This window comes from bacterium (genome assembly GCA_035295165.1).
Lineage (GTDB): Bacteria > Sysuimicrobiota > Sysuimicrobiia > Sysuimicrobiales > Segetimicrobiaceae > JAJPIA01.
In genome coordinates this window covers 1-41,286 of sequence record DATGJN010000034.1, presented here as the reverse complement: position 1 = coordinate 41,286, position 41,286 = coordinate 1, and the positions used below count along the sequence as shown (strand labels likewise).

The window sequence follows — 41,286 nt, the reverse complement described above, 5'->3', positions numbered from 1 at the left end:
CTGGCAGGCGCGCGTGACATTGCCCAACTGCGCCGCTCGTTGCATGAGCATGAGCCGATGATGGCGAACGCTGTCCTCGAGGGTCACGTCCGTCTCCCTCCTTCCGAAACCCGCCAGGTCTCGGTTGGAGTATTCGGAGGCCGGACTGTGACCCTCTTGCTGTCACGGGAGGTAGCCCTCCAAGTGTTAACACTACGTCCAAACAGTACATTCTAGCGAGGCATTCCAAGTGTCGGCGATACGCTTGCAAGAAATAGGATCTACCCTCCCCAGTCGGTGCGGCGACGGCCGTGACGGTGCGCCTGCAACTTAGGAGCGCTGCAATCACAAGTTAGCTGGGCCGGAGGAACCTGCCCACGGGGCGGTCTGCCAGCTGGGAATACTGCCGTGCGCTCTTGTCGCGGACGCATGCCCACGCGACGGTTAGCGTGGGGCGAATACGCCGACCGCCTCGACCCGATGGTAGAAGTCCGTGCCCACAACCATGGAGACCGAGAACTGAATGCCGAGATGGTCGTAGATCATTCGAACGCTATGTCCAACCGGGAACGACTCGGCCGGCACGCCAAGCCGATCCTGCACGTCGTCCATGTTGGAACCGCACCCAAGGCCATCGGCCGTAGCGACCCCAGGCATCGCGGCCCCGATGTAGAAGATACTCCCGGACGCATCCGTCTCCACCACGAGGTGGCGGTCGGGCCAAGTGTAGCTGTGAGTGCCCCTGCGCGCGGGCACAGCAGGCTCCTGCAACAGGTCCGCGCGGTTCGGTGTGCCGAGGATCGCGGAGGCCATTGTGATGCTCATGCCGAGCTTGATTGTCCCAATGCCAACGCCCGGCGAAACAACGTAGGGCCCCTGATCCTGTGCAGCCGCTGGCACGATGACCAGCAGCATCGCACAAATCGCGCCCGCGACTCGCATCATCGCATTCACCTCCGTCGAGACACGACGATCGAGATTCAACGACCCTACTACCATCGTCGATACCCTCACGCGGAAACCGCTAAACCTTCCCTCGCGCCCAGGAGCTGCCCGCCGCGGCAATCCCCCGGCCAGTCGCCATGGTCACACTAGCGGGTCCGGTGCCCCGGGGCTGCGAGGCGTGTGTCCGGCAGATGGCAGGCAGTTCATTCACAGCCTGGCTGCTAGACGAGGCTGTCCGCGTTTGAGTTGAGCCACCCAGGGAACAACATTAATAACGGAACCTCAATGGGACCGCGTTACGCACCACACTCGCTGCAGATACCACCTCGCATCACACAAAGGTGACCACCGATGAGTGAGTGCATCGGTATTCTGCGCGAAGCCGATAACGAATATACGCTTATCCTTGAGTGTCGAGGTTCCAGTACCTGCGATTGGCACCTATTTCGCACTCACTGGGCTGCAGAAAATGGCTTCCTACGAGGCAGTGTTGCGAGACTCGCAGAAGGGAGCGCAACCGATCGGGAAGCCGCCATCTCAGACGCCCATGATATTCTGCAACACACCATCATCCTAGCGCGGCCTCTGACCCAAACACGGCGGAGTTAGACGGTCTCCTACGTCTACCTCGAATCCGGGCTTAAGCAGAATCTGCGTCTCGTTGCCACGTGTTCCGTGAGCGATGGACCACTAGCATCACGGATCGGGAGGAGCGGCATGCGTGAGAAGTGTGAATCAACGGTACCCGATTCCAAAATCACTGGTATGGGTAGTCATATATCGTAGCCGGACTATCGGTAGATCCAGTTGGAGCTACCGTTGGCGCTCAGCTTGCGTGAAGGGGGTGTCAACAATGCCACGGTTCTATTGTCCTGAATGCAACGCCGTAGCGAAGGTGAACCCCCAGTACGGAACCGAGGTCGTATCAGTCTATTGCTTGAAGCATATGCGCGGGACGAACGATGGTTCTGGACTGGTCCGCATGGACCTTCTGCCTACGAGCTTCGAGACTCAGCCGGACGCCCAGTTTTCGCTGGTGGCTATCTCACGCCTGACGAAAACACCCCGACACCCCATTATGCACAAGCAGAACGACCCGTGTTTGCAGCCTGAACCAAACGCCAAATCGGCTTAGTCCACTCGCGGCGCGAGACATGCGAGGACCTGAGGAGAAGAGCGAGGGGTGAACCGCGAGGGACGAAGGCGCCACAAAGAACGGTGGACGATCGTGGGAGGTGGGCACCCATGAAACGCGGACGGCGGCACCGACGCTTGTTAACGTGGGCCGTGTACTTGGCATTGTCGTTGATGATTGTTGCAGGTCAGGCGGTAGCACCGGCGTTCGCCCAGACTGCGAGACCGCCAGTGATCGTTAGCCTCACCGCGATCTCGCCGGTGGTCGCGCTAATCGCCGGCATCTTGATTCTCGTACTACCACGCCTGCTGAATTACATCGTGGCCCTCTATCTGATCGTGATTGGCCTAGTTGGGTTGTTCGGACGCTGAATTGTGCCACATCGGGTTGCGAAGCCGTTCGATCGGACCGTGCTTTTTCTACGCAAAACCAGTAATCGCCGCCGTTGCCCGCACGCACGAAGGGCAAGCCGGGCATATGTGTACGCCCCGTCCTGGGCAACGCCAAATCTATGCACGGTTATTAGAATATGCAAGGTTAGTGCGAACAGGCCAGAGGGAAGAATGCTAGAGCGGGAGGGCAAGGCGGAACGAAGGAGGTGACAGCCGTGTTCTTCCCATGGGTGGCGGTTGGAGTATTTCTTGGACTATCGGCCATCGCTGTCGCGGTTGCGAATAGCAACCGATGAGAGCGATGAGAACAAGGGACTGTCGCTCGTCCGATAGGTCGCAGGTGATGTTTGACTAGCCAGGGGGGCGGATCCGGAAAGGGTCCGCCCCTTGCACTTCCTACGAACCAACTGAAGGAGAGGGGTGTCATGAAGCTGACCTGCCCACAACAGGAGCGTAGTCCGATCGAAACTCAACGGCTGCACTCCTCTCTGCTCCGATAGAGCCGCTCGACAACCGTTGCGCCATGGGGCGGCCCCACGAATAGTGACACATCTCAAGCGGTGAGCCGCACGGTTATCTCGCGCGAGGACGTGGGTACAATTAGGATGACCCGAAGTGAAAGGAGGGATCGACATGCGTCGAGCGTTGGCGGCACTCGCGATTGGCGTGACAGTAGCGCTGACGCCAATGGCAGCGATGGCGCACGGAGGGATGTCTGATGACTCCACGAGCGTCGGGTATAACGGTACCGACTTGGCGCCAGCGGACTTGCTGACACCGAGCTACTTGGACAAGAACGCGCAAGGTGACGGCAACGGTCAGTGATTAGGACAGTGCGGGCGCGCATTCGCGGATTGGCGTGAGGGAGACGCATCAACACCACGTTAGTTCGCGGATCGTATGCCCGCGCTTCTTGATGGAGGCGTGTTGCGAGATGCGATGCCCCGGCCGTTGACAACTCATCCGCAGCGCTCTGCAATGACCGCAGCATCGGCCCTAGAGCGAGGTAGACCTGGAACGTCTCGTACTGCCGCGACGTTCCGCAGGGCTGCCGAGTGCAGGCGGTCCGTCCGCGTCGCGAAAACCGACTCTGCACTTCGTTGTTAGAGTGCGTTCGCGATTCGGGCGATGCACGCTGCCGTAGAGCCATTGGGTACCTCGAGGAAATCGCCTACAAAGCCAGCCGCGGCATCAGTAACGATCGCGACCACCACCGCAAGTGACGGACAGATCCATAACAACGCGCGGCTCGGGCCGCCCGCGGGCTGGAACGATCCAAACCCGGCATGACCATACGAATCCGCCGGGACCCCAGGCCACAGGGCTTGGCCAGCGTTCACAAACCAACCATACCCGTAGCGGGACCCCGGGATGTCGGGATTCACAAGGCGCGTGGCCCGCGCGACGTACGTCTCCGGGATCAACTGCTCCCCGCGCCGGCGGCCCGCGTTACACCAAAGTTCCCCCCAGGTCGCGAGATCGGCAAGCGTGGAGTCGATGGCAAGTTTGGGTCCCGGATTCTCGACATCTCCGGGCGTAAACTCGCCGGGGAAGTGGTAGATTCGCCAGGAACCCGCGCCCAGGGGCACCTTGAAACGATGTGCGACTTCGGCGGCGACTTCATCGTGCGGCAATCCCAAGTAGCGAGCAACCACCCGCTCTGCGGCTGTGAAGGCCGCGCTGTTGTACAGAAAACGTGAACCCGGGGGATCCGGCGTCAGCCACCCGGAAACCCCGCTGGCCAAATGATGCAACGTGATCCTTGCATCGTCCGGATCACCGCTGATGGTCATCAGTTCCGGCCAAAGATCGGTCGCCTTGAGGTGAATGACGAAGTCGCTCGTCCCGGCGGCGCAGCCAATCAGCGCGCTGTTGAACGACTTTCGGATGCTGCCGATCTCGAACAACGTGTCGGCAGCGATCCCTCGATACATCTCCAGGCCAACGCTGCTCCCGTGATGGCGAATGACGCAACCCAGTGGGGCGTCGCCGAGTGATTGGGCGATCCATTCCACCGCGTCGCGAAGCCGGCGGGAAAGCAGGGGCTGGACGCGCCCCCCTTTCACGATTCGCCCCATGCTTGAACCTGGGCCCGGATCGCCGCGTCACGTGGCCCGCGCAATCGTCGATACACGATGCTCGGGTCGGCCTGCCCCGATGCTGTCTCGGAACACCACGCCGCCCTTCATCACGAACCTGACCTGCTTCAACGCGTTGATACTGGATACAGGATCCCCCTCCACAGCAATCAGGTCCGCATATGCGCCGGGGGTGAGCGCCCCCAACCGCCCCTCCATCCGCAACAGCTCTGCAGCACGTGTCGTGGCAGAGCGGATCGCCTCTAACGGTTCCATTCCGTACGATACCATCAGGTCAAATTCGTCCACCTGCTCGCCGTGAGGAAACGACCCAACATCGGTTCCAAAACAAATCTTCGCGCCCATCCGCAACCCCAATTGGAAGGCCCGCTTGTGACGTTGCACCAACTCGCGGTCGAAGTCGGTGAATTGCCGCTTGTGATAAGTTGCCATGGTCGGACACCAGAACAGACCATGTTCAACGAGGAGCGTCATCACCGATTGATCGAACAGCGTGCCGTGCTCTATGGACCGAGCGCCGCCGAGGATGGAGGCCCGCGCGCTCTCGCCACCGTAGGTGTGCGCGATGACATCTCGACGCCAGCGCTTCGCTTCCTGAACGATGGTCTGGACGTCTTCGAGATTCATCTGATGCAACGGCTCCATGGTGGTCCGATCGACGTCTCGTCGAGTACTGGAGGCGTAGATCTTGATCCAATCGGCTCCGAGGTTCACTTGGCGCCTGACCTCGAAGACCATGCGCTCCCGCGTATCGGCGACCGCAGCCATTGCGGGCAGGTTCAGCTCCGGATTAACACCTTGCAGCGTCATGTCTCCGGCAGTGATGGAGATCCCATCCGAGGCCACCTGCATTCGCGGCCCCGCCACAATCCCTCGGTTGATGGCCTCGCGCAACGCCACATCGGCGTGCCAGACGCCCTCGTTGTCGGTGTCCCGAATCGTCGTGAACCCGAGATCGAGAGCCGTGCGCGCGGCCGCCACCCCTTCGATCGCGCGGCAAACCTGCGTCTTGAAGAGGATCGCCGGGGGCCAGACCTGATCCTCGGGGCGAAGCAACATATGGGTATGGCAGTCGATCAAGCCCGGCAACAGCGTATGGCTGCCCAGGTCCAACACAGACGCGTCGGCTGGACATGCGTCGGTCACCGATTCGATCCGGTCTCCGTGAACAACCACGAATGCATCGTGCAATACTTTGCCGGAACTGGGCTCGAGCACGCGTGTCGCTTTCACCGCGATTCGACTGCTGGCTTCCAGTGGGTTGGTCACAGGCGCGTCCTCCCTGCACCCTGAGATCAAGGAGACCTCGTTACAGTATGGCCACCGTCGTCCAAACTGGAAAGATCCAGATCTGCGAAATCTGGTGGGCCAGTTGACCTCCTGCTTGCGTGTCGTCCCCGGCGCCCAATAGTCGAACCACGCGACAAAGGCGCCCTCCGTGCCCTCGAACACGTACTACCACGAGGTGTCCTCCCCGTCTGGCCCACCTCGTACCTTGATCATGCAACCAGATTCGCAGGAGATTCGCCTCGCGCGACTCGATGGATGTTCTGAGCGATCAGCTCGGCGCGCGCCTCGAGCGTGCCCTGGGTCCAGCCCGACACATGCGGGGTCATGAGCACATTGGTCAACTCATGAAATGGGCACCGTGCGGGAAGAGTTGGGCCGGGTCCCGTAGGGTACTGATACCAGACATCGAGGGCTGCGCCGGCGATGGCCCGCTCCGCGAGCACCCTGTAGAGAGCGTGCTCGTCAATGATTTCGGCGCGAGCGACGTTGATGAGGAAGGCGGTTCCCTTCAGCAACCGAAGCTCCCGTTCTCTGAGAAGGCGCCGGGTAGCTGGCGTAAGCGAGAGCGTACCCGCCAGATAGTCGGCCCGTTGCAGAATGTCGTCCAGGCTATCGGGTCCCCCAAGCAACGCGAGCGCGTGAGCGACAGGCTGCCTCACCTCGCGTCGCATCGCCCAGACCGCCATGTCGAACGCCTGGGCCCGCTGCGCGACGGCTTGTCCGATTCGGCCGTAGCCGAGAATGCCGAGTGTCTTGCCTGCGAGCTCCGGGCAAGGCGCCGGCGGTGGCGTCGACACGGCCCACTGGCTCTGCCACTCTCCTCGGCGAAGGGCTGCGTCGAGTGCACAAAAGCCGCGAGTCAGCGTCAGCATCGCGCCCATGGCCTACTCTGCAATGCCGACTTCGTGGCCGTAGATCTTCGCGAGCCGGGCGCCCGCGGGGAACGCCGCTCTGTCGATACGGTCGAGTCCGGCTCCGGCACCTGCACAAGCTTGAGTCGCCTGGCGGCGGCGCCCATCTCGCGGGTGAACTCCAGCGCCACCAACACGTCCACATCGGCGAGCCGCGAGACGATCCCCAGCTCGTCACCAACAATGACGTCGCACGGAATCTCGAGGTGAGCTCGCACCCGTGGCTCGAGGCGGGCGGCGAAGGTCCCGGCGAAAACGACCCGAAGCATCAACGGTCCACAACATGTGAGCGCCAACGATGTGCCAGCAGGAGCAGCCTCCCATCGGGCGGAGCGAATCCGCCTTCTCAGACGTCGATGTCTACGATGATCGGGACGTGGTCACTCAAGCCGGACCCGCACCAGTCCTCAAACGTGCCAAGGCGAAGACCTTTGACTCTGTCGATCCAGCGATTCGGGAGAAACACATAGTCGATGTGATATGTCGGGCCGTCCTTCGTGCGGTCCCTCCAGTACAGCGTCGGAATGGTCTCCCGACCATGAGGTTCGCCGCGGACGGCGTGATAGGCGCTGACAAGCCCGAGGCCTTCCAGCGTCTGCACCGCGGCCATGTGATTGATACGCCATCCCGGTTTGTCCCAAATGGCATTGCTGTTGAGGTCGCCTGCAACGACGGCCGGCTGGTCGGCGAGAAACGCCTTGTATCGGGTGAGCGCCATGTGGAGCGGGCCCGCCTGATTCTTCCTGATGACGCCCCCGCTTGCGTTCTGGGCCCACACCGCTAACACATTGCACTCGACCGGTCCGGAGACGTGGACGGGGGCGATGTAGTGAAGCGTCTGATAGTACGGTTTCGACAAGCGCGCCGTGTATCCGTTGAAGGTGAAGACACCCAACCCCTTGTTGGGGTTCTGCCCGATCCAGACCGGATCATGTTCCAACCGATCTGATTTTGCGCGCGCACGAAAGCGCTCCGGCTCGGCGCATTCACAGACGATCGCGACGTCCGGTCCGATATCGAGCAGGGCCGCAAATTTGCGATCCAAGGCCATGTTACAGTTCCAGACAACGACCCTCATGGGCTCATGGCAACCTCGAGGTCGCTACCGTCGGGTCGGTCGCGACGGTGTACACGAGCAACCGAATCTCTCGCGATCATCCTCGCTGGACGACCTCCCTGAATCTCGGCTTTTCGCCATCGAGTCTTCGTCGCTTTGATGGCGATCTCTCTTGCGCTGGTCGGAGCGGTCAGGCGGACCACCTCGATCCCGACCGCGTCGGCGCGCCCACACGCTCGCGTGTGGGGCCATCCCCTCGCGAGCTCCACGAGCGCTCTCAAGCGATGGAGGGGCCGGCGCCGCTCCGCTCATTCAAGGGTCATGGGCGGCTCCTATCGACGCGCACGCGATTGTCGTGATAAACCGCACCGCCGCCCATATCCGAGTCGCGCGCGTCAACAGTAGCGTTGATCGTTGCACTCTCTTTCGAGCAGCCCGGCCACCGACCTTTGGTGCTGGCGACTACGCCAGGCCTGATGCGATCGCTCACGTCCGCCACGGCAAAGAACGCACCTCGAGCGTTGGCGACCCGCACCTCGTCCCCTGCGGCAATGTGGCGCGGGCCCGCATCGTCCGGATGAATCAGCAGCGTCGCGACGCCCGCCCGCTGCTGTTGGCTCGGCACGTTCGCGAAAATGGAATTCAGGAAGAAGTGGTTCGCGGGTGTAACAAGCGCGAGCGGGTATTCGCGGGCCAAGGCAGTATCGCGCTGGGACGTCTCGTGCGAAGGCGTGTAGCCCGCGATGGGATCCAACCCAGACCCTGCCATGCGATCGGAGACGAATTCCAGCTTGCCGGACGCGGTCGGAAAGGCATTGCCGAACGGGACGAACGGATCGGGATAGTTCAGCCGCATCCAACCGCGAGCCTTCAGTTCCTCGAACGTGATACCCGCCAACGACGGATGCCCACTGTCGAGCAGCTGCCGCGCGATCGTCTCGTCACTGTCGTACAACGCCGGTGTGTCGAGGCCCATCGTTCGCGCCAGTCGCCGGAACATCTCCGTCGCAGGCAGGCACTCGCCCGGAGGTGGGACGGCCGGCTCGTTCCAGGCCAGGTACAGATGCCCGTATGCGATCAGCAGATCGCGGTGCTCGATCTGCATCGTCGCCGGCAATACGATGTCCGCGTAGCGTGCAGTGTCGGTGAGAAAGTGCTCGACCGCGACGGTGAACAGATCGTCCCGCGTCAGGCCGCGCAGGACCTTCGTCTGATTTGGGACGCTCGCCGCGGGATTACTGCCGTACACGAATAGCGCCCTGACCGGTGGATTGTCGATCTCGAGCAGGCCTTCACCGAGCCGTTTCGCATCCAGCGCACGCGTCTCCCGAGGCTTGAGATCATCGCGCCATAGGGCGGTCCAGTTCACGCCAAAGAAGCCCCGTGTGTCGTAAAAGACGCCGCCGCCCGGATACCGCCAGTCGCCGGTAACACCCGGAATACACGTGATCGCTCGTACCCCATCCCGCCACCGCCGTGACGTTGAAGGCCGATGCCGATACGAATCCCGGTCGGCCGCGTCTCGGCGAGTCGTTTGCCCAGCCGGACGATCGATTCAGCGGGGAGCCCGGTAATCTCGGCGACGCGAGTCGGCGGATACTCGAGAATCCGCCGGCGAAACGCCTCCCAGCCGACGGTGCGTTCCTGGATGAATTGCTGATCTTCCTTGCCTTCGGCCAGCACGACATACAGCAGGCCGAGGGCGAGCGCCGCATCTGTTCCCGGTATCGGCGCGAGGTGCCAGTCGCTCGCCGCGGCGGTCCGTGTCCGAATCGGATCTATGGAGACGACGGACGCACCGGTCCTTCGAGCCTCCAGGATGGATCGCCACAGATGGTGATGCGTCGACAGCACGTTCGCGCCCCAAAGCACAACGAGCTTCGAGAATCGGAACGTCTGCGGATCCATTCCGACGCGATTGTCCCCGAGCGTGTAACCGGTGCCGAATCCCCCTGCGATCGTGCACAGCGTGAACACCGAACGCGACGCCCCGAGCACGTTCCACAGCCGTCGTCCGGCGCCGTACATGCCTTGGATCAGCCCCATGCTGCCGCTGCCCACGTAGGGCCAAATGGCCTCGGCCCCATGCGTCGCGATCGCGTCGCCGAGCCCCGCCGCGATCCTCTCGAGTGCCTCGTCCCAAGAGATCCGGCGGAACTCGCCGCGCCCCTTCGGTCCCGTACGGCGCATTGGATACAGCACGCGATCGGGGGAGCGCGCGTACGTCAAGTAGTGCGCGACCTTGTTGCACAGCGCGCCGCGAGTATACGGATGGGCGGGATCGCCGCGAAGCGCGAGCGGTTCGCCGTTCTTGACGGTCACGATCCAACTGCACGTGTCCGGGCAATCAAGCGGGCACGCGCCGCGAACCTGTCCGTCACCGGGTCCAGGTGTCATTGGCTCAGCCAGTTGGGCGGCCGTACTCGCGTCTTTGGTCATGCGGACGACGATCCGGTCGCCGCCGCACCGGATGGGCATCTGCCGGCGGTTGACCAGCGGGAGGTCCCCCGCCAACCCGACTTCGATGCCACAGGGCGCCCTTCTTCGAATGAAGACCGGTCCCGGCGCACCTCACCCGATTCGCTCGGCTTCGCCGACGTAGGCGATGGCGTCTATCTCGAGCAGCATGCCGGGGACCAGTCGCAGATCGCTCCCCACTGTGGTGCGAGCGGGATACGGCTTGCGGAACCGACGCGCGTATACGGCGTTGTACCTGGGGAACAAGCTCGTATCAAGTAGATGCGCGCTCACTTTCACGACGTCGTCCAGCGTGGCCCCTTCAGATTTGAGAATCACCTCGATATTGTCAATCGTGGCTTCAGTTTGCTCCTCGATGGTTTCGCCTTTCACGGTGCCGTCTGGACCGATGGGGCCCGTCCCAGTCACAAAGATGAAGTTCCCAGCTCGCCACCCTTGCGAGTAGGCTCCGCGGGGCGGCGCCCCCTTGTCAGTCTGGATGACGTGCTTGGCCAACGCTACCCCCCCTCATTCTCCCAGGCGCCGCATTTGTCCGCCGAGTAACCCGAGTCTCCGCTCCGACCCCTGAACAAGATGGGCTCGCTGCCGGGGGACGACCGAATCAAGCACCATGAATACTCGCACATTGCCGATCGAGGTGAAAGGTCCAGATTCGCGAGCGGTGGTGGACCAGCCGCAACTGCAGAGGCAGTCGATCTAGCCGGAAGTGGCTACCTGCTCGCCCAGCGGGCTCCCTTTCCTGCCGGCCACGTCGCCTACGACCAGGCAGCGGCACCGTTGCTCGGCTGTGCGGGTGCTAGACTCAAGGCACGCGTTGGCGCTCAAGAAGTTCACAACCGCGGGCCTTGGCCAGACAGGGTTCGATAAAAGCACGGCGCGTATTGCTATCTCCGATTCCCCATCCTCGCTGGTTTGCCCCGGGCCGCGGCCCGCGGCGTTCAACCGCCTGGGTCGCTGATCGGCGGGCAAGGCCCAGAGGAGACGCTGGTCCTCTGCGATCATCTGGTCCATCGGATTCCATGATCCTGGTACTTCCGTTATGGACAAATCGGTTGTTACAATTGGACCAGCTATGCCGACATGGGACGTTACATTGGAGACGAATCGGGCGGGGGATTTGCCCATCTTCCTGCAAGTGGCCCGTGCGATCACCGAGGACATTCAGCGTGGTCGCTTGCGACCCGGGATCAAACTCCCGAGCAGCCGCGCGCTTGCTCGGCAACTGCGGGTTCACCGCAATACCGTTCTCGCGGCCTATGGAGAACTGATCGCCGAAGGCTGGCTCATCACATCACCGGCCCGGGGGACGTTCGTCTCCAAGTCTATCCCGGAGCCTCGAGTCCGGACCAAGAGGTTATCGGCCACAAGCGCAGGAGGCGCCCCGCCTGCATTGGCCTATCGACTTCAATCCGCGCCAACGGCTCACAGACCCGAAGTGCTCCCCTCGGGGTGTCTCGATCTGAGCAGCAGCAACCCGGATCTCTGCGCGTTCCCGATCGACGCGCTGAGTCGAGCCTATCGCCGGGCGCTAAGGCAGTACAGCCCCCATCTTCTGAGCTACTGCGATCCCGAAGGCCATGCAGCGCTGAGGGAAGCCATCGCAGCCATGGCCTCGGCCACGCGTGGCCTTACGGCTGCGCCTGCGAATGTGTTTATCACGCGAGGCGCCCAAATGGCGGCAACGCTCATTGGCCGTTCCATCGGCGGACCGGGTGACACGATCGCCGTGGAAGCCCTGGGCTATCAACCGGGGTGGGAGTCCTTTCGGCAGGCTGGCCTCCGACTCGTTCCCATCCCGGTGGACCAGCAGGGGTTGCGCGTGGATCTCCTGAACGACTTCGCAGACGCCAGTCGACTACGGGCCGTCTACCTCACACCGCACCACCAGTATCCGACAACCGTCACGCTCTCACCCGGACGCCGCATGGCATTGCTTGATCTGGCGGTGACGCGTGGCTTCGCGATTATCGAGGATGACTATGATCATGAATTTCATTACGACGGCAGACCCGTCATGCCGCTGGCGAGCCTTGATCGACATGGCGCGGTGATCTACATAGGGACCCTGTCCAAAGTACTGGCTCCAGGATTACGCATTGGCTACGTTATCGCACCGAAGCTGCTCATCGAGGCCCTCGCCGGGCATCGATCCTTCGTGGACGCATGCGGCGATCATGTCGTGGAGGCTGCGGTGGCCCGGATGCTCAACGACGGGGAGGTGCCGCGATACATCAATCGGCTACGGCGTATCTATCTCAAGCGGCGCGAGTCGATGGTTGAGATACTCCAATCCCAGCTGCGCGGCGCCATCACGTTCTCGCCGCCCTCGGGCGGCATGGCGATTTGGGCCAAAGTGACGCCGGAGATTGATGTCGACGCCTGGGCCGCGTCCGCACTTTCGCACGGCGTGGCATTTCACACGGGGCGTCGATACACGTTCGACGGGGCACCGGCGCCGTACGTCCGGCTCTGCTTTGCTTCTCTTGCCGAGCAGCATATCCAAGAGGCCGTGAGCCGAATGGCCGCGGCACTTCCCGTCCTCGCACCGCACCGGATCTCCTCGACATCCTGAATCCTGTACCCGCTCTGGTCGCAGCCAGCTCGGGTACACTTGGGTGAACGGGCGCGCAGGGCTTCTCGAATCTCCCTCCCTCCGCCGCGTCCATCGTGTCGATTTCCAGTCGCGGCTCGCGTTCAGTCCGCGAGGGGATACCCGCCGTAGGCTACCAGCCCGCCGTCGTGACCGCGGCGCTACTGCTCGAAGGACAAGGCACGCACAGAAGCGTATCATAGTGGGGGCGGGGATCCGCTCGTCCGGCCCTGCCCGCAGGGCGAATGCGGAGGTGGGGCATGCGACGGATCTGGGCCGCGGTCATGCTGCTCGCGTTGCTGGCCGCGCTGTGGCCAGGCGGAGCGACGGCGCAACCGAAGAATCAGCTTACGTTCTGGAGTTGGCGCGAAGAGGACCGCGCGTTCTACGAAGGGGAGATCCGCAAGTTCGAGGCGCAGAACCCCGGCGTGTCGATCGCGTTTCAGACGTTCAAGCCGACGGAGTACGCCACCGCGCTCTCGGCCGCGATGCAGGCAGGAAAAGGGCCGGACATCATTCAGCTCCGCGCGTACGGCGCGCTGCAGCCTTTTGCCCGGCCCGAGTTTCTCGTCCCGCTCGAAGACAAGGTGCCCGAGCTGAAGACGTTCTCGCCGCAGTGGCTCGACGGAGCCCGTAGTACGACCGACAAGAAGGTCTACGGCGTGCCGTTTGCCACGCAGACGCTCGTTATCTTCTATAACAAGAAACTGCTCGACCGCGCGGGCGTCAAGCCGCCGAACACATGGGACCAATTCATCGCCGCCCTTCAGACCCTTAAGGATCACGGGATCACGCCCCTCGCGAACGGCGGCAAGGAGGGCTGGACGCTGGAAGTCGCGTTCGGGGTGTTGGGTCCGACCTTCTTCGGAGGCCCAACGTTCTACGACGCCGTGACCCACGGACAGACCACGTTCAGGAACCCGGCGTTCACCGGCGCCCTCGCGAAGTTCGCCCAGATCCGTCCGTTCATGCCCCAGGGCTACATGGGCGTGGCGTACACGGATATGCAGCAGTTGTTCATCAACGAGCAGGCGGCGATGTACATCGGCGGGATCTTCGAGCTCGGGTATTTCCAGGCCCAGAACAAGTCTCTCGAAATGGGCATCTTGCCGGGCCCGGTCGCGCGTGCGGGTGACACGCCGTGGGTTAGCAGTTACGACGACGGCAACTACGGCGTGAACGCCAAGACCCCGTACATGGACGCGGCGATCAAGTTCATCCGGTTCACGGCGACGCGCGATTGGGGACAGGCCTTCACGGACCAACTGAAGCAGATCTCGGCGGTCCCGGGGATCCAGGTGCACGACCCGCTCCTCCAGCAGGCCGTCGGCTTCATGCACCACTCGACGCCATACCTGATGCTCGTGGGGTTCCGCTGGCAGAACCCGACCGGCAGCGATCTGATTCAGAACGACCTCCAGGGGCTGTTCAGCGACAAACTCACCTCCGAACAGGTCGGAGCGGACGTGACCCACGGGCTGTCCACGTGGTTCGCCCCGTTCCGAGGCCGGTGAACCTCTGCCGGGGCGGCGACCTGGATGCAGGTTGATCGGGGCGGGCGACGACCCGCCCCGGTCTTTTCTACGAGGGCTCGCCGCCGATGAACGGGAGACCGCCCGCGCTGCGCCCGAGGCTGCCCTACCATCGCGCGCGCGCGGTATGGGTGGCGGCGTTTCTCGCCCCGGCGTTCATCCTGTTCACCGTGTTCCTCGCCTATCCCATCGTTGGCGCCATGGCCTACAGCCTGTACCGGTGGGACGGGATCGTGCGCGGCGGCTTCGTTGGCCTGGCAAACTTCCGGCGGCTGCTGACCGAGTACCCCTATAGCATACGGATGCTGGGGGCGCTCGAACACAACGTCTGGGCGTTTGTGCTCACGATGGTGATCCAGAACGGGATCGGCCTTCTGTTCGCGGTACTGCTCGCGGGCCGGGCGTGGGGCGCCGGGGTCTACCGGGCGATTTTCTTCATGCCTGTGGTGCTGTCGCTGGTGATCGTCGGGTTTCTCTGGGAGTTGTTCTTGAACCCAGTCTGGGGCGCCGTCAACAAGCTTCTCGTCCTCGTCGGCGCGGGCGCCCTCGCGCGGCCATGGCTCGGCGATACCCACACCGCGCTTCTGAGCATCATCCTCGTCAACGCGTGGCGGTGGGTCGGGTTCCCGACGATCGTGTTTCTCGCCGGCATCCAGGCGATCCCGGACGAGTACCTCGAGGCGGCGCGGCTAGACGGCGCCGGACCGGGGGCGTTGTTCTGGAGGGTCGTGTTCCCGCTGCTCGCTCCCCAGGTGAACATCATCGTAATCTTGACGTTCATCGGGGCGTTCAACTGGTTCGAGTTGCCGTATGTGATGCAGGGCGTCACCGGAGAGCCGTTCCACTCCACCGATGTGCTGGGCCTCCTGTTCTACCGCTCAGCGTTCGGCGCGATCGATACCGGAAACCCGGACGTCGGGATCGGCTCCGCGATCGCGGTGGTCATGTTCGCACTGATCCTGGTGACGAGCGGCCTGGGCGCGGTGTACCTTCGCCGGCGCGAGGTCGAGGGATGATCGCGCCCCCCGTGAGCCGGGGCGCGTCTGGCCGGGGACCGGGCGGTCTGGTCGCGACCGGCGCCGTGCAGGCGCTGCTCGTGTCCAACACACTGCTCGTGATCCTTCCGATGGCGTTCATGGTGCTGTCGTCGTTGAAGACGACACGGGAGATCTTCCAGGAGCCGTTCGACCTGCCGAGCACGCTGCGCTGGGACAACTACGCGCAGGTCTGGAACGCGGCGCACTTCGGCATCTACTTCCGCAACAGCGTCGTCGTGACGGTCGCGTCCATGTGCCTGATCCTGGTAACGGGCACGTTCGCCTCGTACGCGCTCGCCCGCTACCGGTTCCGCGGCAACGATCTGATCTTTGTCTACTTCCTCGCTGGCATCATGGTGCCGATCCGCTTGGCGATCATCCCGCTGTTCGTCCTGATGCGGGACCTGTCTCTACTCGACAACCTCTGGTCGCTCATCCTCGTGTACGCGGCGTCGGGCCTGCCGAGCGCAGTGTTCATCCTGACGGGATTCCTGCGCACCATCCCGCACGAACTCGACGAGGCGGCGCGGATCGACGGCGCCGGCGAGGTGGGGATCCTCCTCCGGGTCCTGCTCCCGCTGGTCCGCCCGGCGCTCGCGATCGTGACCGTCTACAACGTAATCCCGATCTGGAACGACTTCTTCTTCCCGCTCGTGTTCATCCACGAAGACGCGCTGAAGACCGTGCCGCTCGGGCTCACCGTGTTCTTCGGTGAATATCAGACCAACTGGGCCCTCCTGTTCGCCGGGCTGACGCTCGCGGCGGCGCCGGTGCTCGCCCTCTACGTTATGCTGTCGCAGCAGTTCATCCGGGGGTTGACGGCAGGTGCGGTCAAGGGGTGAGCCGAAGCGCGGAGTCGGATGACGCGGGTTCGTCAAACGGGCCGGCGTAGTCTCAGGCGAGAGGCCGCCGGCGTGCGGCCTGCGTAGCGGCCGATGGTCTAACCATTGCAGGGAGTGTTGCAGGACAGATCAACCAAAGTCTTGACAAGAATTTCCCGCAGACCTGCCTATTCAGGACCTCCGGGTAATTGTATAGTTGTATCCCCGATGGATGTCGATTCGGGATGTCGATTCGATGGTACTCTGCGGAGGATACCATGGCGGGCCGGCGTCACTATATTGAGGTGCGCGTCCTGTACGGCAAAGATGCCAGCGTTGAGCTGAACGAATGGGCCGCAAAGGGCTACAAGATCGTGGCTGCCACGGCCGATCGCATCATTATGGAAGCAAAGATCAAGGAGAAGGACAAGAACGACGAAGACGACGACGACTAGCTATCCCGCGGGGCGTCCCATCCCGCGCTGTTTCGGCCCTCCACTCATATCGTTGCAACTCCCCGATGGCGAAGCCGCCTTGAGCGAACCACCGCCTGGCGCCGGGGACGATCGGGTCGGTGCGCGCCGGCAACCGTCACGAGGCGTCGATGGTCGGCAGGGCGCTGCGCGCAGCCTCCGCCAGCGAATCAAAGATCCTCAGCACCGCCTGCATTCCAGCGATATCGACGATCCGCCGCAGCGCCCCGGACGATGGAGCAACGACCAGCAACTTCCTCCGGTTGGTGGTGAGCCGACGCCCAAACCGGAACAAGGTGCCGACAGCATGGCTGTCGAGGTACGTGGCGTCGCCGAGCGACACGATCACGGTCCCGGATTCCGCACGCGCCGCGCGGTCGAGTGTTGCTGCGAATGCGTCGGTGTTCTCCAGATCCAGGTCACCGGCCACCGTCACGACAGGAATCCCGTCGATCTGGGAGATCTTCAAGGCCACCGGGTGCCCCGGCGGCAGCGCGGTCACGCCCCGCGGCGGACCCACCGCGGCGAGCGGCGCGCCCGAGACCGCGAGCGGGGCAGCCGGGATGGAGCCGTCGGCCGTAGACGGAGCCCGCCGGCCCGGGCCGCGGTCGTCGGGCAGCTTCACCGCCAGGCGCACCGTTGTACCCGCGGGCGTCGTGTCGACCTCGACGACGTCGACCAGCGCCTTCATCACGTGGAGCCCGTGTCCCCCTCCGTCGGCGGGTCGCACCGGCCGCCACGTCCCTTCGTCCGCCACGTCGATGCGGAGCACCGACCCATCGAGCCGCGCCCGAACGCGCACCGGCCCGGTCTTCGCGCCGTACGCGTGCTCGATCACGTTGTTGACGGCTTCGCCCACCGCCACGGTCACCGAGGCCAGACGGTCTGGATCCAAACCAGCGTCCAGCGCGAGCCTGCGGAGCGCCTGGCGGATCAACACGGCGTTCCGCGGCTCGGCCGGCAGGGTGATCTCGAACCGGTCAAGCCGTGTCCCTGCGACCGCCAACGTGATCACGGCGATGTCGTCGCGAATCGGTTCGTGCGTCAGCACCCGCCGCACGATGCCCTCAGCGTGATCTGAGGTCGCCTCCGCCAACTCGCGCCGCGCGGCCTCGATCACCGCAGCCTCTCCCACAATCGGATCATACCGGGTCTCGACGAGTCCGTCTGTGTACACAACCAGCAAGCTTCCCGCGGGCAACTCAACCGTCTGAAGCGGTAGCGGCTCGTCCCCCAGGTAGCCGAGGGGCAATCCGCCACACCCGAGCCGGGCAGGCTCCAGGTCATGGCCGACCAGGATCGGGGCCGGATGGCCCGCCGTGGCGTAGGCCAGGACGCACGTGTTCGGATCGAGCACTCCGAACAACGCCGTCGCCATCGTGTCGTCGCCGTCAGTGAGCGCGAGCAGGTCGCTGACATGCTTCAGCACGATCGAAGGATCGGTGTGCTCAAGCGCCGCCGCACGAATCGATTGGCGGAGTTGTCCCATCGTCACCGCGGCCCGCAGCCCCCGCCCCGCGACATCCCCGATGGAAAGCGCGAGGTGCCCGTTCGGCAGCCGGAACACGTCGTACCAGTCTCCTCCGATGTCCGATTCCCGGACCCCTCCGGAGCGGTACGCGGCGTGTACGGCGATCCCTGGAAGCTGCGGCAGCACGCCCGGCAAGAACGCGCGTTGAAGCGTTTCGGCGACCCGATGTTCTCGGGCATACAGGCGCGCCCGTTCGACGGCCTGGCCGCACTGCCACCCCAGCGTGAGCATGGACTCGAGGTCGTCCGCCCCCGGACTGTGGCGGTCGCGAAAGTTCATGCTCAACACGCCGATCGCGCGCCCGTGCAGCATCATGGGAATCGATGCGCGGGCGTCCCGCCGGAACGCTTCCGGAATCCCCTCGTGCTCGGGGGCGTCCGCATCGTCGTCGGGGTCGCGCCACGCGACCCGCCGAGTCCGGATCGCGGCAGCGAGCACCGGGTGCTGCTCAAGCGAAAGCCGGCGCGACCGCTGCGTGATCTCCGGCGGGTATCCCACCGCCCGAACGAGCTCTGCGGTGGACCCGTCCGGCCCGATCAAGAACAGACCGGCCGCGGTACCGCCGAGCGTCTGCAGGGCGTGCGTGACGATCACGTCGGCGACCTGCTCCGGCGTCACGGCCTCCGAAAGGGCCGCCGTGACCGCCTGCATCCGGCCGATCCGATCGACGGCGCGCTGAGCTGCAGCCCGCTGGAGCTGCTCGGAGCGGTGGAGCCGCGCGTTGTCCAGGGCCAGCGCCGCCCTCCGCGCAAGTTCCTCGGCGAACACAAGATCGCTGCCGGTGTACCGCCTGGCGGACTCCGCGGAGAAGAGGGTGATCGCTCCAAACGCCCGTTCCCTGGCCGTCAGCGGCACCACCATCGCCGACCGCGACCCAAGGTTGCGCATGATCGAACGCAGCGCCGCGTTGGGCATGGCCTCCTCGAGCAACGCGTCCGAGACGTCCGGGTACACTTCCGCCCTGCCCGTTCGCACCGCGTTCGCCGATCCGTATCCGGACCGCAGGTCGGGGGGATATTGACGCTGCACCTCGCGCATCAACGCCATACGGGCCGGATCCCGGTGTTTCGTAATCGCCGTGCGCAACGTCCCATCGTCACCGACGAGATCGATGATGCACCAGTCGGCGAGTTCGGCCACGAGCAGCCCGGCGAGGGTTTCAAGGTTGGCATCCACTTCGAGCGACCGCGCGAGGGCTTCGCTGGCTTCGGTCAGCACCTGCTGCTGTCGTTCGATGCGCTTGCGATCCGAAATGTCGCGGGCGATTACGGAAGCGCCCGCGATCATTCCCGAGGCAGTTCGAATCGCCGAGATGGTCAGGGACACGTCGAAGCGGGTCCCGTCCTTCTTCAGGCGCACGCTCTCGTGACGCTCGACGCGCTCCCCCCGCCGCAGGCGCGTCAGGATCCCCGCGATCTCGTCCGCGTGCTCCGGCGGCGCGAGCATCGAAACGGAGCGTCCGATCACCTCCGCAGGCGCGTACCCGTACAGTCGCTCCGCGCCGGCGTTCCACGTCAGGATGGTCCCATCGACCGTCTCGCTGAATATCGCGTCGTCCGAGGACTCGACGATCGACGCGAGCTTCCGGGCCGCGATGTCCGCATCGCGCAGCCGCACGGACGCCTCGACGACGAACGCGGACAAGAGGGCAAACAACCCGAGCACCGGCAGGATGGCCGGGAACAGTGAGAACGAGTACGCGGGCGAGACGATGAAGTACCGCGCTGCGAGCAGGCTGAAGATCCCCGCAACACCGCCTGGGATCCGCCCGCCGAGATACGCGGCGGCTCCGATCACGGGCAGCGCGTAGAGGAAGAGCCATCCGTCGGCGGGAAAGTCGGCGTGAAACGCCCAGACGAGGCCGCCCACACACAACGCGGCCAACAGGACCGCGACCGAAGTCGCATTGTGGGACCGTGCGCCGTGCGAACGGTGGGAACCGCGTCCAGCCGCCATCAGAGACAGCCGAGGCGCGGGCGCCAGTCATGTTCGCGGGTGACTCGTCGGCTTCTTCCACGCGAGGCGTCGATCGGCGCTCGCCTCCTCACCGCTCCAGGGCAACAGTAGTTTTCCCCGGCTCGTGTGGAATTCAAACCTGACGTCCGGTCAACTTCCACGCTCTTCTTCCGAGCGGCCGCGCGACCCGGACGTCAGCTCCGCGATCGCGAGGGCCGTCCGGGAAAAGACCGGGACCAGGCGCGGGAAGTCAATCGCATCCATGACGCGCCGCACGACGGGGGTGGGCTCCGCCACGACCAGTCTCTGACCCAAGCGCTCCGCCATGGCGTGGCACTGCCGCAGCGAATTCAGGCCGGTGCTGTCGAGATACCGTAGACCCCCGAGCGCCACGATCACGTGACGCCCGCGGCCGACGGCGTCGCGGACCGCTATCTCGACGGCCGCGGTGTTGCCGAGGTCCACTTCTCCGAAGGGCTCGACGAGCACGATCCCGGGAGCGCACTCGCGCGTCCGAATCTCCAGGTTCGGCGTGTCCATCGGTGCACCCCGTCGCGGCGTCAGCCTTCGACCGCGCGCACGTAGCGGTCCGCGGACCGCTGCACGGCGGCGGCGGCGCCGCTCGCGATGACGCGCCCCGCGAATGCCCCGTAGATGCGATCGAAACGAAACCCTGCGACCGCCCGGGCGATGCGCCGCACGGTCGCGGCATCGAGGGGAATGAGGTTTGGGTAACTATACATGAAGCTGACCCACCGGCGATCTGGCACCACCTGCAGGGTATCTCCCGTCAGGAGCGCGCCGCGGCCGCCCGCGCCTCCGGGCCAGTGGAGCACAGCGGCCCCGGGGAAATGGCCGCCGCAGCGAAGGAGCGTCAGCCCACCCGGAAGGACGAGGGTGTCTCCGTCCCAGTACACGATCGACGAGTCGGCACGCATCACCCACGCTCGGTCGGCGGTGTGCAGGTAGATGGGAACTCCCCCGAACGTCGCGCTCCAGTCGACCATCGACGAATAGTAGTGCGGATGCGAGATCGCGATCCCCGCGAGGCCGCCGAGGCGTCGCACCGTCTCCGCCGTCTCGTCATCGATCAGGCTCACGCAGTCCCAGAGAATGTTGCCGGCCGGCGTCTGCACGAGGAGGGCGCGCTGGCCGATCGCGAAGCTCGGCTCGGTTCGGATCCCGGTCAGACCCGGTTCCTCTTCGCCGATCACGTTCCGGTGGTCGCGACGCAGATCTTCCATGGTGACCCAAGCCTGCCCGTGCCAGTTGACATACTGGCGCTCCTCGTCGCAGATCGGACAACGAACAGGCCGGCGGTCCGACGGAGCAAGCTGCGTCCCGCACGTGGTGCAGATGCCGTAGAACATCCACCCACCTCCAGGGACACCGGGGAGACTTTCGCAAGGTCCGGCGCCCGACCCTGCGTCCCCCGTGAGGCGGTGGAGCAGACGCACCCCTCCCAACTGTCGGGGCGCGGAGGTGCCGTCGCGCCAAGCCGCATGCGAAAGCACGAACTCTTGTCGGTTGGAAGCGATCGGAGCCTTACGAGGGGTGACTTCTTGATTACAACGTATATTATCCCAAACCGGCACACCCTTGTCAAGATCGCCGCAACCCTTTGCGGCGCCTCACCCGTAAGCCCGTGCAGATCAAGCCATGGCACGCGAAAGGCAAACGCGCCGTGACGCTTATCGAGAAACTAGATTCAATCTATCATGCACCGGCCGGCGTTCTCGTCTCAGGTGACATCAGATCTTCATAGGTCCTTGAGCGGTTCTTCACGGGGACACTCTATCATGAACTCTGGCTGGACGGAGATTCAGCCACGCCCGGTCACCGGGGCGCGCGGGCCGTACTTCCCCCCCCTTGCGGCGGTTCGCGCGCTCCGCCCCGGGCACTTGTTGCGACGCTGCACTCGTTGGATCGCGGCAACCAGCACCGGTCACGCGGGCGAGGAACACGCGCCGGCGCGCTGAAGACCCTTTCCGTTCGCAAATCGGGCGTCTGCAACCGTGGGGCCGACAGGTCCCGGCGCCCCCGCCGGGAGGGGACGATGAGTACCCATCGCTTCACGCCGCACCACTACTTCAACACCCTCGGATCACATCCGCCCGTATTGCGAATCCGCGACGGAGACACGGTCGTCACGACGACGCTCGACGCCCGGGGATTTGACGCCACCGGAACGTCGGCCGCGCCCCGCGGCAACCCGCAGACCGGACCGTTCTACGTCGAGGGCGCAGACTCGGGCGACACGCTGGCCGTGCATCTGGACCGCCTCGCGCCGAACCGTCCGACCGGGTGGTCGGGCACCGTGATCGCACCGAACGTGCTGGAACCGGCGTTCGTGCGCGACCTCCCGCTGACGGCCGTCACGCAGTGGTGGATCGATCTGGAACGCCGCACGATCACGCTCGCCGACTCGGCGGCGGGACGTCCGTCGCTGCCGTTGTCGGAGATCGACCGTCACCGGCGGGCGGCGACGCGGGCGGAGATCCCGTCGCTGGCTCACCTGGCGATCGCCTTTGCCCCGATGGTGGGATGCTTTGGGGTGGCGCCCGCGGGGGGGCAGGCGATCTCGACGGCGACATCGGGACCCCACGGCGGCAACATGGACTACCGGGGATTCACCGAGGGAGCGACCGCCCTCTTCCCCGTGTTCGCCCCGGGCGCGCTGTTCCACCTCGGCGACTGCCACGCGGCGCAAGGGGACGGCGAAATCGTCGGCAACGGGGTCGAAGTGTCGTTCGAGGTGCAGTTCACGGTGCGCGTGCACAAGGGCCGGCGGATCGAGTGGCCGCGCGGCGAGAACGACGCATACATCTTCGCGCTCGGCAACGCCCGGCCGCTGGACCAGGCACTCCAGCACGCGACCACCGAGATGGTACGCTGGCTTGCTGAGGACCACGGGCTCGACGCGCGGGCAGCCAGTACGCTGCTCGGTCAGTGCGTCGAGTACGAGATCGGCAATGTGTACAACCCGGCGTACACGGTGGTCTGCAAGGTACCGAAGCGCATCTTGCGCGATCTGCGGCAAGGCCGATGACGGACCTTCGGGACCGCATCCTCAGGGAGGGCCGCAACCTCGGCAACGGCATCCTGAAGGTCGACGGGTTCATCAACCACCAAATCGACCCCGTCCTGATGGATGCGTGCGGGCGCGAACTGGCGTCGCGGTTCGCCCGGCTGCGGGGCACCCGCGTGCTGACCGCCGAGATCTCGGGCATCGCGCCGGCCCTAAGCACGGCGTTCCATCTCCGCCTCCCCGTCGTGTACGCGCGCCGCGAGCGCCCGGTGACGATGCCCGATCAGGTGCTCCTGACCGTGGCACCGTCGCACACGAAGCGGCGGCCGGCGGAGCTGATCGTCTCCCCGGAGTACCTTCCCCGGGGCGACCGTGTGCTGATCGTCGACGACTTCCTCGCCACCGGTCAGACGATCCTCGGTCTGGCACGCCTGACCGAGGCGGCCGGCGCGACGCTCGTCGGAATCGGGGCGCTGATCGAGAAAGCGTTTGAGGGCGGCCGCCAGACCCTCGCCCGGTTCGGGGTGCCGATCGAGTCACTCGCGACGATCACCGACATGAGCGGCGATCGGATCATCATCGCCTGACGGCGGACGGCCCCACTTCGGGGAGACCTGAGTCAGCCTTTGACCGCGCGGGCCGTGAGTGACGAACCGCAGAGACACGGGGCAGCGCGACCGGGGCCGCCGCGAGGCTCAGGCCAGCGAACAGGAGCGCCCCGCACCCTCCGAGACGGCGGCGGGCTGGCTCGGACCCCAGCGGGGCCAGCCCCAGGGGCGCTGGGGCGTCCGGGTCCGTGACAAGCCGGTCAGGATCGGGTACGCTTACAGCGTGGACCTGCGAGACACCCTCCTCGGGGAGATCCGCGAGACGACGCGCGGGGAGCCGGTCGTCGTGGCGTTCAGCGGCGGCCTCGACAGCACCGTCACGGCCGCCCTCGCCCGCGACGCCCTCGGCCCCGGACACGTCCTGCTCGTCACGGTGAACATGGGACAGTACGCGTACACGCGCGGCAACGAGATCGTCCTCGAGGTCGCCGAACGTCTCGGGTTGCAGCAGCGCTGCCTGCTGGGGCAGTTCAAGCAGCACCGGGTCCAGGCCGCCGGCCCGGCGTGCAACCGCTGCACCCGCGAGATCAAGCTCGGCATGGTCAAAGCCGTGTCCGGAGGCCGCCTCGTCCTCACCGGCGCCAATCGCAGCGACACGTGGGGCCAGATGGGGCTCAAGGTCTGCAACGACTACTATGCTCCGCTCCTCGATCTCGACAAACCTCGGATCCTGGCCCTGGCGGACGCGATGGACGTCCGGCCGCCTCGGATAGGCGAGAATCCCGGCCGCGAGGGCTGCAAGCTGAAGCACCTCCTCAAGCCGCTCGCGGCCCCGGAGTATCACGGGCGCGCGGTCGCGCGCGCCAACGAGGTGGTGCTGAGCGTGCTGCGGGATGCCGGCGTCAGGCCCGAACTCGCGAACGTCAAGATCATCGGCCCCCTCGGGCGGAACATCGGGCTCGTGAACGTTCGTCCCGCCCCCACGGACGCCGTGCGCGACCGGCTTCGCGACGCGCTGCTCGCGATCCCCGAGCTCGATGAGGTGCACGTCGTCGACGGACCGCTGGTGCTCGTGGCCAAAGCCAGTCCCGCTATCCTGAACGATCCCCACGCGCGGTACTGGATCGAACGCGGCCGGATGGCCCCGGACTTCGCGGCGCCGATCACCGTCGAGTGGCGGCCGACCTCGAATAATCGCCTGGGCACGTTCCAGGTCGTAGGGTTCCGACCGACAGCGCCCGCCTGAGGCACCCGGTGACGAACGCAGACCCGTCTGTCGACCTCCACGCGCTCGCGGCCGCGACCAAAGCCCAGGCCCGCGCCGCGGGGTTCGACCTGTGCGGCATCACGACAAGCGAGCCGTTCGAGCGCGAAGGCGAGGCGCTCGCGCGCTGGGTCGCCGCCGACCACCACGGCGGCATGGCCTACATGGAGCGCAACGCCCCGCGATCCCCCCGTCCCCGTGCGGTCGAGCCGGCGGCGCAGGCCCTCGTCGTCGTCGGCCTCTACTATGGGGACGCGACGCCGCTCGGCGACGAGCGCACGCCGCCTCGGCAAGGTAGCGCCGCCGGCGACGGCCAGGGCCGCGGCGCCGCCGGTGCCCCGCGGGAGTATCGTACCGAGGCCGGTGAGCCCCGGGGGCTGATCAGCCGGTACGCGCGTGGGGACGACTACCACGATGTCATGGCTCCGCGACTGCGGCGGCTCGCCGATTTCTTGAGATCGCAAGGCGCGCAGGTCGCCCGGTACTATGTCGACACCGGTCCCATGATCGACCGCGCTGCGGCCCGTCGCGCCGGGCTCGGGTGGTACGGGAAGAACACGCTCATCATCACCCGCGCCGGATTCGGATCGTGGGTATTCCTCGGGGAGATCCTGACCGATCTTGCGCTGCCGCCCGATCCACCCGCACGAGGTGATTGCGGCCGATGCCGGCTCTGTCTCGACGCCTGCCCCACCGGGGCGATCGTCGCGCCGTACACGGTCGATGCGCGGCGCTGCATCTCGTACCTCACGATCGAGCACCGCGGCGCGATCCCCCTCGAGATGCGTCCGCTGATCGGCGACCGCATCTTCGGCTGCGACGTCTGCCAGACTGTGTGCCCGCACAACGCGAAGACGCTGGCACGCACCCATCCGGAGTTTGCCCCGCGGCCCGGGGTGGGCGCTCGACCCGAGCTGGTGACATTGCTCAACATCAGCGAGGAAGAGTTTCGCCGACGCTTTGCGGGCTCAGCGGTCACCCGCGCGAAACGCCGGGGTCTCCGCCGCAACGTCGCCGTGGCGCTCGGCAACCTCGCCGACCCCGCCGCGGTGCCCGCGCTCGTCCGGGCGCTCGACGACGAGGACGAACCGCTGGTGCGGTCACATGCGGCGTGGGCGTTGGGCCGGATCGGCACGGAGGCGTCGCGGGACGCCCTGCAGGCGCGCCTCGACCGAGAGCACGATTCGGAGGTCCGCGGCGAGATCGCGCAGGCCCTCACCGCGGCCGCGTCATGAGCCTTCGGGGGCGCCGGATCCTGATCACCTCGGGACCAACCCGCGCGCCACTCGACGCTGTGCGCTTCCTCACCAACAAGGCCACCGGACGGTTGGGCTCGCTGATCGCCGAGGGCGCGCTCGAGGCCGGCGCCGCCGTCACGTTCGTGTACGGACGAGGAAGCGTGATCCCGACGGTCCGCGGCGGTCGCGTGGACCATCTGCGGCTCCTGCCGATCGACACCGTGGAGGATCTGATCGTCATCTTCCAACATGAACTGCGACAACACCGTTATGACGCTGTGATTCACGCGATGGCGGTCCTCGATTTCGCGCCAGCGCAGGCCCGCCACGAGAAGGTCACGAGCACCACCGACGAGTGGGTGATCCGCCTCGTGCCCACCCCCAAGGCCGCGGCGCTGGTCCGAAACCTCGCACCGCAAACGTTCTTCATCGGGTTCAAGCTGGAGGTCGGCAAGCAGCAGGCGGAGCTCGTCGCGATCGCGCGCGACTGGGCCGGCCGGAACCAGGCCGATCTCGTGGTCGCAAACGATCTCCGCGACATCGAACGAGGAGTACACATCGGCTACCTCGTCAATCCTGAAGGGACTGTTGAGGCCGTCGCGGAGGGGAAAGAGAACATCGCGCGCGCGCTCGTCGATCGTTTGAACGGTCGCTTCGGTGACGACCGGCAACGACCATAGCGGTGTAGGCTCGAGCGGGTCGCCGAGTCTTTGACTGCGGTCTGCGCAGGAGCTATAATACTTGGTACGGTACTCTACCGTAGTAGGGGCGAGCGGGAATAGCTCAGTTGGTAGAGCATCTGCTTCCCAAGCAGAGGGTCGCGGGTTCGAGTCCCGTTTCCCGCTCCAGATCAATGAAATCAAGGGTTTCCGCGATTTAGTCCCGACAGAAATGCCCGAAAACGCAGATGCTCACCCTGCGATGGATAATAGATGAAAGGAGTACCCGTTGGTGCAGTTCCACCGGTACCACACGCTGCCATTCCATTCGGTGCCCTCGGTGATTGCCGGTGCCACAAGTGCCGGCGGTTGGGTACCAATCAGCGACAGCGCACGACGGCTCGTACACACCTCCCGCGCCAGAATCCCACATTGCCGGCATGAATAGGGAGGAACCGTTAACCTTCACGCTCGATGATCCGGAAGAACCCATTCGGGCGGAACTCTTCAGCTTGGAACGGCTAGAGCAGCACGCCGAGAGTCTCGCGGCGGCGCAGACCGTCACGAACGACACGAACCAGGGCCGCCCGCTGATCCCGCGGGTTGCAGAGAACGGCCGCGTGCTCCTGGAGTCGTATCGGGTGATTGCTCGTGCGATTCGGGAGGAGTATGCGTTAGTCCCGGCGGCTGAGTGGCTGGTTGACAACTTCCACATCGTCGATCAACAACTCCGCGAGATTGAAGACGATTTGCCGACCGGCTATTACCGCAAACTCCCGAAGCTCGCCTCGGGTCACCTGCACGGGTATCCGCGCGTGTTTGGCATGGCCTGGGCCTATGTGGCGCACACGGACAGCCGATTCGATCCGGACATGTTACGCCGGTTTGTGGCGGCGTACCAGCGGGTGCAACCGCTGACCATTGGTGAGCTCTGGGCCGTGGCCATCAGCCTCCGCGTGGTGCTTGTTGAAAACCTCCGCAGGCTGGCGGAGCGCATCGTGCGGAACCGTACCGCGCGTCAGAATGTTGACACCCTGGTAGACAGCGTGCTCGGGACAAATGGGCGCGCTCCCATCTCACCGGAAGCGGCCCTCCGCAGCGTCGAAAAAGCACCGCTCGCAACGGCCTTTATCGTCCAGCTTGTCCAGCGCCTGCGTGACCTCGGCCCGAAGATGGATGTCGTCCAGCGTTGGCTCGATCAGCACGTGACTGCGCAGGGGACGACGGCTGACGACATTGTCCGGGCCGAGCACCAGGCCCAGGCGGCGATGAACGTCACGGTACGGAACGTCATCACCAGCATGCGGTTGATGACGGATTTTGACTGGGCCGATTTCTTTGAGAGCGTCAGCTTGGCGGACGAAATGCTCCGAAACGCGACCAACTTCGCGGAGATGGACTTTGCCACGAGGGATTCGTACCGCCATGCGATCGAGGACCTCTCGCGGGGGTCGGACCGTTCGGAAATCGACGTCGTGAGACGTGTAGTGGACCGCATCAAGCAGGCGCGCCTCGAGCCACCTGACGACGGCGCGCCGCGTGGGGACCGGCGCGCGGACGCGGGCTATTACCTGATTGCCGAGGGGCGTCTGGCGTTTGAGCGTGAACTCGGGTACCGCGTCGCGTGGCAAGGCCGGCTCTTGCGCCTATACTTGCGAAGCGCGGTGCCAGGCTACCTTGGGACGATTGCCCTCGCGACCGCCCTGATTATGCTGCTGCCGCTGTTGCACGAACGAGACGCTGGAGTCGCCGCGTGGGGGCTGGTGTTGCTCGGCCTCCTCGCTGTGGTGCCTGCGTCCGACCTGGCGATCGCGTTCATCAACCGTGCGGTGACCCACGTACTCAGGCCGCAAGTGTTGCCGCGGCTGGAGCTGCGCAACGGCGTGACGCGGGAGCTGCGCACGATCGTCGTGGTGCCCACGCTGCTCACGACCCAACAACATGTCGAACAGCTGGTGGAGCGGCTCGAGGTTCACTACCTGGCGAATCCGGATGACGAACTGCGGTTTGCGCTGCTCTCTGACTGGTTGGACGCGCCGACCGAGAGCCTCCCGGGCGATGACGAACTTCTTGCGGCCGCCGTGGACGGCGTCGCGAAGCTCAACAAGCTCTACGGCCCCACGTCTGACGGCGCCGAGCGCTTCCTGCTCTTTCATCGGAAGCGTGTCTGGAACGAGCGCGAGGGCACGTGGATGGGGTGGGAGCGCAAGCGAGGAAAGCTGCGTGAGCTGAACCAGGTGCTCCGGGGCGGCGCGAACACGACGTTTGTGCCGGTCGGCGGGCGCCCGGTACCAACCCCGTTGGGTGTTCGCTACGTCATCACGCTCGACGCAGACACGCGTCTGCCGCGCGGTGCGGCGTGCCGTTTGGTCGGGACCATGGCGCATCCACTCAACCACCCGAGCTTCAGTGCGCGCGCTGGGCGCGTTGTGGAAGGCTACGGGATTGTGCAACCGCGCATCACCCCATCGCTCCCGGTCGACCACGAGGGATCGCTGTTCCAGACCATCTTTTCTGGCCCGAGCGGCGTGGATCCGTATGCCTCCGCGGTTTCGGACGTCTACCAGGATTTGTTCCGCGAAGGTTCGTACACTGGCAAGGGCATCTACGACGTCGACGCGTTTGAGACGGCGTTGGCGGGCAAGATGCCGGATAACGCGCTGCTGAGCCACGATCTCTTCGAAGGCATCTTCGCGCGGGTCGCGCTGGCGTCAGACATCGAGCTGTTCGACGAATTCCCCGCGCACTATGAGGTGGCAGCTGCCCGGCAGCATCGCTGGGTGCGCGGCGATTGGCAACTGTTGCGGTGGGTCTTCGGACGCAGGCGCGCAGCGATGGGAGAGCGACGTGCGGTTGCGATCCCCGCGATTGGCCGGTGGAAGATGATCGACAATCTGCGGCGCTCGTTGTCAGCCCCGGCGGCGTTCTTCACGGTGGCTGCGGGCTGGCTGTTGCCGTCCGCTGCCGCCTGGGTGTGGACGACATTCATCTTGACGACGATGGCGATTCCCGCGCTGCTGTCCTTCTTCGTCGGAATCACACCGCCCCGTCGTGGAATCTCCAGGCGCGCCTATTTTCGCGCGGCCCTCACCGACCTTTCGATCGGCGCGTCGCAACTGGCGATCACGGTGACGCTGTTGGCGTCCCAGACCTGGTTGATGCTCGACGCGATTCTGCGCACCGTCGCTCGCATGTTTATCACCCGTCGGCGTCTCTTGGAGTGGGTGACCGCGACGCAGGCCAAGTCTGGCGGCGATCTGACGCTGTCTGGCATGTATGCGCGCATGGCGGGTGGCGTGGTACTGGCGGTGGCGGTGCTGGCGATGCTCGCCGTTGAACGGCACCCAGGGTGGGCCGCCGCGCTTCCGTTCATCGTTCTTTGGATTGCCGCACCTGCAGTCGCACGGTGGATCAGTCTCCCACCGAGGCGCACCAGGGTCGAGCCGCTTTCCGCGACAAACACCCGAGCCCTCCGGTTGATTGCGCGCCGGACATGGCGTTTCTTCGAGGCCTTCGTCACCGTCGCAGATCACGCGCTGCCTCCCGATAACTTCCAGGAGGACCCGAAGCCGGTCGTGGCCCATCGAACATCGCCGACGAACATGGGGCTGTATCTGCTGTCCACGTTGGCGGCGCGCGACCTGGGCTGGCTGGGTGCGGTGGACGCCGTTGAGCGATTGGAAGCCACCCTCGGGACCATGCGCCAGCTCGAATCGTTTCGCGGGCACTTTTACAACTGGTACGCGACGCGCGACCTTCGTCCGCTCGATCCCAAGTATGTCTCCTCGGTGGACAGCGGTAACCTTGCCGGACATCTGCTCGCCCTCGGGAACGGTTGCCGAGAGCTGATCCAGGACTCCTTTCTCGGGCGGCGTGCGTTCGGCGGCGTGAACGACACGATCGCGCTCTTACGCGAGGCGCTCAACGAGGTCGCCGAGACGCCACGCACGCACATCGTCACCCGGAAGCAGCTCAGTAATGCGATCGACGCGCTGGTCAACTCGCTGCAGCCGATGCCGGTCACCCCCGGCGAGTGGGCGGCGCGGTTGGTCGCGCTGGAGACGCGTGCTCACACCGTCGCTGACATTGCCCACGCCTTCGCCCAGGAACGCGGGGACGCTCCCGACTCCGAGGTGTGCGCGTGGGCCGATGCCGTCACGGCATGCATTGCGAGTCACGCGAGGGATCTGGCGATGTTTGTTCCATGGATCCGGCTGGATTCGAGCAAGAGTACAGCCAAGGCCGACCGCCCCAGGGGCCGGTCACCCGAGTGGGCATTGATCGAGTCGCTGTGTCACCCACTCCCCGCGCTTGCGGACGCTCCGGAACGATTTGAAGGGGCACTGCGCGAGCTTGCGGCAGTGCGCGCAGGCTTGCTCGACCATGCATCCACGACCGCCGACACCTTGGCGGGTGTCGATGCCTTAGCGCAGGCCATCCGACGTTCGGCGGACGATACCTCCGCACTCGTTCGTCGCCTGACCACGATCACGCGGCAGGCTGAGACCATGTTCCACGAGATGGATTTCAGGTTCCTCTTCAATCATACGCGCAGGCTCGTGTCCATCGGATATCGTGTCACGGACGGTACCCTGGATCCCAACTGTTACGACCTGCTCGCGTCGGAGGCGCGCCTCACGAGCTTTATCGCCATCGCCAAAGGCGATATCCTGTCATCCCATTGGTTTCGTCTCGGCCGAGCGCTGACGGCGGTGGGTCGCGGGTCCGCCCTCGTGTCGTGGTCGGGCTCCATGTTCGAGTATCTCATGCCGGCACTCGTGATGATGTCACCGACCGGCAGCTTGTTGAGCCAGACGTACGAGTTGGTGGTACAACGGCAGATTGCCTACGGCGCAGAGCGCCGTGTACCCTGGGGAATCTCGGAGTCGGGATACAACGCACGGGACTTAGACCTCACGTACCAATATACAAGCTTTGGCGTGCCGGGATTAGGACTCAAGCGCGGGCTCAGTGAGGATCTTGTTATCGCACCATACGCCACCGCACTCGCGGCCATGATTGATCCCGGCAGGGCGACGCAGAACTTTACGCACCTCGCCAAGGTCGGCGGGACGGGGACGTACGGATTCTATGAAGCGCTCGATTACACGCGGGCCCGAGTGCCCGAAGGGGAACATGTCGCGATCGTACGCGCGTACCTGGCGCACCACCAGGGCATGTCGGTGGTCGCGCTCGCCAACGTACTCAACGATGGCGCCATGCGCGCGCGATTTCACGCAGACCCGATCGTGCAGGCGACCGAGCTGCTGTTGCAGGAGCGTACGCCGCGTGACGTGCTGGTTGCCCGGCCGAGTGCGGAAGACGTCCCTGCGGGAGCGTACGTCAGGGAGCTCGTTCCGCCAGCGGTGCGCCGATTCACGACACCGCACGATGCAGTGCCGCGGACGCATCTCCTTTCCAACGGGCGCTACGGGGTGATGCTGACGACCGCGGGCTCGGGATCAAGCCGGTGGCGGGATCTCGCGATCACGCGCTGGCGTGAGGACGTCACACGGGATTGCTGGGGCACCTACATTTTTCTCCGCGACGCGCAGACCGGTCAGGTTTGGTCGGCAGGCTACCAGCCCAGCGGCGTCGCCCCCGATGCCTACGAAGCCCGGTTCACCGAAGACCGTGCCGAAATCACGCGGCGGGATGGGGCACTAACCACCACGCTCGAGGTTGTCGTGTCGCACGAGGACGATGCGGAGGTGCGTCGCGTATCGGTCACCAATCTCGGTGTCCGCACCCGTGAAGTGCAAATCACGTCGTACGCAGAGTTGTCGCTCGCACCACAGGCCGCTGACGTGGCGCATCCCGCGTTTTCCAATTTGTTTGTGGAGACGGAGTTCGTCGCGGCTGCGGATGCGCTACTGGCAACGCGCCGTCGGCAAAGCGACAAAGATACGGCGGTCTGGATCGCGCACGTGGCGGTGGTGGAGGGCGAATCAGTTGGGAACCTGCAATGCGAGACGGATCGCGCCAGGTTCCTCGGACGCGGGCATCATGTGCGCGCGCCCGTTTCCATTACCGACGGACGGCCTCTTTCGAACACCGTTGGTGCCGTCCTCGATCCTGTGATGAGCCTGCGGCGTGCTGTGCGTATCCAGCCGGGCAAGACCGCGCGCGTTGTGTTCTCCACCATTGTCGCGCCGGCGCGCGAGCAGGTGCTGGCGTTGGCGGACAAGTACCGGGATGCGGGCACGATCGAACGCACGCTGACGTTGGCCTGGACGCAGGCGCAAGTGCAACTGTACCATCTGGGGATCACGCCCGACGAAGCGCACTTGTTTCAGAGGCTGGCCAATGCTGTCCTGTACTCGGATCCTGCGTTGCGACCGCCTCCCGAGGTCCTGAGCCGAGGAGCGCTCGAACAATCTTCACTCTGGTCGCATGGGATTTCAGGCGATCTCCCCATCGTGCTGGTCCGCATCGACGACGCGGAAGACGTAGGAATCATCAGACAATTGCTGCGGGCGCATGAATACTGGCGTCTGAAGCGGCTATCCGTTGACCTGGTCATTCTCAACGAGAAACCGCCGTCGTATGAGCAGGAACTGCAGAGGGTCCTGGATGAGCTGGTGCGCGCACGCCGGCAGCGCATGGCTCCAGACACAAGCGATGCACACGGAGACATTTTTCTGCTGCGGGGAGATCTGATTTCTGCGCAGGACCGCACACTGTTGCAAACGGCGGCTCGCGCGGTGCTGCTCAGCCGGCACGGCTCGTTGGCTGAGCAAGTGCTTCGGGCTCAGCGCGCCGAACCTGCGGCACCGCCCCTGTCGTGGTCGCTTCGCCCGGGAAACGGTGCGGACGTACCGTTGAATGTGCCCGAACTCGAACTCTTCAACGGCCTCGGCGGTTTTGCCGACGGTGGCCGAGAGTATGTGACCATCCTCGGGGAGGGCCTGCGTACACCCGCCCCGTGGGTCAATGTGATTGCGAACTCCTCGTTCGGGTTTCTCGTTTCAGAGTCCGGCTCGGGCTACACGTGGTCGCGTAATAGCCATGAGAATCAGCTGACGCCCTGGTCCAACGACCCCGTGACGGATCCGCCTGGTGAGGCGCTCTACATTCGCGATGAAGAGACGGGTGACGTCTGGAGTCCGACACCGCTGCCGGTTCGGGATGAGTCGTCGCCGTATGTGGCGTGGCACGGCCAAGGGTACAGCCGATTCCAGCATGGCTCGCGCGGGATTCTGACACACCTGCTGGAGTACGTTCCGATGGAAGACCCGATCAAGATCTCCCGTCTCATTCTGCAGAATCACTCGGCGCGTTCTCGGCGTCTCTCCGTGACTGGATACGCAGAGTGGGTTCTCGGGAATTCGCGCAGTTCGACGGCTCCGTACATTGTCACCGAGCATGACGCGCAAACGGGCGCGCTGTTCGCGCGAAGCGTATGGGGCGGCGAGTTCGGCGGGCGTGTGGCGTTTGCTGATCTTGGTGGACTCCAGAGTTCCTGGTCGGGCGATCGCACCGAGTTTCTGGGCCGGAATGGCGTGCCTGAGCGACCTGCGGCGCTAGAGCGAGGAGGACCGCTTTCGGGACGGGTGGGTGCGGGGCTCGATCCGTGCGCGGCGATGCAACGGCAGCTCGAATTGCGTCCCGGCGGCCAGGTTGAAGTCGTCTTTTTCCTCGGTCAGGCGGAAAGCCGGGAAGCGGCGCGGGAGTTGATCACTCGCTATCGCGCCGCAAACCTCGACGAGATTTTACGAAATGTCACCCGGCGATGGGACGACGTGCTCGGTACCGTCCAAATCACCACCCCCGAGCGGTCGATGGATATTCTGGTGAACCGCTGGTTACTTTACCAGACGCTGTCCTGTCGGGTGTGGGCGCGCGCGGCATTCTATCAGGCGAGTGGCGCCTATGGCTTCCGTGATCAGCTGCAGGATGTGATCGCGCTCGCCGTGGCGGCACGCGACGTCGCTCATCAACATCTCTTGCGTGCGGCGGCGCGCCAGTTCATGCAAGGCGATGTTCAACACTGGTGGCACCCGCCGTCGGGGCGCGGAGTGCGCTCGCGCATTTCGGACGACCTGCTATGGCTTCCCTATGCTGTCCTCCAATTCATCGAGGTGACGGGCGATCGCGGCGTCCTCGATGAAGTCGTACCCTTCCTGGAAGGCGAAGCGCTCGCCGAGGGACAGAACGAATCCTACTTCCAACCGCGGGTCTCCGACACTGCCGGATCCCTCTTTGAACACTGCGCACGCGCGCTCGATCGGAGCCTCGCGGTGGGAAGTCATGGGCTGCCGCTGATCGGGACGGGCGATTGGAACGACAGTTTGAACCGCGTCGGGCCGCAAGGCAAGGGAGAGAGCGTGTGGCTGGGGTGGTTCCTGCATACGATTCTGTGGGAGTTTGCGAAGATTGCTGATGCGCGGGGCGAGCAGCAGCGTGCGGAGACCTGGCGGTTGCATGTGAGCGCACTGAAGGCCGCGCTCGAACGGCACGGGTGGGACGGCGAGTGGTATCGCCGCGCGTATTTTGACGACGGCACACCGCTCGGGTCGGCCACAAACACGGTGTGCCGGATTGATTCCATTGCTCAATCCTGGGGCGTCATCAGCGGGGCCGCCGAACCGGGCCGCGGAGCGCGCGCGATGGCCGCGGTCGACCAGACCCTAGTGCGGCGTCCGGAGGGGCTCGTGTTGTTGCTCACGCCGCCGTTTGATCGGACGGCACACGACCCAGGCTATATCAACGGGTATGTACCCGGCATCCGCGAAAACGGCGGGCAATACACGCACGCGGCCGCGTGGACCGTGTTGGCCTTTGCGGCACTGGGCGACGGAGACAAAGCGGCTGAGTTGTTCGGCATGCTGAACCCGATCAATCACGCTGTCTCACGGGCGACCGTGCAGCGGTACAAAGTGGAGCCCTACGTGGTGGCCGCCGATGTGTATTCCGAACCGCCCCATGTGGGACGCGGCGGCTGGACCTGGTATACTGGATCGGCCGGATGGCTCTATCGTGCGGCGATCGAGTGGATGTTGGGTGTTCGCGTGCGCGGACCGATGTTCTCCATCGACCCCTGCATCCCGCGCACCTGGCCAGGGTACTCCATCCGTTTTCGGCATCATTCTGCAGTCTACAGTGTCCAGGTGGAAAACCCGTCCAGCGTTTGCCGAGGCGTTGTTCTGGCTGAACTGGACGGTAGGCACCTGGACTCTGCAACCATTCCGCTTGCTGACGATGGCGCGGAACATCAAGTCCGCATTGTGTTGGGGTAAGCGATGTGTGGCGGAAGGTTTCGAGGGCGCTGGGATCTCGGGATCCGTTCCGCGATGCGCCTCACCGGCTTCTCTGCCACTCGCCAATTCTTCTGTCTGCGAGGCCCGGCTCTATCTGGAATCGTCGGGCCGATCTTATTCTGGAGCGTCCTCACGGTGCTCGGCCAGACACAGCCGACTTACAATGGAGTGCGGTCAGACATCAGCCTGCTCGCGTTGGGTCCTCACGGTTGGGTACAAACGCTGAACTTCTCCGCCTTTGGCGTCCTGGTCGTGGTGTTTCAAGCAGGTATCCAGCGTGCGGTGTCAGGCAGGGTGTGGGGCGCGATCAACATCCTTGCAATGGCCAGCGGATTGGGCTTGGTGCTGATCGCGGTGTTCCCGACCGACCGCGTGGGCACCTGGACGATCCATGGCGCGATCCACCTGAGCGTCGTCGGCGCACTGGTGGTACTCCTACCGCTGAGCTGCCTCGCAACAGGGGCACAAGTGAAACATGATCGCGCTTGGCGGGGCTATGCTCTCTTCAGCATACTTGTCGGGTCGTTCACCGGCACGCTGACCTTAATTCTCTTACTGGTGTGGAGCGGGCTATGGAGTGCCTCGCACCCTTGGCTCGGGCTGTATGAGCGGATCATGTTTGCGCTTCCGTGTGTCTGGATGGAAATGATGGCGATTCGTCTGCTGAGATTGTCTTAGCCCAACCGCGCAACGGTGAACAGGGACGTCAATCCCTGCACCTCGCACGCGCGAGCATCTGCCTGTTTCGGTGAGAGACCCTGTCGGGTCAGACAGTCACGCCCCGATTGGCAATGCCTGCAAGCCAGTTCCGTCGTTCCCTTTCCAGGCCGCGAGCGCGTAGTCCGTACATCGGCGGCGGTGGGTCCGACAAGGGTGACCTTCATCGGGGAGCCCGAGTAGAGGACATCACAGCGGCGCCACCCAGGTGCCTCTTGCCCCGATCACAACTGCAAGGGTTGGGGCGCTGCGCGGGGGCAAGGAGAAGTCGTGCTGAGCCCGCGATGCCACGGCACCGGCGCGGAGCCCCGACCGATGCCCATGATCGCCCAGGACATATACCCGGAGACCCCTCTCTAGCCGCTTCGTTGGTTCGGATAAGTGCTGGCTCCAACGGAAGAGATGGTCAGAGGTTGAAGTGGCGCGGCGGTTTACTCGGATCTCAGGCCGTGTATCTCCGCCCAGCAGGCACGGCAACCTCCCCACAATGGTTGTCCCGGCACCAACAACGTGGGACTCGACTCGGATTCAAGATCGCAACAAGACCGAAATCGAGTGGCTCCTCCGAATGCGTAGCCGCGACGACCACCGCGTGATCCGCACCGTTGTGGAACTGGACGCCGCAGTCGCGGAATCCGCCGCACCGTGAGCGAAGACCTTCTCGACGAAACACGGCGTCGATGAGAAGCGATGAAGAAGCAACGCAAGCACCAGCTACTGACCGTGACTCAGACGAACAGGCCGCGCCCGATCCTGCGACGCGGCCTTCTTCTCTTGATCCAACCGGACCCGCGATACCGGGACAGCTTACTTGATCTACCTGACCCCGGTCGTCTCCTTGACCTTGTGCCCAATCACTTCTCCGGTCGTCACCCGCGCCGCGGTGGGAAGCACCTTGGGATTCTTCTTCACCCACTCGGCCGCGACCCGATTGGATTCCTCAGCGTTCGCTTTGGTCTCGAAGATGCTGGTGGTCAGCACCGTTCCGTCGCCAGCGTTCGTGAAGTAGTATCCAATGAAGCCCGGAACCGCACTGATCAAGGGGACAAAATCCTCGCGGACGTGCCGCGCCAACTCTTGCGTATTTGATACCTTCTCGTACCACCGTGTGCTCAGATACATGGCCCAACCCTCCATCTCCCAATAGGGAGGTTCTATGGGGCTTTCTCCTTCGAGGAACCGACCGAATGGAGGAAACGGGCCGTGGACGTGAGGAAGAAGAACCAACTCAAGTATATCCCTCGTTCGTACAGAAAAGCGAACGCCGCATGGCGTCTCAACTGCCCACACTTGCGCTCTTACCTCCTGCCGAGTGTACTTTCACCTCTCCAGCCCATGCCACAGACGTACCACGAACCCTAGCGAGGTCGTACGAGGGACAACGCGCGGAATACGCAGACAACATCATCCCCGAGCGCCCTGGCAACCTCCTGGAGGACACACGTACCCCGTGAGGTGGCGGCCGGCAATATCGGACCGTGCTCTACTCGCCCCATATTATGAGGAAGGAGCCGCGTGGCCGTGTATCCACAGGGCGGAAAAGTGCGTGTGCGAGGCCGAGTTGCAGCGGTTGGGGGAGGGAGAGCATGTCGTAATCCCCGTGAGGCAAGTAAGCGCTCGCAAGGCCAACGCACGGCAACGAGGCCGGGATCGAGGTGAAGGTGTTTCGCTGTCCGACGTGCCGCCGCATCGAGTGTTTCCAGCTGGGAGGCGGACCTGAGGCGGCCGTACGGCATGGCGGCTGAGCGATAAAACACCGGATCCGCCCAACGTCAACGGTGCAAGAGGAACCGAAGCACGAGCGCGAAGGGCGAACCGACCAATCACTGTAGCCGTGTCATGTACCGATACACTTCGACCACCAGAGTCTTGTGCCCGCCGAATGCTTGCCCAGCGCCTGTCGAGGACGTCGGACGCCGAGCTGCGCGCGATCTGAACAGCGCCACCGGAAACGCGACCGGCGTTTCGGGATAGCGCTGAATGAACTGCACAGCTCATTTGGTCGGAGGGAGTGCCGGCTGATTACGCGACGAGGTCCGAGGCGGTGGCGCGAGAAGGCAGATCAGAAAGGAGCAAACGCGTGCTCCCTCTACGGATGGTGGCTTGTGGCGCGCGTCACTCATCGTCGCGTGGCGGCTTCGGTCCCGACGATGGCCCCTCGGTACTGTTGCCCATCTCGGTGGTCTCCACCGCCCCACCGCTCGGTTCCAGTTCGGCCTTGGTCGCTTCCCACTCGGCTAGCAGTGCCTCCTCGTCGGTGAAGGCACGAGCGGAGGTGGTGTTTCTGCGATGGTCGCGCCTCACGATGACACCAAACGCCATGCCGAGAGCTGTCCAGTCCTCCCGGTCGTTCTCGTCTCGCACAAGAGCGTCGTTCGCCTCGATCTGTTCCCTGAGACGCCGTGCGATCTCCGCGCCATCTCGCAGCAACCCGGCCCACACATTTCCCCCCGGACCGGTCGCCCAGTCATCCGCACCTTCCTCGGCCATCGCGTACAGAAGATTCGTGAGCGGCGGGGCCAGTTCGTGACTCGTATCCATCCTCAGTCCCCCCGTCAGGGTGGAACGCAGACCTCGGGCAAGCGCAAGATCCGCAGGTGCGATGCGAGGCCGACCCTGGAGCATCCCCTACGATGGCCTCCATGCGGCCACCGCGGCAGCCAAGGGGCATCTCGACGGTGCGGCGCCACGTCCAGATCCCAGATCCCGGTGGAGCGCGTCCGTAGTGGTGCTTGCCGGCAGCAGGTCGGAGCGGCTACGGCGTCCCCCGCGGCGGTCTCCCACGTCCCCCATCCACGAACGGTTGGAGCAGTTTGGTGAACTCCATCGGAAACACGAACTTCGTGGCGGGGCCCGCTCCGAGCGCTTTCAACGCCTCCAGATACTGGAGGCTCATCGTATTCGTGTCCACGGTCTTGGCGACGTTGAAGATCGTGCCCAGGGCGAGCGAGAACCCTTCCGCACGGAGGATCGCGGCCTGACGGTCGCCCTCCGCCTTCAGGATGGCCGACTGTTTTTCTCCCTCCGCGATGGTGACGGCGGCCTGTTTCTTCCCGTCCGCTTCCGTGACGAGCGCGCGCCGGCTGCGTTCGGCGGACATCTGCCGCGTCATCGCATCCTGGACGTCCTTCGGCGGGGTGATCTCGCGGATCTCCACGGTCGTCACCTTAACTCCCCACCGCTCCGTGGTCTCGTCGAGCTTGGCGCGCATGACTTGGTTGATCTGGTCCCGCTTCGTCAGCGCCTCGTCGAGGCTGAGGTCGCCGATCACCGCGCGGAGCCCGGTCGTGGCGATCCCCTGCGCGGCGCCGGCGAAGTTGCCCACCTGGATCACGCTGAGCTGGGGGTCGAACACCTTCCAGTAGATCAGGAAATCAATGGAGATCGGGGCATTGTCCTTGGTGATGCACGTCTGCGCGGGGATCTCGAGGAACGCTTCCCGCAGGTCCACCCAGACCGCCTTGTCGATGATCGGGATCAGGTAGACGAGCCCCGGCCCTCTGGGGCCGAAGCTGCGACCCAGGCGGAACACCACCAGGCGCTGATAGTCCCGGACAATCTTGACCCCGTTCCACGCCAGGATCACGGCGACGACGACCACTGCGATCACGAACCCGTATCCCATGGTGATCCCCCCGGCCCCGGGTCTCTTCGCCTCCACGGGACCGGCCCCCTGCTCCTCGAGGCGCCTTTGGCCTTTCCCGGGGATGCGACCGTCTCCCTTTTGAGACCGGGCCACTCTCGGTGGTGATCGTGCATGCTGGGTATCGACGGCAGTTCCACGGGCTTGCCTCCAACGGTCCCTATCACGCGCCGCACGTTAGGACCTATATCGCTGTCACTGGTTCGACCCGAGGCATTGTCCGAAATGGCGGCCGCTCATGGTCTGAGTACCGTTCTCGCGCAGTCGCGGGGCGGCCGACACCGCGGCGCGCGGCGCACCCGGAGGATCCGCAGTAGAATGCCCTCCTCGGGCAATCTCCGACCTCCTGCAAACTTCGGCGACACCGAGACTGAGAAGCTGCGCATAGGTGATAATCTGGCAAACTCGAGCAGATGGTGGTCGTGTCTACGAGGCTCGCGACGGCAGACGCGCACCTCCTGAAGGGCTTGATTCGCAAGGGCTGCAGGAGGGGCGAGGTTCTTCTAGGGTCGCGGGTTCGAGTCCCGTTTCCCGCTCCGGATCCTACACCGCAAGGCCTAGCGTGTACTGTTTGGACGTAGTGTTAACACTTGGAGGGCTACCTCCCGTGACAGCAAGAGGGTCACAGTCCAGCCTCCGAATACTCCAACCGAGACCTGGCGGGTTTCGGAAGGAGGGAGACGGACGTGACCCTCGAGGACAG

The 41,286-nt window shown here is 64.6% G+C and carries 28 protein-coding genes and 1 tRNA gene; 15 read left to right on the top strand and 14 right to left on the bottom strand.

From position 1 onward, the window contains the following. Window positions 1-423: 423 nt before the first annotated feature. The gene (locus VKZ50_05345) at window positions 424-924 is read right to left on the bottom strand and encodes a hypothetical protein (protein HLJ59138.1); all 501 of its coding nucleotides are present in this window, start codon (window positions 922-924) and stop codon (window positions 424-426) included. 1,368 nt (window positions 925-2,292) lie between these two features. On the opposite strand from VKZ50_05345, the gene VKZ50_05340 reads away from it, so the two are divergent. Together VKZ50_05340 and VKZ50_05335 are read left to right on the top strand one after the other, a co-directional pair. Continuing rightward, window positions 2,293-2,430: a DUF3096 domain-containing protein gene (locus VKZ50_05340; protein HLJ59137.1), complete on the top strand. Its 138-nt coding sequence runs from the start codon at window positions 2,293-2,295 to the stop codon at window positions 2,428-2,430. Between the two features lie 654 nt (window positions 2,431-3,084). Then, on the top strand, window positions 3,085-3,276 hold the full coding sequence (locus VKZ50_05335; GenBank protein HLJ59136.1) for a hypothetical protein: 192 nt from the start codon (window positions 3,085-3,087) through the stop codon (window positions 3,274-3,276). Between the two features lie 278 nt (window positions 3,277-3,554). Here the strand turns inward: VKZ50_05335 and VKZ50_05330 are convergent, their stop codons facing one another. The 7 genes from VKZ50_05330 to VKZ50_05300 all read right to left on the bottom strand — a co-directional run bounded on the left by VKZ50_05330 (window position 3,555) and on the right by VKZ50_05300 (window position 10,781). Next, the gene (locus VKZ50_05330) at window positions 3,555-4,466 is read right to left on the bottom strand and encodes a serine hydrolase (GenBank protein ID HLJ59135.1); all 912 of its coding nucleotides are present in this window, start codon (window positions 4,464-4,466) and stop codon (window positions 3,555-3,557) included. Between the two features lie 90 nt (window positions 4,467-4,556). Continuing rightward, entirely contained in the window at window positions 4,557-5,819 is a 1,263-nt protein-coding gene (locus VKZ50_05325; GenBank protein ID HLJ59134.1) for an amidohydrolase family protein, read from the bottom strand. 230 nt (window positions 5,820-6,049) lie between these two features. Further along, a complete protein-coding gene (locus tag VKZ50_05320; protein ID HLJ59133.1) occupies window positions 6,050-6,721 on the bottom strand; it encodes an NAD(P)-dependent oxidoreductase in 672 nt (223 codons plus the stop codon). Window positions 6,722-7,097: 376 nt separating this feature from the next. Next, complete coding sequence (locus VKZ50_05315; protein HLJ59132.1) at window positions 7,098-7,802, bottom strand: hypothetical protein; 705 nt, start codon at window positions 7,800-7,802, stop codon at window positions 7,098-7,100. Window positions 7,803-8,127: 325 nt separating this feature from the next. Further along, complete coding sequence (locus VKZ50_05310; GenBank protein HLJ59131.1) at window positions 8,128-9,177, bottom strand: molybdopterin dinucleotide binding domain-containing protein; 1,050 nt, start codon at window positions 9,175-9,177, stop codon at window positions 8,128-8,130. After that, window positions 9,174-10,322 (bottom strand): molybdopterin-dependent oxidoreductase, encoded by a 1,149-nt coding sequence (locus VKZ50_05305; GenBank protein HLJ59130.1) that lies wholly within the window; start codon window positions 10,320-10,322, stop codon window positions 9,174-9,176. The genes VKZ50_05310 and VKZ50_05305 overlap by 4 nt, the downstream gene beginning before the upstream one ends. A 57-nt stretch (window positions 10,323-10,379) precedes the next feature. Next, entirely contained in the window at window positions 10,380-10,781 is a 402-nt protein-coding gene (locus tag VKZ50_05300; GenBank protein ID HLJ59129.1) for a RidA family protein, read from the bottom strand. A gap of 544 nt (window positions 10,782-11,325) precedes the next feature. Between VKZ50_05300 and VKZ50_05295 the strand changes: the two genes are divergently transcribed. The 5 genes from VKZ50_05295 to VKZ50_05275 all read left to right on the top strand — a co-directional run bounded on the left by VKZ50_05295 (window position 11,326) and on the right by VKZ50_05275 (window position 16,721). Continuing rightward, window positions 11,326-12,858, top strand: a complete 1,533-nt coding sequence (locus tag VKZ50_05295) for a PLP-dependent aminotransferase family protein (GenBank protein HLJ59128.1) — start codon at window positions 11,326-11,328, stop codon at window positions 12,856-12,858. 278 nt (window positions 12,859-13,136) lie between these two features. Further along, window positions 13,137-14,390, top strand: coding sequence for an extracellular solute-binding protein (locus VKZ50_05290; protein ID HLJ59127.1), 1,254 nt, complete (start codon window positions 13,137-13,139; stop codon window positions 14,388-14,390). An 86-nt stretch (window positions 14,391-14,476) separates the two neighbouring features. Continuing rightward, window positions 14,477-15,424: a sugar ABC transporter permease gene (locus tag VKZ50_05285; protein HLJ59126.1), complete on the top strand. Its 948-nt coding sequence runs from the start codon at window positions 14,477-14,479 to the stop codon at window positions 15,422-15,424. After that, the gene (locus VKZ50_05280) at window positions 15,421-16,287 is read left to right on the top strand and encodes a carbohydrate ABC transporter permease (GenBank protein HLJ59125.1); all 867 of its coding nucleotides are present in this window, start codon (window positions 15,421-15,423) and stop codon (window positions 16,285-16,287) included. The genes VKZ50_05285 and VKZ50_05280 overlap by 4 nt, the downstream gene beginning before the upstream one ends. 257 nt (window positions 16,288-16,544) lie before the next feature. Continuing rightward, window positions 16,545-16,721 (top strand): hypothetical protein, encoded by a 177-nt coding sequence (locus tag VKZ50_05275; protein ID HLJ59124.1) that lies wholly within the window; start codon window positions 16,545-16,547, stop codon window positions 16,719-16,721. Between the two features lie 136 nt (window positions 16,722-16,857). Here the strand turns inward: VKZ50_05275 and VKZ50_05270 are convergent, their stop codons facing one another. The 3 genes from VKZ50_05270 to VKZ50_05260 all read right to left on the bottom strand — a co-directional run bounded on the left by VKZ50_05270 (window position 16,858) and on the right by VKZ50_05260 (window position 21,596). Next, a complete protein-coding gene (locus tag VKZ50_05270; protein HLJ59123.1) occupies window positions 16,858-20,154 on the bottom strand; it encodes a SpoIIE family protein phosphatase in 3,297 nt (1,098 codons plus the stop codon). A 222-nt stretch (window positions 20,155-20,376) separates the two neighbouring features. Further along, the gene (locus tag VKZ50_05265) at window positions 20,377-20,766 is read right to left on the bottom strand and encodes an STAS domain-containing protein (GenBank protein ID HLJ59122.1); all 390 of its coding nucleotides are present in this window, start codon (window positions 20,764-20,766) and stop codon (window positions 20,377-20,379) included. 20 nt (window positions 20,767-20,786) lie between these two features. Further along, window positions 20,787-21,596, bottom strand: coding sequence for an MBL fold metallo-hydrolase (locus VKZ50_05260; GenBank protein HLJ59121.1), 810 nt, complete (start codon window positions 21,594-21,596; stop codon window positions 20,787-20,789). Between the two features lie 686 nt (window positions 21,597-22,282). Here VKZ50_05260 and VKZ50_05255 point away from each other — a divergent pair. The 8 genes from VKZ50_05255 (at window position 22,283) to VKZ50_05220 (ending at window position 36,901) form a co-directional block, all read left to right on the top strand. Next, window positions 22,283-23,275, top strand: a complete 993-nt coding sequence (locus VKZ50_05255) for an acetamidase/formamidase family protein (GenBank protein ID HLJ59120.1) — start codon at window positions 22,283-22,285, stop codon at window positions 23,273-23,275. Continuing rightward, window positions 23,272-23,841: a xanthine phosphoribosyltransferase gene (gene xpt, locus VKZ50_05250; GenBank protein ID HLJ59119.1), complete on the top strand. Its 570-nt coding sequence runs from the start codon at window positions 23,272-23,274 to the stop codon at window positions 23,839-23,841. The genes VKZ50_05255 and xpt overlap by 4 nt, the downstream gene beginning before the upstream one ends. A 58-nt stretch (window positions 23,842-23,899) precedes the next feature. Continuing rightward, window positions 23,900-25,048, top strand: a complete 1,149-nt coding sequence (locus VKZ50_05245) for an ExsB family protein (protein HLJ59118.1) — start codon at window positions 23,900-23,902, stop codon at window positions 25,046-25,048. Between the two features lie 8 nt (window positions 25,049-25,056). Continuing rightward, a complete protein-coding gene (gene queG / locus VKZ50_05240) occupies window positions 25,057-26,301 on the top strand; it encodes a tRNA epoxyqueuosine(34) reductase QueG (protein ID HLJ59117.1) in 1,245 nt (414 codons plus the stop codon). After that, the gene (locus VKZ50_05235) at window positions 26,298-26,984 is read left to right on the top strand and encodes a phosphopantothenoylcysteine decarboxylase (GenBank protein HLJ59116.1); all 687 of its coding nucleotides are present in this window, start codon (window positions 26,298-26,300) and stop codon (window positions 26,982-26,984) included. Before queG ends, VKZ50_05235 begins: the two co-directional genes overlap by 4 nt. Window positions 26,985-27,076: 92 nt before the next feature. Continuing rightward, window positions 27,077-27,152: transfer RNA gene (locus VKZ50_05230), tRNA-Gly, on the top strand. Between the two features lie 323 nt (window positions 27,153-27,475). Further along, a complete protein-coding gene (locus VKZ50_05225) occupies window positions 27,476-36,202 on the top strand; it encodes a glucoamylase family protein (GenBank protein ID HLJ59115.1) in 8,727 nt (2,908 codons plus the stop codon). Between the two features lie 3 nt (window positions 36,203-36,205). Continuing rightward, the gene (locus VKZ50_05220; GenBank protein ID HLJ59114.1) at window positions 36,206-36,901 is read left to right on the top strand and encodes a DUF998 domain-containing protein; all 696 of its coding nucleotides are present in this window, start codon (window positions 36,206-36,208) and stop codon (window positions 36,899-36,901) included. Window positions 36,902-37,756: 855 nt separating this feature from the next. Here the strand turns inward: VKZ50_05220 and VKZ50_05215 are convergent. From VKZ50_05215 to VKZ50_05205, 3 genes are all read right to left on the bottom strand, one after another. Beyond that, on the bottom strand, window positions 37,757-38,062 hold the full coding sequence (locus tag VKZ50_05215; GenBank protein HLJ59113.1) for a hypothetical protein: 306 nt from the start codon (window positions 38,060-38,062) through the stop codon (window positions 37,757-37,759). 993 nt (window positions 38,063-39,055) lie between these two features. Next, window positions 39,056-39,481, bottom strand: coding sequence for a hypothetical protein (locus VKZ50_05210; protein HLJ59112.1), 426 nt, complete (start codon window positions 39,479-39,481; stop codon window positions 39,056-39,058). Between the two features lie 214 nt (window positions 39,482-39,695). After that, complete coding sequence (locus VKZ50_05205) at window positions 39,696-40,565, bottom strand: SPFH domain-containing protein (GenBank protein ID HLJ59111.1); 870 nt, start codon at window positions 40,563-40,565, stop codon at window positions 39,696-39,698. Window positions 40,566-41,286: the final 721 nt, after the last annotated feature.

Bases quoted from the DNA above. Each gene is read 5' to 3' on its own strand.
- VKZ50_05345 (HLJ59138.1), bottom strand. From the start codon at position 924: ATGATGCGAGTCGCGGGCGCGATTTGTGCGATGCTGCTGGTCATCGTG.
- VKZ50_05335 (HLJ59136.1), top strand. From the start codon at position 3,085: ATGCGTCGAGCGTTGGCGGCACTCGCGATTGGCGTGACAGTAGCGCTG.
- VKZ50_05320 (HLJ59133.1), bottom strand. From the start codon at position 6,721: ATGGGCGCGATGCTGACGCTGACTCGCGGCTTTTGTGCACTCGACGCA.
- VKZ50_05315 (HLJ59132.1), bottom strand. From the start codon at position 7,802: ATGGCCTTGGATCGCAAATTTGCGGCCCTGCTCGATATCGGACCGGAC.
- VKZ50_05295 (HLJ59128.1), top strand. From the start codon at position 11,326: ATGGACAAATCGGTTGTTACAATTGGACCAGCTATGCCGACATGGGAC.
- VKZ50_05290 (HLJ59127.1), top strand. From the start codon at position 13,137: ATGCGACGGATCTGGGCCGCGGTCATGCTGCTCGCGTTGCTGGCCGCG.
- VKZ50_05285 (HLJ59126.1), top strand. From the start codon at position 14,477: ATGAACGGGAGACCGCCCGCGCTGCGCCCGAGGCTGCCCTACCATCGC.
- VKZ50_05280 (HLJ59125.1), top strand. From the start codon at position 15,421: ATGATCGCGCCCCCCGTGAGCCGGGGCGCGTCTGGCCGGGGACCGGGC.
- VKZ50_05275 (HLJ59124.1), top strand. From the start codon at position 16,545: ATGGCGGGCCGGCGTCACTATATTGAGGTGCGCGTCCTGTACGGCAAA.
- VKZ50_05265 (HLJ59122.1), bottom strand. From the start codon at position 20,766: ATGGACACGCCGAACCTGGAGATTCGGACGCGCGAGTGCGCTCCCGGG.
- VKZ50_05260 (HLJ59121.1), bottom strand. From the start codon at position 21,596: ATGTTCTACGGCATCTGCACCACGTGCGGGACGCAGCTTGCTCCGTCG.
- VKZ50_05255 (HLJ59120.1), top strand. From the start codon at position 22,283: ATGAGTACCCATCGCTTCACGCCGCACCACTACTTCAACACCCTCGGA.
- xpt (HLJ59119.1), top strand. From the start codon at position 23,272: ATGACGGACCTTCGGGACCGCATCCTCAGGGAGGGCCGCAACCTCGGC.
- VKZ50_05235 (HLJ59116.1), top strand. From the start codon at position 26,298: ATGAGCCTTCGGGGGCGCCGGATCCTGATCACCTCGGGACCAACCCGC.
- VKZ50_05220 (HLJ59114.1), top strand. From the start codon at position 36,206: ATGTGTGGCGGAAGGTTTCGAGGGCGCTGGGATCTCGGGATCCGTTCC.
- VKZ50_05215 (HLJ59113.1), bottom strand. From the start codon at position 38,062: ATGTATCTGAGCACACGGTGGTACGAGAAGGTATCAAATACGCAAGAG.
- VKZ50_05210 (HLJ59112.1), bottom strand. From the start codon at position 39,481: ATGGATACGAGTCACGAACTGGCCCCGCCGCTCACGAATCTTCTGTAC.
- VKZ50_05205 (HLJ59111.1), bottom strand. From the start codon at position 40,565: ATGGGATACGGGTTCGTGATCGCAGTGGTCGTCGTCGCCGTGATCCTG.